This is a genomic window from Streptomyces sp. NPDC059874, assembly GCF_042731135.1.
Taxonomy (GTDB): Bacteria; Actinomycetota; Actinomycetes; order Streptomycetales; family Streptomycetaceae; genus Streptomyces.
In genome coordinates, this window is the sequence record NZ_JBHWJY010000052.1 from 7,177 (window position 1) to 61,410 (window position 54,234).

Consider the following 54,234-nt stretch of genomic DNA (forward strand, 5'->3'; position numbering starts at 1 on the left):
GGAGCCGTCCCCTACCCGCCCTTCCACCGTTCCCTGGGGCTCCGCCCCAGACCCCGCGCCTCAAACGCCGGCGAGGCTGGGTGGGGGCTCGGCGGGGTGTGGCTCGGCGGGGTGCGACCCGGATGGGTCCGGCTCGGCGGGGTCCGACCCGGATGGGTCCGGCTCGGATGGGTGCGACCCGGAGGGGTGTGGCTCGGCGGGGTCCGGCTCGGCGGGGTGTGGCTCGGCGGGTGCCGCACGCGTGGTCCGGCTGGGCTGGGAGGTGCCGGGGCGGGCGCCGCGCACCCGGTGGGCCAGGGGGGTCACGGCTGGGCGCGCGCCGCAGGCGCTACGGCGCGATCGGCAGCTGTCGCTTGTGTTCGGTGAGCCGGTAGCGGCGGACGATGATCTCGAAGGCGCGCTCGTCCACCGGCTTGCCCTCCAGGAAGTCGTCGATGTCGTCGTACGTGACGCCCAGCGCGTCCTCGTCGGCCTTGCCCGGGTCGAGGGTTTCCAGGTCGGCCGTCGGGACCTTCCACACCAGCTCGGCGGGGGCGCCCAGGGCGTCCGCGACGGCGCGCACCCGGCGCTTGGTCAGGCCGGTCAGCGGGACCAGGTCGGCGGCGCCGTCACCGAACTTGGTGAAGAAGCCGGAGACCGCCTCGGCGGCGTGGTCGGTGCCGACGACCAGGCCGTCGTGCGCGCCGGCCACCGCGTACTGCGCGATCATCCGCTGGCGGGCCTTGATGTTGCCCTGGACGAAGTCCTGGTGGTGCGCGTCGCGGAAGGCCACTCCGGCGGCGAGCGAGGCCGCGAGGGCGGCGTCGCTGGCCGGCTTCACGTCGACGGTGAGGACCTGGTCGGCGCGGATGAAGGAGAGGGCGAGCTGGGCGTCCTTCTCGTCGGCCTGGACCCCGTACGGCAGGCGCATCGCGTAGAAGGTCGCCTCGTGGCCGGCCGCGCGGGCCCGCTCCACGGCGAGCTGGCACAGCCGCCCGGCGGTGGTGGAGTCGACGCCGCCGCTGATGCCGAGGACGAGGGAGCGCAGGCCGGTAGAGGTGAGCCGCTCGGCGAGGAAGGCCACCCGTCGCTCGATCTCGCGCTCCGCGTCGAAGGTCTCGCCTACCAGGAGTTCCCGGGCGATCTCCTGCTGCAGTGCGGTGGACGCGGGCTCGCTCACGGCTGCTCCTCGGGGTGGGTCGTGGGTCGTGCGTGGGGTACGCGGTTCGCTGCCTCCACGACCTTAATCGACGGGCCGCCCGCCCCGGGACGGCCTACGGCGCGGGCGGGAAGGAGCTACGCAGCGTGAACGCGTGCGGCGTCGGGCCGTGCTCGCGCAGGTGCCGGATGCGCCGCTCCGCGTCCGCGACCGTCGGGCGCTCCCCCGCCGGGACCCACCACAGGGCCGCCATGGCCTCGGTCACGTGCTCGAAGAACTCCCGGCGGCGGGACAGCAGCTCGCGGTGCAGGCCCTGATACATGAAGGTGGTCAGCGCGCCCTTGTCGCGCCACATGACCGGGTAAAGTGTGTGCTGTGCGTTGCGAGAACCAAGCGCGTACACCGTGCTGATCGAGAGCCAAGACAGCACATGCACCTCCAAGCATTGCCGTACCAAACCGGGCTGGTTTCAACCCGGCTGGTGTTGATCGTGGAAGACCTGTCGAGTCGCTGACCCGCAGGCAGCGTGAGCCAGGAATCCCCCTGCTTCAGCTGGGGGAGGATTCAATTGGGCGAGTTCGTAGGTGATGGCCGTACGGCTATCAGGCCGGGTCCGCGCGCCGCTACCGACCTTCAGGGTGTGGACAGCTCAGCGCGCGGACAGCGCCGCCTCCATCACCGCCCGCGCGATCGGGGCGGCGGCCAGGTTGCCGCTGATCTCGCCGCGGTCCGCCGACGCGTCCTCGACGACCACCGCCACCGCGACCGCCGGCAGCGGTGCGCCCTCCGCCTTCGCCCAGGCGATGAACCACGCGTACGGGGTTCCCGCGTTGCCGACGCCGTGCTGCGCGGTGCCGGTCTTGCCGCCGACGACCGCGCCCGGGATCGCCGCGTTCCTGCCCGTCCCGCCCTCCACCACCTTCACCATCAGCTGCTGCATCCGGATCGCGGTGGCCGGGTTCATGGCCCGGCCCAGGCTGCGCTGGGCGCCGCGGCGGACCTGGTCCCCGTCGTCCTGTGTGGTCCGTTCCACCAGGTAGGGGGCGTTCAGCTCGCCGCCGTTCGCGACCGCCGCCGCCACCATCGCCATCTGCAGGGGCGTGGCCTTGGTGTTGAACTGCCCGATGGAGGAGAGGGCCAGCTGGTCCTGGCTCATGTCGGTGTCGAAGTTCGAGCGCGAGACCCAGGAGGGCACGCGCAGTCCGTCGTCGTTGAAGCCGAAGCGTTCCGCCGCTTCCACCATCCCGCGCAGACCGACCCGTACGCCGATCTTCGCCATCACCGTGTTGCAGGACCACTGCACGGCGTCCGCCATCGAGGCGTCCTGGCAGCCCGTGCCCGCGTTCGGCAGCAGGGTGCTGGTCCCGGGCAGCGGGTACGGGTCGGGGGTCTCGGTCGGGGCGTCCACATCGGTGACCACGCCCGCGTCGAGGGCGGCCGCGGCCGTCACGATCTTGAAGGTGGAGCCGGGCGGGTACGTCTCGCGCAGCGCCCGGTTGAGCATCGGCTTGGCGGGGTCCGCGTTCAGCCGCGCCCAGGCGTCCTTGACCTGCGCGCCCGTACCGGAGAGCAGGCCCGGGTCGTACGAGGGGCTGCTGACCAGCGCGAGGATCTTCCCGGTGGCCGGCTCGATCGCGGCGACGGCTCCGCGTTTGCCCGCGAGTCCCGTGTAGGCGGCCCGTTGTGCGGCGGCGCGGATCGTGGTGACGGCGTTCCCGCCGGCAGGGCGGCCGCGCGAGAGCTCGTACCAGAGGGGGAAGGCGGACAGCCCCGGGTCGGCGCCCGAGAGGATCGCGTCCTCGGCGCGCTCCACGAAGCTGGTCCCGTACGTCTGGGAGGAGAAGCCGGTGACGGGGGCGTAGAGCGGGCCGTTCTTGTACGTGCGCTCGTAGCGCAGCAGTTGGCCGCTGTCGCGGGAGCCGGTGACGGGGCGGCCGTCGACGAGGATGTCGCCGCGGGGCTCGGCGTAGCGCTCGATGACGGGGCGCTTGTTGGCCGGGTTCGCGCCGTACGCGGCGGACTCCCAGACCTGCACGCGGGCGACGTTGACCAGCAGGGCCACGAGCAGGGCCGCGCAGAAGTACGCGCACCAGCGGATGTAGCGGATCACGCTGATGGCTCCTGGGTGGGTGACCGGGTGGGTTCCTGTGCGGGTCGGGGTCTGCGGGCGCTGTCGCTGAGCCGGATCAGCAGGGCGACGATGATCCAGTTGGTGACGACGGAGGAGCCGCCCTGGGCGAGGAAGGGCATGGCCATGCCGGTCAGCGGGATCAGCCCGGTGACGCCGCCGGCGATGACGAACACCTGGAGCGCGACGATCGAGGAGAGCCCGGTGGCGAGCAGCCGGCCGAAGGGGTCGCGCAGCGCGAGCCCGGCGCGGAACCCGCGGGCCACGAGGAGCCCGTAGAGGAGCAGGATCGCGGCGAGGCCGACGAGGCCGAGCTCCTCGCCGGCCGTGGCGAGGATGAAGTCCGATTTGGCGGCGAAGCCGATGAGGAAGGACTGGCCGTGCCCGAGGCCCGCCCCGAGGAGGCCGCCGGCGCCGAACGCGAAGAGCGACTGGGCGAGCTGGCCTGGGCCCTCGCCGCGGTCGATGGAGGCGAAAGGATTCAGCCAGTCGTCGACGCGGCTGTTCACGTGCGGCTCGAAGGTCCCGACGGCGTAGGCGCCGAGGCCGGCGAGGAGCAGGCCGATGGCGATCCAGCCGATCCGGCCGGTGGCGGTGAACAGCATGATCACGAAGAGGCCGAAGAAGAGGAGGGAAGTGCCGAGGTCGCGCTCCAGGACGAGTACGGCGACGCTGAGCAGCCAGATCGCGAGGATCGGGCCGAGGACGCGGCCGGGGAGCAGGCGCAGCTTCCAGAAGAGGCGGCGGCCGGTGAGGGCGAGGGCGGTGCGGTTCGCGGCGAGGTAGGCGGCGAAGAAGATCGCGAGCAGGATCTTGGCGAACTCCCCGGGCTGGAAGGAGAGTCCGGCGAAGCGGATCCAGATGTGGGCGCCGTTGACGGCCGGGAAGAAGACGGGGACGAGCATCAGCAGGAGCGCGGCGGCCACGGAGAGGTAGGCGTAGCGCTGGAGCACGCGGTGGTCGCGCAGGAGCACGACGACGATGACGAAGAGCGCCATCCCGAGCGCGGACCAGCGGAGTTGGTCCCCGGCGGTGAGGTGGGCGGGAGTGGTCGCGTCGAGGCGCTGGATGAGGACGAGGCCGAGGCCGTTGAGCAGGACGGCGATGGGGAGCACGAGGGGATCGGCGTACGGGGCCCGCAGGCGCACGGCGACGTGCGCGAACAGGGCGGCCGCGGCGAGGCCGCCGGCGTAGCGGGGGGCGAGGGCGGGGACGCGGCCGGTGGTGGCGAGGCCGACGTAGAGGTGGCCGAGGACGGAGATCAGGACGGCTCCGGCGAGGAGCGCCAGCTCGACCCCGCGCCGCTTGGGGGCACGGGCGTCGGGGGGTGGGGGCGGGGCGGGCTCCGCCACCTGTGCCGTCAGAGCGGTCATGCACCGAAACGTAGCAAGCGGATGGATGCTATGTCCGCTTATGTCATAGTGTGCCGAAGAGTCGTCAGAAATGGTCAGGTCGGTTGGTCGGGTCCGTAGGTCGGTAGGTCGGTAGGTCGGTAGGGGTGGGAGCGGAGGTAACTCATGGGGCCTGTGGAATTCATCGTCCTCGCCTTCCCGGAGGAGCAGCTGCGGGTGCCCGCGGTGGAGGCCGTGATGGGCCTGCGCAAGACGGGAGTGGTCCGGTTGATCGACGGACTCGTGGCCACGAGGACCGCGGCGGGGGAAGTGCTCGCGGCGGAGTTCGACGAGTTCGTGGAGCTACAGGGCCTGCTGACGGGGCGGGAGGCGGCCCGACTGATCGGCCCGGAGGACGTACGGGAGGCAGCGGAGCTGCTCGAACGCGGGAGCTGTGCGTTGCTGCTGCTGGTCGAACACGTCTGGGCCGAGGACGCGGCGATCGCCGTACGGGCGGCGGGCGGGCGGATCGCGGGAGCGGTACGGATTCCGGCGGATCGGGTGGCACCCGACCCCCAGGTGGAGGCTTCCTGATGTTCATCCGTCCGGTGGGAGTGACAGTGCGATCGGCGGACCGGCCCGCGGGGCACCCCCTGCTGCGGGGGCTGCTGGCTCGGGCCACGGGGACGGACACGGGCACGGTGGACGTGGACGAGCCACGGCACGGGGTGCGCTGGAGGACGACCGGGCCGATCGAGCCGGAGCCGGTGGAGTGGGAGGCGGAGGAGCCGGAGCCGGTGGGGCCGGAGCCGGTGGAGCCCGAGGCGGTGCGGCCGGCGCCCTCGCCTGAGCCGGAGCCCGGCCATCCTGAGGGCGTCCCGGCGGGCGAGCTGGTGGCGGAGCTGACGCAATTGGCCGCCCTGGCGCAGGAAGGGCTGCTGACCCCGGAGGAGTTCACGACGGCCAAGGGGCGGTTGCTGCGGGGGTGACCGCTGGGCGGCATCAGGGAGGGCTTGGGGGCTTCCCGTCAGTCCCATCGTCCTTCCGGGGCGGGCCAAACCTTCAAGGAGGCGGTGGTCGGGCTGTCCGGCCCCGCTCCGGTGGGGCGCGCTCGGCCTCGGGCCCTCCTGGCCGCTTCCCCGAACCGGGCAGGCGGCCGGCCAGCCGTAGCCGACCAGCGACCACAGGCCCCTCGGCATACAGCAGGCACGGCAGATCGCTACGCGCTCCTCATTGCTCGGCGTCCGACGGCCGTCCGGAGCTGGTCACAGCCGGCCGGGGATGGATTCGGACGCCGCGCGGTGCTCGGCGGCTGTGGTCGGGTCGGTCTCGTCGAGCAGGGTCGCGATTCCCTGGTGGGCCAGGGCCTCCTCGTGCCGGTAGCCCAGCTTCGGGGCCAGCTCCAGTGCCTGGCGGTGCAGCCGGAGGGCTTCGTCGGGCAGGCCGGCGAGGCGGCAGGTCTCCGCGTAGGCGTTGAGGAAACGGATCTTCCAGTGGTCCTCGAAGAGCTCGTCCAAGAGGGCGAACGCCTCGCGGTGGCTGGCGAGTGCCTCTTCGTAGCGGCCCATCTGGCGCAGTGCGACGCCGAGGCAGTTGAGGCACCATGCCTCGTTGTTCATGTGGCCGTCTTCGCGGGCCAGTGCCAGCGCGCCGTGCAGGTGCGCCGTGGCCTCGTCGGGTGCTTCGGCGGCGATGGCCACGCCGAGGGTGATCCGAGCGGTCAGGGTGGGCGGCCACGCGGGGTCCGCGTGGGGGATGTCCAGCACCTCGCGGGCGCGCTGGGCCGCCTGGTCGCGGTGGCCCAGTTGCAGGAGGGACCAGGCCTCGGAGGCGGCTGCATGGGCAGCGCCGGTGGGACAGTCGGCTTCCTCGTAGAGCTGTGCGGCCTGTCGGAAGAGTTCCAGGGGTTCTTCGACATTGCCTTCGTCCCAGCTGAGGTAGCCGCGACGGATGGCCAGTTCGGCTGCCGACCGGGTGTCGCCTTGGCGTTCCGCGGCCTCGTACGCGGCGGCGGCTTCGGCCATCCGACCCGCGTTGTAGCGGGCGAAGCCCAGGTCGCTGTGGGCTTCGGCCAGTTGGAGCGGGTCGCCGAGGCGTTGTGCGGCGGCGAGCGAGCGCTCGAAGAGGTAGTTCAGGTGCGTGGTGCCGCAGCGGCGGGCGAAGTACGCGCGCAGGAAGCGCGGCAGCTCGCACACGTGGACGTCGGCGCCGACGGCGGCTGCCGTCTCGAAGGCGGCGATCATGTTCTCGTACTCCGCGGCGAGCCAGGCGAGGGCCTTGTTCTTGTCGGCGAACTGCGGCAGCTCGGCGGGGCGCCGGCCCGCGGAGGGGGTTCGGCCGGGTGCCAGGACGGGCATCGCGGCATCGGCTGCGGCCGCCGCGTGGACGTAGTAGTCGAGGAAGCGGCCCAGTGCCCGTTCGCGGTCGGCCTGGGAATCCTGTTCCGCGCAGGCCCGGCGTGCGTGCTGGTGCACCAGGTCGTGCAGGCGGTAGCGGTCCGCCGTCGGCTGCTGGACGAGGTGCGCGTCGAGGAGGTCCTCCAGCATCGCGCGGGCGCTGCCCAGGGGCAGGTCCGCCAGGGCCGCCACCACGTACTCGTCGAAGGTTCCCCCGGGCAGCAGGCCCAGGAGGCGGAACAGGCGGGCCTGGGCCCGGTCCAGCTGCCTGACGGACATGGCGAACGCGGCGTCGAACTCGCCCGCGCCCTGCGACAGCCGCTCCGCCAGGACGCCCACGGTCCAGCCGGGTCGGTGGCGTAGCCGGGCCGCGGCCAGGCGCAGGGCCAGGGGCAGGTGGCCGCACAGTCGCAGGACCTCGGCGGCGGAGTCAGGGTCCCGGGACAGTCGGGCGTCGGCGCCGCTGGCACGGGTCAGCAGCTCCGCGCTCTCCTCGGGGCTCAGCACGTCCAACGAGACCGGGGGCACCTCGTCCAGGCCCAGCAGCCGGTTGCGGCTGGTGATCAGGACGACGGAGGGGCCCGCGCCGGGGAGCAACGGGCGGACCTGGTCGGCGTCGGCGGCGTTGTCGAGGACGACGACGGCCCGTCGCCCGGCGAGTTCCGCACGCCAGCAGGCGGCCAGTTGTTCCAGCCCCTCCTGGGGGACCCTCTCGGAGGGGACGTCGAGCGCACCGAGCAGCATCCGCAGTGCGGAGTCGGGATCCATCGGTTCCCGGCCCTCGGTGAATCCGTGCAGGTCCACGTAGAGCTGGGCGTCCGGGTAGTCGGCGGCGAGCCGGTGCGCGGCGTGCACCGCCAGGCACGTCTTGCCGACGCCCGCCATGCCGTCGATCGCGACCAGCCGGTGGCTGTCCACCGCAGCGAGCAGGTCGGCGAGTCGGCCCGCGCGCCCGGTGAAGTCGGGGACGTCGCGCGGCAGGTCGTTGCGGGGTCTCGGCTGCACCTGGCGGCTGGCCTTCGGGGGCGCCGGCAGCGGGTTCGAGGAACGCTCCCACAGGGGGCGCAACGGGCGCGGGTCGCGCTTCACGAGCCGACACAGTGCGACCACCGCGGGCCAGGGCGGCACCGTCTGGCCGCTGAGGTAGCGCGACAGCGAGGAGGAGCTCAGACCGGTGTCGCGGGCGAGGGCCCGTATGCCTAACCCGGACAGTTCCTGCAGCGCCCGTAGCCGGCCAGCCAGCTCGTCCTGTTGCACGTCCTGTTGCACGTCCACCGTTACCCCACTTCTCTGTCCCGCCCCGGCCGAAGTATTTCGGCCCAAATCACTGCTGGTCAAGGCTGTTCCGCCTGTCCCACGGTGTCCCATCGCCATCGTCCACGAGGGCCGGATCGGCTGTCATGAAGTCACACCGCAAGGGAAGACCGGGAAACAGAGGAGCAGTCAGATGCAGTCTCGTATGCAGAACCCCGCCATGGTGCTGTCCGGCGCGATGCAGCCCATCCAGGAGATCTTCAAGGCCGTGCACTCCGGTGGCGTGGAGGGCCAGACGCTGGAGCTGGTGCACCTGCGGGTCAGCCAGATCAACGGCTGCAGCGCGTGTGTCGACGGCGGCGCCAAGACGGCCCGCAAGGCCGGAGTGAGCGACGAGCGCCTGGCCACGGTCGCCGCGTGGCGGGAGGCCCCGTACTTCACCGACGAGGAGCGGGCGGCCCTCTCCCTGGCCGAGGCCGCGACCCGGCTGGCCGACCGCCCCGACGCGGTGAACGACGAGATCTGGGACACCGCCTCCACGTACTTCGACGAGAAGCAGCTCGCCGCGATCATCCTGATGATCAGCGTCACGAACATGTTCAACCGTCTCAACGCGACGACCCGCCAGATCGCCGGCGCGTGGGGCTGACGGGCACCATCTCGCCCCCTACTCTTCATAACGTCACACAACGGGAGGAAACAGCCATGCAGGACGCGAACAAGACCACCGACACCACCTCCGACGGATTCACCGACGAGGAACGGGGCGCGATGAAGGAGCGCGCCAAGGAGCTGCGGGCCAACGCGCGCCGCAGCTCGAAGGCCGACAAGGCCGCGGAGGACGAAGCCGCCGTGGTCGCGAAGATCGCGGAGATGCAGGACTCGGACCGCGTCATGGCCGAACGCTTCCACGCCGTCGTCAAGGCCAGCGCACCGAACCTCGCGCCGAAGCTCTGGTACGGGATGCCCTCGTACGCGAGGGACGGCAAGGTCGTCTGTTTCTTCCAGAGCGCGGAGAAGTTCAAGGCCAGGTACGCGACCATCGGCTTCAGCGACCAGGCGAGCCTCGACGAGGGCACGATGTGGCCGACCTCCTACGCCCTGAAGGAGCTCACCCCGGCCGACGAGGCCACGATCGCCGCACTGGTGAAGCAGGCGGCGAGCTGAACTCCGAGGGCGGGGGGTCCGGGCTGGTGGTACGGACTCCCCGCGTGCAGGGCCTGCACCCTCTCGGGGCACGCCCCGGGGCGGTGGCGGCCGCTTGGAGGCCGGGGTCGGGGGTCGGGGGCTGGGAGCGGACGGGCAGTGCTGTGCGGAGTGGTGGGGCGGGGCGGGGCGGGGCGGGGCGGGGCGGGGCGGGGCGGGGCGGGGCTTCGGTGGCGGGGTCCGAGCCGGGCGGAATCAGAGAAGTCTTGGGGGTTTCCCGTCAGTCCCATAGTCCTTCCGTGTCGGGCCGGCCTGTCAAGGGCGCTCCCTTCGGTCGCGTCGCTTCGCGACGGCCTGCGGCCGCCCTTGACAGACCGTCCCGCCACGGAAAGACAAGAGACTGCCGGGAAACCCCCAAAAGAACGGGCCGGTCCGAGATTCAAAGGGCGGGCCCATCAGCGATGCACGGCCGGGTTCCCGGCGGCAGGCCTCGGCCCGGGCCCCTCCAGACCGCTATCGGGGTCGGAGGCAGCCCAACCATCCCCAAACACCGACCAAATGACGCCGACGGCAGGTCAGACGGGCAATCGCCCCAGATCGCTACGCGCTTCTCCCGCTCGGCGTCCGACGACCGTCCGGGGCTGGACATAAACCGCCCACAATCGCTACAAACACCCCAAAGCGGGCGACTGCAAGCTGTTTGTGGCTGTTCGCGACGCCGTGATGCCTCTTGCCGTAGTGAGAGGTTGAAATCACCGACATACGACTCCGTCAGGACGCCGAGAACCACTCAACGGACCCGCAGACGCCCACGAGGCGTCTCAACTGACCTTCGTGGGCGGCCTATGCCCAACCCACGCCGGGCTGATCGACGCCGGACGACGTCAGCTGTGTACCGATCCGTGGCGGCCTATGACCAGCCCCGGACGGCCGTCGGACGCTGATCGGGGGAAGCGCGTAGCGATCCGTCGCGGCCTAGACCAGCCCCAGACGGTCGTCGGACGCCGTCATCGAGGAGCGCGTAGCGATTTGACGCGCCCATCCTCCCCCGAGGCGCTTGTGGTCGGGGTTTCGGGGAGCTGGGCCGCCTGCCCGGCTCGGGAAGCGACCTTCGAGGGCCCGGGCTCGGGACCGGCCCCTCCCCAGACGGCCCGGACATCCCTGACCGGCCCGTCCTTGATCCTCGGACCGGCCCGTTCTTTTGGGGGTTTCCCGGCAGTCTCTTGTCTTTCCGTGGCGGGACGGCCTGTCAAGGGTGGAGCGCAGCGACATCGCGAAGCGACGCGACGAAGGAGCGCCCTGGACAGGCCGTCCCGACACGGAAGGACTATGGGACTGACGGGAAACCCCCAAGACCTCTCTGATTCCGGCCAGCTCGGATGCCGCCATCCCCCGACCCCGCCGTACGGGACTGCCGGCCCGCCCACCCACCCCCGCCGCGGCGGGTGGGCAACCGCCGCCGCGGGGCGTGCCCCGAGGGGGGAGAAGTCCCGCACGCGCGTGGACCCGTACCCCCAACCGGGTGACCCCACCCCGCCCAGCCGACCCGCCTGGGGGATTTGTCATACCGGGCGTGGCAGCATCGGGCGCCTCGGAGGTGATCCCATGTCACAGCGGCCGCTTCGTGCTGCCTGCATCGCCGCAGTGTTCCTCGTCGGCGGACCCGTCCCGCAGGCCGGCGCCGAGCCGGCCAACCCCGCCGCACCCAACCCCGCGGCCCCCGCCGCACCCGCCCCCGAGTCCGTCGGGGTGTTGCTCGCCCGGCTGCAGGGGCTGTACCAGAAGGCGGAAGAGGCCAGCGAGGCGTACAACGCCACCGAGGTGGCGCTCAAGGCCGGGAAGGACGAGGAGCGCCTGCGGAGCGTCGAGCTCGGGAAGGCCCGGGGCGCCCTGGATGCCGAGAAGGCCCTGGCGGGGCGGCTGGCGCGCGAGCAGTACCAGGGCACCCGGGGCGCGCTCTCCCCGTACGCCCGGATGCTGCTCGCCAAGGACCCGCAGTCCGCCCTCGACGAGCGGCGGCTCGCCGCCCGCGAGGGGGCGCGGCGGGCCGGCGTACTGGACCGGCTGAAGCAGAACAAGAACGACGCGGACGCGCTCGCCGCCCGGGCCCGCAAGGCCCTGGAGACCCAGCAGGGCCTGGCGGCGCGGCAGAAGGCCCAGAAGGACGAGGTCGGGGCGCAGCTCAAGGAGGTCGAGCGGATGCTGGCTTCGCTGACCCCCCGGCAGCTCGCCCAGCTCGGTGCGCGGGAGGCCGCGAACACCGCCGACGCCCAGCGGGAGTTGATGGGCTCCGGCCGGCTCCCCACCCGTACCGGCACGCCCACCGCGGCCGGTGGCGCGGCCCTCACCTACGCGGCGGCCCAGATCGGCAAGCCGTACGTGTGGGGCGCCGAGGGGCCGGCGTCCTTCGACTGCTCGGGTCTCACCTCGCAGGCCTGGGCGCACGCCGGGCGGAACATTCCGCGGACCAGCCAGGAGCAGTGGGCGCGGCTGCCGAAGGTGCCGCTGGACCAGCTGCGGCCCGGGGACCTGGTGGTGTACTTCCCCAAGGCCACGCACGTGGGCTTGTACATCGGCGGCGGGAAGGTGATCCAGGCCCCCCGGCCCGGAGCCCGCGTCAAGGTGTCCCCGATCGCCTCGAACCCCCTGCTCGGGGCGGTGCGGCCGGATCCCGACGGGACCCCGCTCGCGGAGTTCACCCCTCCGCCGCTGCCCGAACCGACCTCGGAGGCGGCGACGGCGGAGGGGGACGACACCGGCTACTCCTCCGAAGAAGCCCCGGAGGAAGCCCCGGAGGCGGCCGCGGAGGACGCCACGGAAGAGGCCACCTCCGCCAGGTAGTCCGCCGCGTCCTCGGGGTCGTAGAAGTACGCGTCGAAGTCGGCCGGGTTGTCGAAGCCGTTGGCGAATCGATTCGCCACCGGCTGCAGCTGCCCGGCCGCACCGATCAGGTTCAGTACGTGCTCCGGCGGGACACCCAGCATGGCGTTCGTCCACTGGGTCACCGGCTTGCCCGTGGTGAACCAGTACTTGTCGAAGGTGGCCTTCATCCACGCCTCGTCGAACGGGTTGTCCCCGTGCATCAGGATCGAGGAGAGGTACGAGGCGGCGCACTTGGCGGCCGAGTTCGAGCCCTGCCCCGTGATCGGGTCGTTGGCCACGACCACGTCCGCCACGCCCAACACGAGCCCGCCGCCCGGCAGCCGCCCGATCGGATTGCGCACCACCGGCGCGTAGCGGCCCGCCAGGGTGGCGCCCGCGTCCGTCAGCTCCACCTTCGTCGCCCGGGCGTACTCCCAGGGCGTGTACTTCTCCATCAGCTCCAGCGTGAGGGCCAGGTGTTCCGCCGGGTCCTTCGCGCCGTTGAAGACGTCGAGCGGGCCGCCCGGGAGGCCCTCCCAGAACAGGATGTCCGCGCGCCCCGACGTCGTCAGGGTGGGCATGACGAACAGCTCGCCGACGCCCGGCACAAGGTTGCAGCGGACCGCCTCGGTGTCCGGGTGCTCCGGCCGCGGCGCGAGCCCGTGCACGTACGAGACGGCCAGCGCGCGCTGCGGGGCGTCGTACGGGGAACGCGCCGCGTTCCGCTCGAACATCGACACCAGTTCGCCCTTGCCGGCGGCGACCAGCACCAGGTCGTACGTACGGGAGAAGTAGTCCAGGTCGGCGACGGACGCGCCGTGGATGACCAGCTGCCCGCCGCGCTGCGCGAAGGTGTCCAGCCAGCCGGCCATCTTCACGCGCTGGTCGACGGACTGCGCGTACCCCTTGAGCTCGCCCAGCCAGTCGACGGCGCGGCCGGCGTCGGGCGCGGCCACCGAGACGCCGAGGCCCTCGATCTTCGGGGCCTGCTGCTCCCAGAAGTTGATCTGGAGGTCACGCTCGTGCTGGAGCGCCGTGTCGAACATGCACTGCGTCGACATGACCCGACCGGTGCGGATCTCGTCCGCGGTCCGGTTGGACATGAGGGTGACCTCGTACCCCTTCGACTGGAGTCCGAGGGCAAGCTGGAGACCAGCCTGACCGGCTCCCACGACGAGTATCTTGCGCATCTCTCACGTTCTCTATTCGGACTTCGAACTTCGGACTATTCGGAATCGGGAGTGGTGTCGAGCGCGTAACCCACCAGCGTCAGCAGGGATTCGACCACCGAGTGGCGGTGTCGCGCGTCCATGATCACGACGGGTACGTGCGGCGGGATGGTCAGCGCCTCGCGCACGTCCTCGGGTTCGTACGATTCGGAGCCTTCGAAGTGGTTCACGGCGACGGCGTACGGCAGCCCACAGCTCTCGAAGTAGTCGAGCGCGGGGAAGCAGTCGCGCAGCCGCCTGGTGTCGGCGAGCACGATGCCGCCGATGGCGCCGCGCACCAGGTCGTCCCACATGAACCAGAACCGCTCCTGGCCCGGGGTCCCGTACACGTAGAGGACGAGGTCGTCGTCAAGGGTGACGCGGCCGAAGTCCATGGCGACGGTGGTGGTGTTCTTGTCCGGGGTGCCGGACAGGTCGTCGGTCGGAACGCTGGCCTGCGTCATCACCGCTTCGGTGCGCAGCGGGGTGATCTCGGAGACGGCGGAGACGAAGGTGGTCTTCCCGACGCCGAAACCGCCCGCGACCAGCACCTTCACGGCGACGGGGGCGCGGGAGCGGTCGTACTGCCAGGGCTGGACGGGCTCGTCGTCCGACGCCGGCGACACGGGAACGGACACCGGTCCGTCAGAGACGGCGAAGACCACTGAGCACCCTTTCCAGCAGCGCACGCTCGGGACGGCCCGTGCCGTGGCCCGTCCCGTAGACGCGGATCCTTCCCTGGTCGGCGAGGTCGCTGACCAGCACGCGGACCACACCGAGAGGGAGCTTCAGCAGCGCGGCGATCTCGGCGATCGTGCGCATGCGGCGGCACACCTCGACGATGGCGGGCATCTCGGGCATGCGGTCGGGCTTCTGCGGCTGCGAGGCCCTGGTGTCCAGGGCGGCGACGAAGGTCTCGACGAGCAGGACGTGCGTGAACCGGGTCCGGCCGCCCGTGAGGGAGTACGGGCGGACACGGGCGGGGCGGCGGTCGGCGCCGCGTATCGGCAGCCGGTCGGAGGCCGGACTCCTCACGGGGTTTTCTCCATCGACTGGCGCAGCTCACTGCGGACTTCGGGGGTCAGGACGTGGCCGGCGCGGCCCACGAACAAGGCCATGTGGTAGGCGACAACGCTCATGTCGCAGTCGGGGGTGGCGTGCACGCCCAACAGTGAGCCGTCGCTGATGGCCATGACGAAGACGGAGCCGTGCTCCATCGCCACCATGGTCTGTTTGACGGATCCGCCGTCCATGAGGGCGGCGGCGCCGGTGGTGAGGCTGCCTAGGCCCGACACGATGGTGGCGAGGTCGGCGGAGGCGCCGCGCGGGCCCTTGGTGCGGGGCTCCTGCGGGGATTCCGCGCCCGCGCCGGGGTCGGAGGACAGGAGCAGCAGCCCGTCCGAGGAGACGACGGCGACGGAATTGACGCCGGGGACCTCCTCGACCAGGTCGGTCAACAGCCACTGCAGGTTGCGGGCCTGGGTGCTCAGTCCGTACGTGCTGGGCGCGGTCATGTGCGTGCCTCCTGTGCGGTGTCCCCCCGGTCGGTGTGCCCCTCGCCCCGTTCCTGCGCCTCCGCCGCCTCGGCGGCGACGACCCTCCGGCCGTCCTGGGCCCCCTGGTAGAAGCCTCCCAGCCGGCGCCGCAGCTCGTCGGCGTCGACGCGGCGGGGCGGCTCGGGCGGTGCGTCTCCGCCGGCGGCGCGGCCGGCGGCGACGGAGCGCGGGGTCCGCTTGGGCAGGCCCTTGTCGGTGACGGCCTCGCCGTCGGTGACGCCGTCACCGTCGGGGTGACTGCCCTGGCGGGGCAGCCAGTTCCCCTCGGCAGGGGCGTGGCTGTGCGGGTCCGGCTCCGTCGTGGTGTCCGGTACGTCGGCCGGCTGGTCGGCATCGGCCGCCGCGGCCGGGACCGCCGACTCGGGGTCCGGCACCCCGAGTGCGACCGCGTCCGCGTCGGGCACGACCCGCGCGAGCAGCTGCTCCTCGGGAGTACCCGCCGTGGCGGCTCCCGCCGCGGGCACGACGAACACCTGGTCGGCCGGGGGCGCCGCCGGCGTCGGGACGGTGAACACTTGGTCGGCCGGGGGCAGACCCCCACCGGCCAGGTCGTCCGACTCGGCCGGGACCGTCGAGGCGGACTGCGGGCCCGGCTCCGCCGGGCCGGTCGGGGCCGGGACGGGAGGGGCCGGGACGGCCGGCGCCGGGACGGTGAACACCTGGTCGGCGGGCGGGAGCTGGGCGTCGACCGCCGGGTCGGCCCCGGCCAGGGCCTCGGCCGCCGGGGCGGCGCCGGGGGCGGCCTCCGGCCCGGTACCGGCCGCTGTCTCGTCGGGCAGGGCGGAATCCGGCTCGGCGGCAGCCGCAGCCGCGTCCGGCTCCGCGTCCGCCTCCGGGGCGACGGCCCCGGCAGGGTCCTGCTCCGTGGGGACGGCGAGGTCCGGTGCGGCCGGCGGGACCTGGTCCGGCAGGACGGCGCCCTCGGCGGGCTCCGGGTCCCGGGTCGGCTCCGTGTCGGCGGGAACCACGTCCACGCCGCGCGGCCGCGCCGGGAGGGTGTTCTCGTTCGCCTCCGCTATCACGCCCGGCAGGTGCAGCGCGGGCGCGCCCGGGGTGGCCAGGGTGTGGATCGGGGAGGCCGGCGGGGTGGCCGGCAGGAGGGAGGCCGGGACGACGACCAGGGCCTCGGTACCACCGTGCCGCGCTGCGCGGAGCTCCGCCGTCACGCCGTGCCGGGCCGCGAGCCGGCCGGCCACGTACAGGCCGAGGCCCAGGCCGTGTTCCGCCTCGGGCTCCTCGTCGTACGCGTCGGGCGTGGAGAGGCGGGCGTTCAGCGACTCCAGCCGGTCCTCGGTGACCCCGATGCCCTCGTCGACGACGGACAGCACCACGTCACCGGAGTCCAGCAGCCACCCGGACACCTTCACCTTCGCGTCCGGCGGCGAGAACGTCGTCGCGTTCTCCAGCAGCTCGGCCAGCACGTGCGAGATGTCGTCGGCCGCGTGCCCAGCGACCTGCGTGTACGAGGGCAGCGCCGCGAGGTCGACACGCTCGTAGCGCTCGATCTCGCTGACGGCGGCACGCATGACGTCGACGAGCGGGACCGGCAGTCCCTGCCCGTGGCCGTGTTCCTGTCCGGCCAGGACCAGCAGGTTCTCGTTGTGGCGGCGCATGACCGTCGCCAGGTGGTCCAGCTTGAACAGGGTCGCGAGCCGGTCCGGGTCCTGCTCCTTGGACTCCAGCTCCTCGATGACCGCGAGCTGGCGTTCGACCAGGCCCAGGGTGCGCAGCGACAGCGAGACGGAGGTCGTCGACATGATGCGGCGGTGTTCTTCGAGCCCCGCCCGCAGCTTCGTGAGCTCCTCCTCCAGCACCTCCCGGCTGGAGGTCAGCGCCTCGTTGCGGCCGATGATCCGGCGCCGGTCGGCGTCGAGCCCGGCGATCCGGGTGTGCAGGGAGACCGTCTGGTCGCGGACCGCGTTGAGGTGGCGCACGACCTCGGCGAACTCGTCGTTGCGGCCGGTGAACCGGACCGGTTCCACCGAGCCCTCCGGCGTCGCCAGCCGCTCGGCGCCGCGGCGCAGGACGGACAGCGGCCGGGTGAGCGAGCGCGCGACGGCGGTGGAGGCGCCGACGGCGAAGAGGAAGAGCACGCCGAGCAGCGCGATGACCAGTTCGAGCCGGGTCACGTCGTCGTCGCGCTGGGCGGCGAGGGCGGTGGACCGCTGGCCCGCCAGCGTCGACTCCACGGACCGCATGCGGTCGATGCGGGCGGTGAGCGCGGAGCCCACGGCGGCGCCGTCGGTCTTGCGGTCGGCGGAGGTCAGCGTGGGCCGGTCGGTGAGCCGCTTGAGGTAGTCGTCGGCCGACTTCACCTCGGGGCCGGTGACGGTCGCGGCGAGGGTCTGCCGTACGTCGGGACGCGCGGCCCGCGCGAAGTCGTCCAGGGCGGCCTGTTCGCGTACGCGCGCCCGCTGGGCGGCGGTGGTGAGTTCGTCGACCACGGCCGAGTTGGGGAGCTGCTCGCCGCGGGGGACGGCCAGCGCGGCGAGCAGCAGTCCACGGGTGGCCGAGGCCTGGTCCACGGCCTGGCCGAGCGGGGCCAGGGGGCGGGTGGTGGTGAGGGCGTCGGTGGCGCGCGGCGGGGTCAGCTCGGCCAGCCGGTCGCCGGGGGCGAGGAGTTCGGTGATGACGCCTGCGTAGGCCTGGTGGGCGGCCAGCGCACTGCCCTTGCCGTCGACGGCCTCGCTGCGGACGGCGCTGATCCGGGCGAGGGCGCGGGCGGTCTCCTCGTCGGCCTCGGCCTGGACCTCGGCGAGTTGCCGGTCGGTGCGGGCGGCGCGCTCCTGGACGGGCCCCTTGGCGTTGCCGGGGCGGCCCTTGGCGGCGTACTCGACGACGGCGTCACGCTCGTCGGCGAGGAGGTGGGCGAGGGTGAGCGCCTGCCCGGTCCGCTCCGCGAGGGTGACCAGGTGCTGTGAGTCGTTCAGTTCCCTCGTGGCGGAGACGACGGCGGGCGCGCCGGCCGCGAGGACGGTGAGGCCGGTGACCGCCACTCCGACGACCAGCCTGCGGCGCACGCGGACGCGTCGTCCTGCGGGGGCCGGGCCGTCGGTGGCGGTGCCGTTCTTCCGAGACCGCTTCTTCTGCACCGGTGCTCGCAATCCTGTACGTGTGCTCTTGCTCGTCTACTCGTGTGGCCGAGGTAACGGCCGGTCAACAAGTAAACGCCCCCTGCTCCCTCGTACCGCTTCAGACCTTTGCAGCGTGTTGGGGAGAGAGCCGCACATCGCCCACCCGGCCACTCGAACGAGTGAACATCACGGATGAGTTGGCTTCCAACTCGGACGGGTGGCGCCAGGGCGCCGCCGTGGACAGGCGGTTGAAAGATCGATGCGGGCTTTGGCAGGATGCCCGCCCACACCGGCGCGGGCCGGGCGTGCCCCGCCTCCACGGCGCGTACGGAGCCCTGCCCGTCCTCTCCCGCTTTGGTACGGACCTGACCGCGCGCGGGGCGGTCCGACGGGCACTATGTCCGCATGCGCATCGACCTCGCCTCGGCCCCCGGCAACCAGGAACGCCCCAATGAGGACTGGGCGTCGGCGGCGATCCCCGCCTCCGGCGGCGGGGTCCTCGTCGCCCTGGACGGGGTGACCCCGCCGAGCGGCGACGTCGGGTGCGTGCACGGGGTGCCGTGGTTCGCGGCCCGACTTGGCGGCCGATTGACCGAACTGTCCGGATCGCGGCGGGACATGCCGTTGCGTCGGATCCTGGCGGAGGCGATCCGCGCCACGGCCGATGCCCACCGGGGCACGTGTGACCTTTCTCACGTCCGCACCCCGCAGGCGACGGTGGTGATGGTCCGCTGGGACGAGGCCTACGTGGAGCACCTCGTGCTCTCGGACTCCGTACTGCTCCTCGAGGCGCCGGAGGGCGAGGTGACGGCGGTGCTGGACGACCGGCTGGACCGGGTGCCGCGGGAGGTGCTGCGGTCGACGGCGGCGACGGACGCCCTGCGCAACGCGGAGGGCGGCTTCTTCACGGCCGCCGCGGATCCCGCGGTGGCGGGGCGGGCGGTGACGGGGCGCACCCCGCGCGGCCGGGTGCGGGCGGTGGCCGCCCTCACGGACGGGGCGAGCCGGTGGACGGACACGTTCGGGGAGGGCGACTGGGCGCAGTGCCTGGCGGTGCTGCGCAAGGAGGGCGCGGAGGGCCTGATCGGCCGGGTCCGCGCCATCGAGTCCGACCCGGCGCGTGAGGTGCCGCGCGGCAAGCGGCACGACGACGCGTCGGCGGTGTACGCGGAGCTGTAGGGGCCGGCGTGTCTGCGCCGGGCCACACCCAGCCTCGCCGGCGTTTGAGGCGCGGGGTCTGGGGCGGAGCCCCGGTTTCGGGAAGGGGCGGGGTGGGGGAAGGCTCCGCGCAGCGGCTCCGCCCCCGCGCTCCGAGGCGTGCGGTCCGCCTGGGCCGGGGGCCGGGTTGCTGCGCCGCTCGGGCGGGTCGGAGGGTTCCGCCGGGGCCGGCCGCGCGACGGGGCGTCTCCTCGGGCGTCGAACGTTTCCAGGGGTCGGAGGGCCGAGGGTGGTTGCGTTCGACGCCCTGCGGGGACGCCCCGACGCACACCCGACCCCGGCGGGGCGAGTACGAGCGCCGGGTCTACTCCCCGCCCGCGTTCAACTGGTTCAGGAGACGGGCCAGTTCCGCGACCTCGCCGCGGTCCCAGTCGGCCAGCTTGCGCATGTACTGCTCGCGGCGGGCGTCGCGCACCCGCAGGAAGCGCTCCCGGCCCTCTCCGGTGAGGCCGACCAGGAAGGCCCGGCCGTCGGCGGGGTCCGGCTCGCGGGCGACCAAGCCCAGGACCTCCAGGGCCCGCAGTTGCCGGCTCATGGTGGCCTTGCCGACGCCGAAGTACGCGGCCAGTTCGGTGGCCCGCTGCCGGCCCGCCGCCTCCAGGCGTACGAGGAGTCCGTACGCGGCCGGCTCCAGCTCGGGGTGGAGCTCGCGGGCCATCTCGCCGGAGGAGGCGCGGGCCCGCCGGAGGAAGACGGACAGTTCCCGCTCCAGGGCAAGGAACTCCTGGTCTTCGCTCCCGCGCACGTACGGCTCCTTCGGTTCCTTCGGTGGTGGGGCCAGTATTTCGCAGCGGGCACGCCGCCGGCCCGGGGCCCCGCCGGAACGGGCACCCGGGCCGGGCCCGGGCGCTACCGCCCGCCGGTTTCGGTGGGGTCGGGTGTGTGCCGGGGCGCCCCCGCAGGGCGTCGAACGCAACCACCCTCGGCCCTCCGACCCCTGGAAACGTTCGACGCCCGAGGAGGTGCCCCGGCGCGCGCCCGGCCCCGCCGAAACCGGCCCCGCCCACCGCCAGGCGCCACGCGCCGGCCTCGACCGAAACCCCCGCCTGGACGAGGCCGCCCCAGGAGAACGGCCCCGCCCAAACCCGCCGGCCCGCCGCCAGGCGCTACGCGGCGGCCTCGACCGAAACCCCCGCCTGGACGAGGCCGCCCCAGGCGAACGGCCCCGCCCAAACCCGCCGGCCCGCCGCCAGGCGCTACGCGGCGGCCGCCACCGGGACCTCCGCCTCGGCGAGGGCGAGGGCCAGTACCTGGCGGACGTCCGTCACCGGGTGCACCTCCAGCCCCTCCAGAACCTCGGCCGGGACGTCGTCCAGGTCGGCCTCGTTGCGCTTCGGGATGATGACCGTGGTCAGCCCGGCCCGGTGCGCGGCCAGCAGCTTCTGCTTGACCCCGCCGATCGGCAGGACCCGCCCGGTCAGGGAGACCTCGCCGGTCATCGCCACGTCCGTGCGGACCGTCCGCCCGGACAGCAGCGAGGCGAGGGCGGTGGTCATGGTGATGCCCGCGCTCGGGCCGTCCTTCGGCACCGCGCCCGCCGGGAAGTGGATGTGCACGCCCCGGTCCTTCAGGTCGGCGACGGGCAGTTCCAGTTCCGCGCCGTGCGAGCGCAGGAAGCTGAGCGCGATCTGCGCCGATTCCTTCATGACGTCGCCGAGCTGCCCGGTGAGGGTGAGTCCGGCGGCGCCGGTCTCGGGGTCGGCGAGCGAGGCTTCGACGAAGAGGACGTCGCCGCCCGCGCCGGTGACGGCGAGGCCGGTGGCGACGCCCGGGACGGCGGTGCGCCGCTCGGCGGGGTCCTGGGCGGACTCCGGCACGTGGTGCGGCCGCCCGATCAGGCCGCGGAGGTCGTCGGCGCCGATCCGGAAGGGCAGTTCGCGCTCCCCCAGCTCGTGCTGCGAGGCCACCTTGCGCAGGAGTCGGGCGATGGACCGCTCCAGGGTGCGCACGCCCGCTTCGCGGGTGTACTCGCCGGCCAGCTTGCGCAGGGCGTCCTCCTCCAGGACCACCTCGTCGGCGGCGAGGCCGGCGCGCTCCAGCTGACGCGGCAGCAGGTGGTCGCGGGCGATGACGACCTTCTCGTCCTCGGTGTACCCGTCGAGCCGGACGAGCTCCATCCGGTCGGCGAGGGCCTCCGGAATGGCCTCCAGGACGTTGGCGGTGGCCAGGAAGACCACGTCGCTCAGGTCCAGTTCCACCTCCAGGTAGTGGTCCCGGAAGGTGTGGTTCTGCGCCGGGTCCAGGACCTCCAGCAGGGCGGCGGCGGGGTCGCCGCGGTAGTCGGAGCCGACCTTGTCGATCTCGTCGAGGAGGACGACCGGGTTCATGGAACCGGCCTCCTTGATGGCCCGTACGATCCGCCCGGGCAGCGCGCCCACGTACGTACGGCGGTGGCCGCGGATCTCGGCCTCGTCCCGTACGCCGCCGAGGGCGACGCGGACGAACTTGCGGCCCATGGCGTGCGCGACGGACTCGCCGAGCGAGGTCTTGCCGACGCCGGGCGGCCCGACGAGGGCCAGGACGGCGCCGCCGCGGCGGCCACCGATGACGCCCATGCCGCGCTCGCTGCGCCGCTTGCGGACGGCGAGGTACTCGGTGATGCGGTCCTTCACGTCGCTCAGCCCGGCGTGCTCGGCGTCGAGGACGGCCCGGGCGCCCCGGATGTCGTACTGGTCCTCGGTGCGCTCGTTCCAGGGCAGTTCGAGGACGGTGTCGAGCCAGGTCCGGATCCAGGAGCCCTCGGGGCTCTGGTCGCTGGACCGCTCCAGCTTGTCGACCTCCTTGAGCGCGGCTTCGCGCACCTTCTCGGGGAGGTCGGCGGCTTCGACGCGGGCCCGGTAGTCGTCGGACTCCTCGCCGTCCGTCTCGCCGTTCAGCTCGCGCAGTTCCTTGCGTACGGCCTCCAGCTGGCGGCGCAGCAGGAACTCGCGCTGCTGCTTGTCGACGCCGTCCTGGACGTCCTTGGCGATGGACTCGGCGACGTCCTGCTCGGCGAGGTGGTCGCTGAGTGCCTTGATCGCCATCCGGAGGCGCGCGACCGGGTCGGCGGTCTCCAGCAGCTCGATCTTCTGGGCCACGGTCAGGAACGGCGAGTAGCCGGAGTTGTCGGCGAGCGCCGAGACCCCTTCGATCTGCTGGACCCGGTCCACGACCTGCCAGGCCCCGCGCTTCTTGAGCCAGCTGGTGGCGAGCGCCTTGTACTCCTTGACGAGCTCGGTCACCGCGCCCGGCAGCGGGTCGGGCACCGTCTCGTCGACGGTCTCGCCCTCGACCCAGAGCGCGGCCCCGGGCCCGGTGGTCCCGGCCCCGATCCGGACCCGCCCGCGGCCGCGGATGAGCGCCCCGGGGTCCCCGTCGGACAGCCGCCCGACCTGCTCGACGGTCCCGAGCACGCCCGTCCCGGCGTACGTCCCGTCGACGCGCGGCACGAGCAGCACCCGGGGTTTCCCCGTGCCCACCGCCGCCTGCGCGGCCTCTACGGCGGCCCGCACCTCGGCATCGGACAGGTCCAGCGGGACGACCATTCCGGGCAGCACGACCTCGTCGTCAAGCGGCAGCACGGGCAGGGTGAGCGTTACGGACGTCGAAGCCATGATCTTCCCTCCGGCAGTGAAGTTGAGCTATGCCGACTCAATGCATCTGCGCGGCCCAATGTTCCCCAACGCCCGTTCGCCGGGGGCGAACAGCCCGATCAGCCCTCCGGCTCGTCCGGCATGGACGGCAGGCCGAGGACCCGGCAGGTGCCGGGCCCGCCGGGGAAGACCACGGCCCGGCCGTCCGCGCGGACGCAGGCGTCCAGGAGCGGCACGTTGCCCACGCCGGGCGCCAGGCGCGGTGTGTTCTGCGGCTCCCCGGGGTCGGGGCGCCCTGCCCGTCCCGGTTCGATCCACTTCCACTGCCACAGGTCGGCGCAGGTCCCGAGCGCGGACTGCCCGGAGCGGACGGCGCCCGGATCCGGCTCTCCGGGCCGGGCCCCGAGGAAGGTGTCGACGCGGGCCTCGGTCCTCGGGTCCGCCTCGCTGTAACAGGTGACGATGCGCGGGTTGCCGGCCGGCGGCTCGCCGTCGGCCAGGCCGGTGGCCCCGGGCGCGGCCGCGGCGCGGGCGCGGTCGGCCGGGTAGGGGTGGCCGGGCGGGCGCCAGGAGCGCCCGCCTGGGTCCGGGGGCCCGCCCGGCTTTACCTGGTGCCGTGGGGGGGGGGCCGGGCGGGCGGCGCGCGGCCGGCCCGGCCGGGGGCGGCGGCCCCCCCGGGGGCCACGGCCAGTACGGCCGGTACGGCGAGCCAGGCCGGACGCCTGAAGCGCACCCCGAAGCCCGTGCCCCGGCGGTCGATCTCGTCCATCAGGCGCCCCTCGATCAGGAGTCGGCGGTCGGGCGGCAGGGCCGGGTCGCCCGGGGCCGGCAGCAGCCGGGCCAACTCCGCGAGGTCGAGCGGCTCCTGCCGTCGCCACGGATTGAGCGTCATCGGTTCCACCTCTTGGTCGACCGGACCGCTGCGGCGCGGTCACCCCGTACTTGTCCGCCGGCGGCCGGGGGTTCCGCCGGGCGGGCACCTTTCGCCAACTCCTGCGCCGCGAGCCTCCGCAGCCGGTCGCGGGCCCGGGAGAGCCGGGAGCGCACGGTGCCGACCGGGATGCCCAAGGCCTCGGCCGCCTCCGCGTAGCCGAGGCCGGACCAGACGACGAGGGTGAACACCTCGCGCTCCGCCCGCCGCAGCCGACCGAGCGCCAGGTGGGCGGCCGCAAGCTGCTCGGCGTCCGCCAGCCGCCCGACCAGCTCGTCGGCGAAGTCCGGCACGGCCGTCGGGTCGGGGAGCCGGAGCAGTGCCCGGTCGTAGCGGCGAGCGGCGCGGGAGGTGTTGCGCAGCACGTTCGTCGCGATGCCCATCAGCCAGGGGCGGGGGCTGCCGCCCTCGTCGCGGAGCTTCGCCCGCAGCCGCCAGGCCTCCAGGAAGGTCAGCGAGACCACGTCCTCGGCCAGGGCCCGGTCGCCGGTCGTCCGGACCGCGTGCCGGTAGACCAACCGGGCGTGGGCCGCGAACAGTTCGCGGAACGCCTCGGGGTCCCCGTCCCGTACGCGGGCGTGCAGAGTGAAGTCCACACCCGATGTTGTCCGCCCGGGCGCGGCCATTCCCGTGACCTGCGTCACACGGCGGAGATGTGCACGTCCCCCGAGGTGGTCTTCGCCGAGAGGCCGGCGGGGGCGGCGGGGTCCGAGGGCAGGGAGACCTCGCGGGCGCCGGAGGTGGTGGTGACCGCGAGCCGGTACGGGGCCCGGGGGACCTTCAGGGTGACGTTGCCCGAGGAGGTTTCGGCACGTACGGAGGACGGGGCCTTCGTGAAGTCCAGGCGGGTGTCGCCGGAGTCCGAGTGGACGTCCGCGTCCGGTCCGGACAGGCCGGTGGCGGTGATCGCGCCCGAGGACGTACGGATCTTCAGCGGGCCGGCGATCCGGTCGGCGGTGACCTTGCCGGAGTCCGCCCGCACCTCGGCCGCGGCCACGCCCGTCACCGAGATGCGGCCGCTGCTGCTCTTCAGCTTGACCGTGGCGGCGGCCGGGACCTCCAGGCGGTAGTCGACGTAGCAGGTGGAGGTGGCGGAGGGGCAGCCGTCGGTGAAGGTCAGCACGCCGTCGGCGACCCGCCGGCCGGGCGTCGGCGTGGTGTCGCCGCGGTAGTGGACGGTGCGGCGGACCGTGACGCCGGGGCCGGTTCCGGGGGTGACCTCGATCGAACCGGCCCGGGCGTCGTCCACCTCCACCGAGGTGACGGGCTCGGCGACCGTGTCGTCGGCGGTCGCCGTCTTCTTCGGCCCGTCCCCGAAGGAACAACCGGCCAGGAGGAGTCCGGCCCCCAGGGCGACGATCGCGATGCGGGCTGACGCGGTGTGAGAAGTCATGCCTCGATGCTCGCGCGGGACGGCCGCGCAACCGATGGGGCCGGTACCCGGACCCCGGGTGGGGTTAACCCCCGGCTCCCCTCCCAGGCGTGGTCACGGGGAGCTCCGACGGCATGCCCCACTCGCTCCACGAGCCGTCGTACACCGCCAGCTCCTCGTACCCGGCGAGGTCCGCGCCGAGGGCGAGCACGCAGGCCGTCACGCCGGATCCGCAGCTGAAGTAGAGCCGCTCCCGGTCCCCGGTCAACGCTTCGAAGGCCTCACGGAGTTCCCCGACCGGGCGCATCAGGCCGTCGGGCCCCTGGAGTTCCCCGAAGGGGAGATTGAGCGCGCCCGGCATGTGGCCGGAGCGCAGCCCCGGGCGGGGCTCCGGGGCGGTCCCGGCGAAGCGCCCGCGGGTGCGGGCATCGAGGACGGCGGCGGCCGGATCGACCAGGGCCGCGGCCACGGTGGCGCTGTCGACCAGGAGCCCGGGACGCGGCCGGGCGGTGAAGGAGCCGCGCGGGCCGTCGTAGGCCGGGCCGGTGTCCTCGACGGGCAGACCGGCGGCCGTCCAGGCCGGCAGCCCCCCGTCCAGCACCGCGGCGCGGTCGAAGCCCATGGCGCGCAGCATCCACCAGGCGCGGGCGCTGGAGTAGACGCCGGCGCCGTCGTAGACCACGACGGTGGCGTCGTCGTCCACCCCGAGGGCCCGCATCTCCTCGGTGAACTCCCCCACGCCCGGCATGGTGTGCGGGGCCGCTGCCGCGTGGTCGGACAGGGCGCCGTCGAGGTCGAACGGCCGGGCGCCGGGTATCCGCCGGGGCGCGGCGCGGTGGGCGCCGACGGAGGCGTCGAAGAGGACCAGCCCGGGCTCCCCCAGCCTCCCGGCCAGCCAGTCGACCCCGACGAGCGGGCCGGGTACCGGGATCTCGGGTGCGGGCATCTGGGCCTCCGGGGGTGGGTACGGGGGGTCGCCCCATCCTCGCGCACGGGGCCACAAGTCGTGGCTGGGGTCCGGCGTTTGGCTGCGGGCGGTGTGCCGCTGCGCGGAGCTGGTCGCCGACCCGCCCTTCCACCGTTCCCAGGGCGCCGCCCTGACCCGCGCCTCAAACGCCGGCGAGGCCGGGTCGGCTGCGAGTCGTACCGGTCGGGGTCGGGGACGGGGCAGCCGCCCTCCCCCGGCACGACCCGAGGCACCGACCCCGGCCCCCCGCAGCCACCCCACCGGCACCGCCGTTCAGCCGCACCCGCCCGGCCTGGCGTACACCGCCACCCGGGCCCCCCGCACCCCCGTCACCGAGCAGCGCTCGAACTCGGCGGCCAACGCTTCCCGCTTGGCCGCCTCTCCCGGGTACGGATCCAGGGGCTGGTCGGCCGGATCCATCAGGGCGATCACCCGGGGCGAGGCGAGCAGGGCCGCGCGGATCGCGTCCGGCGGCAGTTCCGTGCCCTGGAGGCTGTGCGAGGCCGCCGGGGTGCGGGCGAGGGCGACGTCGCGGAGTTCCCCGTACAGCCCGGGCGAGGACAGCAGCCACTCGCGCCGCCGCGAGGGCATGAACACCACCGCGTCCCCCGGCTCCGCCCGTTCCCGGACGGCGGCCGCCACCGCGAGAACGTCGTCCTTGCGGCTGTCGGGCGTACGGAGCCACACCGACCACCACCCGAACGGCACGAGGAGCGCCCCGACCAGCAGCCACGGCCACCACCCGCGCGCGGCGGCCGGCCGGGCTCCCGCCAACCGGGCTCCCGCCAGCAGGGCGAAGCCGGCCAGCGCGTAGAGCACGTACCGGTCGACGTACCAGGGGTGCACGAGGGAGACCGCCATCAGCAGCCCCGGCGGCAGCAGCGCGAGCGGCAGCGCCACCCGTACGAGCTCTCGCTCCGCTCCCCGCGCGAGCAGCAGGCAGCCGAGCGCGAGCACCCCGTACGCCGTCCAGTCCTGCCACGACGGCCGGCCGAGCCAGCCCAGCTGCTGCTGCGCCTGCCGCGCGCTCACCAGGGCCAGCGGCAGCAGCAGCGCCGCGACCGCCCCGGCGGCGACGCGCCAGCCGCGCGAGCGCCACGCGGGGAAGGCGTGGGCGAGCAGGGCCAGCGCCGCGAACTCGTGCAGCCAGCACCCCAGCAGCAGCACCACCGCGTACGAGGTCCAGCGCTCGCGCAGCATCAGGTACGTCGCCCACACCACCGCCGCCGCGACGAGCGCGTACGAGCGCCCCTCCTGGGCGTACATCTGCACGGGCGGGAGGAGGGCGTACCCGAGGCCGGCGAGCAGCGCGGTCCGCTCCCCCGCGAGCCGGTGGGCGACGGCGGCCACCCCGGCGGCGGCGAGGGCGGTGGCGGCGACGGAGGGCAGCCGCAGGGCCCAGAGGCCGCCGTCCCAGGCCAGGAAGACCCCGTGCATCAGCAGGTAGTACAGGCCGTGTACGGCGTCGACCTCGCCCAGCAGCTGCCAGATCCCGCCGAGCGGCCGGTGGGCCACCTGCCAGGTGACGGACTCGTCGCGCCACATGCTGCCGCCGCGCTCCAGGCCCCAGAGGCCGAGGAGGACGGCGAGCAGCGGAGGCAGCACGCGCCAGGGGGCGATGCGGCGGATGTCGGCCTCCGGGTGCTGTCGTTACGGGTGTGGGGACTCCATACTCGGGGTTCGGCCCGAGTACCTGCGGAGGTGGGTGTGCGCGCGTTCCGAGCGGTTGCGGCGGTACTGCTGAGTGCGGTGGTCCTGGCGGGGTGCGGGCCGTCCGGCTCGTCTTCCGGCACGCTGACCGGCTCGCCTTCCCGCGCGCCGTCCGAACCGTTGTCCGGCCCGCCGTCCGGATCGCCGTCCGCTTCGCCTTCGGCCACCGCCACCGCCGCCGCGAGCCCCACCGCCGGCACGTCCCCCGACGCCGCCGAGACCCTCGTGCGCGTGACCCGCAGCGGAGGCTTCGCCGGTCGGACCCACACCGTGATCGTCAAGGGCGACGGCTCCTGGACCCGACTCGACGCCAAGGCCAAGCCGACGGGGACCGGAAAGATGTCGCCGGAGGACCTGGACGCCCTGCGCGCCGCCCTGAAGAAGGCCGACTTCCCGCACCTGCCGAGGGTCTCGACGGGGGGCCCGGTGGTCTACGACGGATACATGTACGCGTTCGTCCACGGCGGCTTCGAGGTGGCCACCGACGACGGGTCCATGCCGCCCGCGCTGGCGGGCGTACTGAGCGCGCTCCCCGGGTTCGAGGGGTAGTCCGGACCCTGGCCAGAGCCCCGGCCCACGCCCGGCCGGCCCCGGCCGATACCCCCCACATACCGCCCCCCATCTGGACTTTCGATACAAACCGGCATGTGGGAACCCTGCGTAGCCGCGGGCTGGAGCCTCCTCTACGCTGCACCCCTGACACACGGGATCAGAAGGATCAGCGGGATCAGCGGGATCAGTACGGATCAGCACGGTCGGCACCGGGACGGGACATGGAACAGACACACACCACCCACAACGGAGCCTCGGCGACACCTGGCGCCCAGCGGCGCGTACTCGTCGTCGAGGATGACCGGACCATCGCCGAGGCCATCGCGGCCCGCCTGCGGGCCGAGGGCTTCCAGGTGCAGACGGCCTCGGACGGCCCGGCCGCCGTCGCCGCGGCCGAGACCTGGCTCCCCGAGCTCCTCGTCCTCGACGTGATGCTGCCCGGCTTCGACGGGCTGGAGGTCTGCCGTCGGGTCCAGGCCCAGCGCCCGGTCCCGGTGCTGATGCTCACCGCCCGGGACGACGAGACGGACCTGCTGGTCGGGCTCGGGGTCGGCGCGGACGACTACATGACGAAGCCGTTCTCGATGCGCGAGCTGGCCGCCCGGGTGCACGTGCTGCTGCGGCGCGTGGAGCGGGCGACCCTCGCCGCGCACACCCCGCGCGGGGCCACCCTGCGCCTGGGCGACCTGGAGATCGACCACGCGCAGCGCCGGGTCCGGGTGCAGGCCGAGGACGTGCACCTGACGCCGACCGAGTTCGACCTGCTGGTGTGCCTGGCCGGGACCCCGCGGGCGGTGCTCTCCCGGGAGCAGCTGCTGGCGGAGGTCTGGGACTGGGCCGACGCGTCGGGGACGCGTACGGTCGACAGCCACATCAAGGCCCTGCGCCGGAAGATCGGCGCCGAGCGGATCCGTACGGTCCACGGCGTCGGGTACGCCCTGGAGACCCCGGCGCAGGCGTGACCGGCCGCCGGCCGCCGGGGGAAGGGCTGCGGCCCTTCTCGCCCTTCTCGATCAAGACCAAGCTGGGCACGCTCGTGGTGGTCTCGGTCTTCATCACGACGGGCCTGCTGCTGGTGGCCCTGCGCACCGAGACCGAGCTGCGCTTCATCACGGTCTTCTCGGTGATCGCCTCGATGCTGATCACGCAGTTCGTGGCGCACAGCCTGACGGCGCCGCTGGACGACATGACCACGGTGGCCCGGGCGATCTCCCACGGCGACTACACCCGGCGGGTGCGCGGGGCGGGGCGCCGCGACGAGCTGGGCGACCTGGCCGCCACGATCAACCTGATGGCGGACGACCTGGAGGCGGTGGACCGGCACCGCAAGGAGCTCGTGGCCAACGTCTCGCACGAGCTGCGCACGCCGATCGCCGCGCTCCGCGCGGTCCTGGAGAACGTGGTCGACGGGGTCTCGGCCGCCGATCCGGAGACCATGCGCACGATGCTGAAGCAGACCGAGCGTCTGGGCCGGCTCGTGGAGACCCTGCTGGACCTGTCCAGGGTGGACAACGGGGTGGTCCCGCTGAAGGCGCGCCGCTTCGAGGTGTGGCCGTACCTGTCGGGCGTCCTGAAGGAGTCGGGGCTGGCGGCGGCCGGCCGGCCGGGGCTGCTCTCCGGTTCGGGCGGGCACACCCGCAACGACGTGCACCTGCACCTGGACGTGCACCCGCCCGAGCTGACGGCGTACGCGGATGCCGAGCGGCTGCACCAGGTGGTGGCGAACCTGATCGACAACGCGGTCAAGCACAGCCCCCCGCACGGCCGGGTCACGGTCCGCGCCCGGGGCGGCGACGCGCCCGGGAGCCTGGCTCTGGAAGTACGGGACGAAGGGCCCGGCATCCCGGAGGCCGAGCGCGCCCGGGTCTTCGAGCGGTTCAACCGGGGCAGCGCGCGCGGCGGCGACGGCGGTACCGGGCTGGGCCTGGCGATCGCGCGCTGGGCCGTGGAACTGCACGGGGGCCGGATCGGAGTGGCCGAATCGTCACGGGGCTGCCGCATCCTCGTCACGCTTCCGGGCAGCTCATAGGCGCCGTGTTGACGTAGGGTTCGAGTGGGAAGGACATGATCTCGGCCACACGTACCCGGGGTCCGTCAGGGGTGCGAAGCCATGGGGGCCGCAACCTCGGTGCCCCCTACCCGAACCACGCTTGTTTCCCGCCATTCCAGACGGTGAAACCCGCCGTTCGATGTGACCTACATGACGGATCTCCCGCCTGGTCTGCATCTCACGGCCCAGGAGGCGTAGCCTTTATTCCCGCTGTCCATACCTTGTGAAGCGGAAGAGGGCGGTTGCCGCCGTGTCGCCACAGTCCCCCAGTAACCCGAGCACCACGACCGAAGCAGCAGAAGGCGGGAAGAACCCTGCCTCAGGCTTCGGCGCGAACGAGTGGCTCGTCGACGAGATCTATCAGCAGTACCTCCAGGACCCGAACTCGGTCGACCGGGCCTGGTGGGACTTCTTCGCCGACTACAAGCCGGGGGGCGCTGCCGCTCCGGTCAAGGCCGAAGAGCCCGTGAAGACCCCGACGACGGATGGCGCCTCCGCACAGGCCGCCACCACCGTCGCAGCTCCTCAGGTCGCCGACGCCGCCGCCACGGGGGCGGCTCGCGCCGCAGCGCCCGCAGCGTCGACTCCTCCGCCTGTGTCAGCTCCTGCCCCTGCTCCTGCCACCCCCTCTGGTGCCCCTGCTGTGACTGTCACCTCCCAGGCCCCGGCCGCCGCACCGGCCGCGCCCGCCCCCTCCGTAGCCCCCCAGAAGGCCGCGCCCGCCACCGAGGCCCCCACGGGCCCCGAGCTGGTGACGCTCCGCGGCCCGGCGGCTGCCGTAGCCAAGAACATGAACGCCTCCCTCGAGGTCCCGACGGCCACGTCCGTCCGCGCCGTCCCGGTGAAGCTGCTGTTCGACAACCGCATCGTCATCAACAACCACCTCAAGCGCGCGCGGGGCGGGAAGATCTCCTTCACGCACCTCATCGGCTACGCGATGGTGCAGGCGATCAAGGCCATGCCGGCCATGAACCACTCCTTCGCGGAGAAGGACGGCAAGCCGACCCTGGTCAAGCCCGAGCACATCAACTTCGGTCTCGCGATCGACCTGGTGAAGCCCAACGGCGACCGCCAGCTCGTCGTCGCCGGCATCAAGAAGGCCGAGACCCTCAACTTCTTCGAGTTCTGGCAGGCCTACGAGGACATCGTCCGCCGCGCCCGCGTCGGCAAGCTGACGATGGACGACTTCACCGGTGTGACGGTCTCCCTCACCAACCCCGGCGGCCTGGGCACCGTGCACTCCGTGCCCCGCCTGATGCCCGGACAGTCGGTCATCATGGGCGTCGGTTCCATGGACTACCCCGCCGAGTTCCAGGGCACCTCGCAGGACACCCTGAACAAGCTGGGCATCTCGAAGGTCATGACCCTGACCTCGACCTACGACCACCGGGTCATCCAGGGCGCGGCCTCCGGCGAGTTCCTGCGCATCGTCGCGAACCTGCTGCTCGGCGAGAGCGGCTTCTACGACGACGTCTTCGAGGCGCTGCGCATCCCGTACGAGCCCGTGCGCTGGCTCCGGGACATCGACGCCTCGCACGACGACGACGTCACGAAGGCCGCCCGCGTCTTCGAGCTGATCCACTCCTACCGGGTCCGCGGCCACGTCATGGCCGACACCGACCCGCTGGAGTACAAGCAGCGCAAGCACCCCGACCTCGACATCACCGAGCACGGCCTCACCCTGTGGGACCTGGAGCGCGAGTTCGCGGTCGGCGGTTTCTCCGGCAAGTCGATGATGAAGCTCCGTGACATCCTCGGCGTGCTGCGCGACTCGTACTGCCGCACCACCGGTGTCGAGTTCATGCACATCCAGGACCCGAAGCAGCGCCGCTGGATCCAGGACCGCATCGAGCGCCCGCACAGCAAGCCGGAGCGCGAGGAGCAGCTGCGCATCCTGCGCCGGCTGAACGCGGCCGAGGCCTTCGAGACCTTCCTGCAGACGAAGTACGTCGGCCAGAAGCGCTTCTCCCTGGAGGGCGGCGAGTCCGTCATCCCGCTGCTCGACGCCGTCATCGACTCGGCCGCCGAGGCCCGCCTCGAAGAGGTCGTCATCGGCATGGCCCACCGCGGCCGCCTGAACGTCCTGGCGAACATCGTCGGCAAGTCGTACGCGCAGATCTTCCGCGAGTTCGAGGGCAACCTCGACCCGAAGTCGATGCACGGCTCCGGCGACGTGAAGTACCACCTGGGCGCCGAGGGCACGTTCACCGGCCTGGACGGGGAGCAGATCAAGGTCTCGCTCGTCGCGAACCCCTCGCACCTGGAGGCGGTCGACCCGGTCCTGGAGGGTGTCGCCCGCGCCAAGCAGGACGTCATCAACAAGGGCGGCACGGACTTCACCGTCCTGCCGCTGGCCCTGCACGGCGACGCGGCCTTCGCCGGCCAGGGCGTGGTCGCCGAGACGCTGAACATGTCGCAGCTGCGCGGTTACCGCACCGGCGGCACCGTGCACGTGGTCATCAACAACCAGGTCGGCTTCACCGCCGCCCCGGAGTCCTCGCGTTCCTCGATGTACGCGACCGACGTGGCCCGCATGATCGAGGCGCCGATCTTCCACGTGAACGGCGACGACCCGGAGGCCGTGGTCCGCGTTGCCCGTCTGGCGTTCGAGTTCCGCCAGGCGTTCAACAAGGACGTGGTCATCGACCTCATCTGCTACCGCCGCCGCGGCCACAACGAGTCCGACAACCCGGCGTTCACGCAGCCGCTGATGTACGACCTGATCGACAAGAAGCGCTCGGTGCGCAAGCTGTACACCGAGTCCCTCATCGGTCGCGGCGACATCACGCTGGAAGAGGCCGAGCAGGCGCTGCAGGACTTCCAGGGCCAGCTGGAGAAGGTCTTCGCGGAGGTCCGCGAGGCCGCCACGCAGCCCGCGCTCGCCCCGCCGGTCTCCCCGGCCGCGCAGGCCGAGTTCCCGGTGACCATGAACACCGCGATCTCGCAGGACGTCGTCAAGCGGATCGCCGAGTCCCAGGTCAACATCCCCGAGGGCGTCACCGTCCACCCGCGTCTGCTGCCGCAGCTGCAGCGCCGCGCGGCGATGATCGACGACGGCACCATCGACTGGGGCATGGGCGAGACCCTGGCCTTCGGTTCGCTGCTGATGGAGGGCACCCCGGTCCGGCTGTCCGGCCAGGACTCCCGCCGCGGCACGTTCGGCCAGCGCCACGCGGTCCTCATCGACCGGGAGACGGGCGAGGACTACACCCCGCTGCTGTACCTCTCGGACGACCAGGCCCGCTACAACGTCTACGACTCGCTGCTCTCCGAGTACGCGGCCATGGGCTTCGAGTACGGCTACTCGCTGGCCCGCCCGGACGCGCTGGTCCTCTGGGAGGCCCAGTTCGGTGACTTCGTCAACGGCGCGCAGACCGTCGTCGACGAGTTCATCTCCTCGGCGGAGCAGAAGTGGGGCCAGACCTCCGGCGTCACCCTGCTCCTCCCGCACGGCTACGAGGGCCAGGGCCCGGACCACTCGTCCGCCCGCCCGGAGCGCTTCCTCCAGCTGTGCGCGCAGAACAACATGACGGTCGCCATGCCGACCCTGCCGTCGAACTACTTCCACCTGCTGCGCTGGCAGGTCCACAACCCGCACCACAAGCCGCTGGTCGTCTTCACGCCGAAGTCGATGCTGCGTCTGAAGGCCGCGGCGTCGAAGGCGGAGGAGTTCACGACCGGTTCGTTCCGTCCGGTCATCGGTGACACGACGGTGGACGCGAACGCGGTCCGCAAGGTCGTCTTCTGCGCGGGCAAGGTCTACTACGACCTGGAGGCCGAGCGGGAGAAGCGCGGCATCACCGACACCGCCATCCTCCGCATCGAGCGCCTGTACCCCCTCCCGGGTGCGGAGCTCCAGGCGGAGATCGCCAAGTTCCCGAACGCGGCCAAGTACATCTGGGCGCAGGAGGAGCCGGCGAACCAGGGTGCGTGGCCGTTCATCGCGCTGAACCTGATCGACCACCTCGACCTGGCGGTCGGCGCGGACGTCCCGGCGGGCGAGCGCCTGCGGCGCATCTCGCGCCCGCACGGCTCGTCCCCGGCGGTGGGCTCCGCGAAGCGCCACCAGGCGGAGCAGCAGCTCCTGCTGAACGAGGTCTTCGAGGCCTAGTCGCTGCGCGGCTCAGCAGTACGGAAGGCCCGGCCCCTCTCGGGGGAGCCGGGCCTTCCGGCATCGCAGCCCCGCCGACGTAGAACCCGGCTCCGCCGGGCACCGGGCTCCGCCCGGACCCGCTCCTCAAACGCCGGAGGGCTGGATTGGGCGGACGGCATCAGCCAAATCCAGCCCCGCCGGCGTTTGAGGCGCGGGGTCTGGGGCGGAGCCCCAGCGGCGGAGCCGCACCCGGCCTCGCACCGCCCGGCCAGGGCTACGGCTGGGGCTCGAAGTCCCAGTACGGGCGGACGCGTTGTTTCGCGGAGATGGTGTGGACGTGCTGGGCTCCCAGGGTGCGGGTCAACGCCTTGATGCCCGCGTCCTCGTGCTTGGCCGCCTCCTCGTCCTCGCGGACCGAGCGCAGGTCCGCCGCCAGGGCGATCTGCGCGCTCAGCGTCATCGGATGGTCCGGCCCGAGGACCTGTTCCGCACCCCGCAGGGTCTCCCGGCTCAGGGACAGCGCGTCCTCCCGGTGCCCGGTGATGTTGCGGTGCCCGGTGGCGTTCAGCGCGCAGCCCAGCGCCCACGGATGCCGGTCACCGACCGCGCCCCGCATGCCGACCAGCGCCTGCTCCGCGAGGGACAGGGCTTCCGCCCGTTCGCCCTGGGCCCGCAGGATCAGGCCCAGGTTGCCCACCGTGCCGATGCTGTACGGGTGGGCGAGGCCGAGTTGCGACTGGTAGCCGCGGACCACGTCCTCGGAGATCCGGCGGGCCTCGCCGACGTCCCCGTACTCCCTCAGATAGGTCGCGTAGTCGGAGGCCACCATCAGCGTCCACGGGTAGTCGACCCCGAAGACGCGCGTGGCCCGCTCCCACACGATCCGCAGCCGCCGGCCCGCGCCCGCGATGTCCCCGGAGCGGCGCAGGCACATCCCCAGGTTGTGTTCGGCCCGCAGGGTCTGCGGGTGGTCGAGGCCCAGTACCTGCGTGTTGACCTTGAGGCCCTGTTCCTGGCGGGTCTGCGCCTCCCGGTAGCGGCCCATCAGCCGCAGCCCCATCGCGCAGGCGATGCCCGAGGACAGGGTGGAGATGTGGTGGGCCCTCAGGACGCGCTCGCGGCGGCGCAGGGTGTCCAGGTCGAGGTCGTAGGAGTCCTGGTAGCGGCCGAGGAGGCGGTAGGTGGCGGCGAGGTTGTTCTGGGCGGCCAGGGTGGTGGAGTCGTCCTCGCCGAGCAGTTCGCGGTAGGTGGTCAGGCAGTGCTCGAAGATTTCCCGGGCGGGCTCGAACTTGGCGATGCACAGCAGGACTCCGCCGTACGAGCTGGTGGCGCGCAGGGTCTCCAGGTCGCGGTCGCCGCGCTCTTCGGTGAGTTCGGCGGCGCGGGCCCGGGTGAGGGTCTCGGCCCGCCGGAACAGGCCGAGGTTGCGCAGGGCTCCGCCGTACTGGTAGCTGAGCTCGCGGACCTTGGGGTGGTCCTCGCCCAGCATGTTCCGCCAGACCTGGTCGGTCTCCTCGGACAGTCGCAGGCAGGTGCGGTACTCCCCGGCGAGGATGAGGTAGCGCAGGCAGTGCAGCAGGAAGGTCTGGATCCGCGGGTTGCTGCTGGTGATGACCCCGGACGGGCCCAGGTGCGGGACGAGTTCGGCGTACCGGGGCCAGAGCCGGGAGTCGGAGGGCCGGCCGGGGTCGGCCGCGGCGAGGACCTGGCGGACGGCGCGGGAGAGCGGTCCGGCCTCCTCCTCGGAGAGGTTCTCGCGGACGATGCCGTGGACCATGCGGTGCAGTTGTACGGTCTCCAGCCCGCCGCCGCCCTCCTCCACGGGCAGGTCCGAGTACTCCAGGCGGACGACGGAGAACTGGACGAGTTTGTTGAGGGCCGCGTTCCACCGGATCTGGTCGTTGATCAGCCCGGCGAGCTGTTCGGGCACGTCGTCGGCGGGGAATTCGCGCAGCAGCCGCAGCGGCACGGGCCCGGGGGCGAAGAAGACGAACAGCCGCAGCAGGGCGAGGGCGTCGGGGAAGTTCTCCCGCACGTTGTTGAGGAGTATGGCCAGCGCGGTGGGGAAGGGCAGCGGGTAGTCGTCGGAGACGGTGACGGCCTCGCGGGAGTCCAGTCGGCGCTGGAGCAGCGCCAGGTAGTCGCCGACCGTCAGCGGGGAGTCGGCGAGCCAGCCGGCGGTCTGGTCGAGGGCGAGCGGGTAGTCCTCCAGGGCCTCGGCGAGTTGGTCGGCCTCGTCGGGGCTGAGCCGGCGGGCCCGGCGGCGGATGAAGGTGACGGACTCGGGGCGGGCGTAGAGCGGGACTTCGACGAGGCTGGTGTGGCGGGCGGCCCACTCGCGGTTGCGGGAGGTGATGATGACGTCGCCGGCGCCGGAGGGCAGCAGGTCGATGAGGTCGTCGGGGTTGTCGCAGCCGTCGAAGACCATCAGCCAGCGGCTGTACGGGGATCCGCGCCGCAGCGCTTCCAGCACGGCCCGGATCTGCTCGCCGTAGCTGCCCGCGCCGCGCGGCAGTCCGAGCGCGGGGGCCAGATCGGCGAGGCGTTCGCGCAGGGTGGGCCGGTCTTCGGCGGGGACCCACCACACCACGTCGTACTCGGAGGCGAAGCGGTAGGCGTACTCGGTGGCGACCTGGGTCTTGCCGACGCCGGAGAGCCCGAGGAGGGTGACGGTGGAGGCGCCGGTCGGGGCCTCGGCGAGGGCTTCGCGCAGGGTGCCGATGACGTCGTTGCGGCCGGTGAAGCGGGGGTTGCGACGCGGGACGCGGCCCCAGATCTCGGGCGGGTCGTTGGGGAAGCGGGGGCCGCGGCGGCCGGTCTCGGTGCCGATCCGGTCGGTGGACAGCTCCAGCCGGCGCAGCACCCGGTACTCGGCCTCGTACGCGTCGAGGCCCCACAGGTCGGTCTTCTCCAGGACGGCCACGGCGGTGGGCAGCGGCGCGTCGGTGAGGCAGACCGCCGCGAACCGGTCGGGGTGCCGGTCGGTGACCGCGCGCAGCGCCGTGTTCCACTCCTCGTCGGTGTGGGTGCCGGCGGAGAAGTAGCGCTCGCTGAGCACGAGGACGACCCGGCTCCCGGAGCGGGCGAGGTCGTCGAGGGCCTGGTCGAGGCCGGCGCTGTTCTGCGGGTCCCAGCGCTGGAGGGACGCGCGGTGGCCGTGCTCCTCCAGGCGGTGGGCGATCCACACGGCCCAGGGGCGGTTGAAACCGGCGAAGCTGATGACGAAGCGCTGCGGCCCAGCGGCTGGGCCCTGGTCCTGCCGACTACCGGTGGTCATGCGACCGTCTCCCTGGAATCCGGGCAGTGGACGGGGTTGAAAACCTACCGCAGCGGACGGCCCGTCAACCTTGTGCGAACGGCACGAGTTCGGGGTGTGCCTCGCACCAGGCGGCGCGTTCGCGGTCGACGGCCCGGCGGGCGGCGGCGTGCTGGTCGCCGGGGGGCGGGAGTTCGTCCATGGCCCGTTCGGCGGCGGCCATCGCGTCGGTGAACTCCCGTCCGGCGGACGTCAGTCGCTCGTGGGCGCGCAGTGCGGGCAGTACGGCGGCCACCTGGGCGCGGATCCGGGCGTGCTGGGCCCAGGCGCCGCGCGCCCCGTAGAGGGCGGCGCGCTGCCAGTACCCGGCCAGGGCCAGGTGGGCGTAGGTGCCGTGCAGGAGTCCCTCCAGCGGGCGGGGGTCGCTGCGCCAGGGGGCCCAGTGGCGGGGCGTGCGGTCGGCGGTGTGCAGGGTCAGGACGTCGGTGAGGGCGGTCAGCTTGCCGTGCTGCACCTCGTGGACGAGGGTGGCGGCCAGCGCGGGCGGGGCCTGCGCGCGGGCCAGGACGGAGCCGGCGGCCGCGGGGAGGGTCGCGCCGCTGGAGCGGGAGCCGCCGCCGAGCGGGACGACGGAGCGCAGCAGTTGCACGGTCTCCTGCGCGCGGGTGGTGTCGTAGCGCTGGAGCAGGGTGAGCGCGCCGGTCCACTGGGTGTCCCAGCGCTTGTGTCCCTTGGGCGTGAGCCGGCGGGCGGGGCGGGCGGGCGCGGGGCGCGCGGGGCCGGGTGCCCGGTAGGGGTCGAGGTCGTCGAGGGCGGTGCGGCCGCCGGGCAGGGCGTGCAGGGGCAGGGTGGCCGGGTCCGCGGGGTCCCAGGAGCGTTCGGTGAGGGCGAGCGGGCCGGTCCGGTCCGGGCGCAGCAGTCCGAGGGTGGGCAGCACGAGCCGTCCGTGCAGGGGCCGCAGGGTGTGGGTGAAGGCGATCCGGGCGCGCAGGGCGGCGGCTGCGGCGAGGGCTCCGAGGTGGCCGAGGTCGGGCGGCGGCCCCGACGGGGCGTGCAGGCGGCGCAGGGTCTCCTCGGCCCACACCCCGGTGGCCGGGTAGTGCAGTACGTCGCGCACCGCGTCCGGGTCGTGGCGTTCGGCCTCCTCCAGGAGGGCCCAGTGGTCGGCGGCCTCCCCGGAGCGGCCGCCGGGGGCGGCGTCGAGCACCGCGCGCAGCAGGAGCAGCCGCTTGGAGCGGCGTACGTCGCGCACCAGGCGGGTGCCCTCCGCGGTGGGCTCGGTGGAGGCGAGGGCGCGCAGGGTGGAGGAGGGGACGTGGAAGGCGGCGGGGGCGGCGGTCACGAGGCGGCCCTCGATCGCCGGCGGGGCCGGGTTTGCCCCTGGGGCGGGACCGGCCTGGTCGGGGCGGCGTCGCTGCCGGGGCCCCGCCGCGTGCCTCCCGGCGGGGCCGGGTTGTGCCCCCTGGCCGGGACCGGCCTGGTCGGGGCGGCGCTGCTGCCGGGGCTCCGCCGCGTGCCTCCCGGCGGGGCCGGGTTATGCCCACTGGCCGGGACCGGCCCGGTCGGGGCGGCGCTGCTGCCGGGGCTCCGCCCCGGACCCCGCGCCTCAATCGCCGGCGAGGCTGGATTTTCCTGGGCCGGGACCGGCCGGGTTGGGGCGGTGCCCCGCCGGAGCATCTCCTCGTCCTCGCGCACTGGGCAGGTGCTTCGACAAGTGAGCGTGGTTGCGCGCTCGTCCTGCGGGGACACTCCGCCGTGTCCCCACCCCAACGGCACGCTCCCGGCCCAACGGGGCGGGGTTTTGGCCGTCGGGGGGAGCGGGGGCACTGCGGGGCGTCCCCGCAGGACGAGCGCGCAACCATCCTCCCCATCGAGCCGTGCCCCAGTGCGCGAGGACGAGGAGACGCCCCGGAGGGACACCGCGGACCAACCCGACGGGCCAAGACCCCGCCCGGGGGCACCACCCCAGCCCCGCCGGCGTTTGAGGCGCGGGGTGTGGGGCGGAGCCCCACCAGCCGGGCCGCAGACGCCCCGGAGGGACACCGCGGACCAACCCGACGGGCCAAGACCCCGCCCGGGGGCACCACCCCAGCCCCGCCGGCGATTGAGGCGCGGGGTGTGGGGCGGAGCCCCACCAGCCGGGCCGAGGGGCACGGGGGCGGGGCGGTCCGCGGGGTGCGGGCTCCGGTCGGTGGGCAGCACGGGATCGCTCGTGATCGTTCGGCTCATCGCTGCACCTCCCCGCTGCGGACGGTCCATCCCTGCCCCTCGGCAGGTGCCGGCTAACGGCGGAAAGTGGTCAACCCGTTCAACTCGCTTTCAGGCGAGGTGGATCGGGATCACGCGTGATCGGACGATCCCGGGTCGTCGTAGGCGTTCAGGATTTCGGCCGGATGGGTCACGCGCTCGACCATGCCTTCGATCACGTGGGCGAGCACGGAATCGTCGATCCCGCGCAGCGCGGCCAGGTCCAGCCCGGAGAGGTCCGGCAGCCTTCCAGAGCACTCGCGGCTCGCGACTGCCTCCTGACGCTGAGTCACCATGGGCTGCCCGTCCCCCTGTTGCCTCGGATTGCTTCGCCTTCGATGGTCCACTGCCCTTTCCCTTCCCCTGGCGTGCGGAAACTGCTCAGAGGTCTGCTTCCAGGGCGCGAGTGCGGGCGCGCAGGGCCTCGCGCCGCTCCTCGTCGGCGCCGATGGCGGGGCCGAGTCGCGCCCACAGGTCCAGGGCGGAGCGGTACGCGTCCAGGGCCGCCCGGGGTCGGGCCAGCCGCTCCAGCACCGCCCCGCGCAGCTCCTGCACGCGGGCCGCCAGCCGGACGGCGGTGTCCGCACGCTCCGCCTGATCCACCGGCTCGGCCCGGTCTGCCTCCAGGGCGGCCCGCCAGGCCCGCCGGTAGGAGTCCGCGGCCCGGTCGAGGCGGTCCAGGGCCCGGGTGTGGGCGTGGATCTCCTGCTGTACGTCGCCGTGGTCCCGCAGGGCGCGGGCCCGGTCGAGGGGGCTCCGGCTCTGCCGGGCGGCCAGTTCCAGCAGGTGCTCCGCCTCCAGCAGGTCCACCGGGTCGCCCTCGTAGGCGTGCCGCAGCCGCAGCCCGGTGGCGAGGCGCCGCAGCCGGTGCGCGGCCCCCGGGTCGGATTGCGGGACCGCGGCCCGGCTGTCGCGCAGTACGCGCACGGCCGCGCCGGTGAACCGCCGCCCGTCGGCGGCCCGTGCCCGCTCCAGGAGTACGTCGCCCCATTCGGGCAGCAGTTCCCCGAAGACCTCCGCGTCCCGGGGGATCAGTCGCCGGGCCCGGCCGTACGCCTCGGCCGCGTCCTCCAGCGCCACCGGGTCGGCGTCCCGCGCGTACCGCGCCCGGTGCACCCGGGCCTGGCACACCAGGGCGGCCACCCGCAGCTCCGGATCCCCGTCGGCCTCCTCCAGGGCGGTTCCCAGTTGCCCGGCCGCCTCTCCCAGCCGCCAGGGCAGGTACCGCAGCGCCCCGGCCAGCTCCACCCGCACCCCCGCCACGCGCCGTCGGGTCCGCTCCGCGTCGTGCAGGGGCGCGGGGACGCCCAGGAAGGCCGTCAGGGCGGAGGTCAGACGGGCGGCGGATTCCTCGGCCAGTGGCGTGCGGTCGGCCGGGGACCGGGCGTGCGACAGGAGGGCCAGCAGGACGCGGCCCAGGGCCAATTGCAGCTCCGGGTGCGGGACCGGGACCGGGCCGGGGGCGGGGGCGGGGCCTGCCAGGGGGTCGAGGGCAGCGCGTGCCTCGCGCAGGGCCGTGGGGTCCTCGCGCAGGGCGCTCAGCCGGATCAGGGTCTCGGCCCGCCGGACCGCGCAGTCGCGGCGCAGCTCCGGGTCCGCCTCGCCGGCGCCCGCCGCCGCGAACTCCCGGTCCGCCGCGGCCAGCAGCTCCGCGTCGGGCGCGCCCGCCAGGGCCCGTTCGTACAGCACCCGGCCGCGGGCGGCCCGCGCCGCGGCCGTCCGCGTACCCGTCAGGGCCCGCTCGGCCTCGGCCAGCAGCTCCGGGTCCCGCTGGGCGGCCCACAGCCTCAGCAACGCCCCGGCCAGCTCGGTCTCGGCCTCCTCCGGCGGGTCCCCGGGCCCGGCCGGGGCCGCCACGGCCCGCCGCAGTGCCGCCACGGCCTCGTACAGCGCCCGCGCGTCCCCGCTCCCGTCCCCGTCCGCCAGCCGGTCCCGCGCGGCCCGCACCGCCCGGGACCGCTCCGGCGGCGCCGGCTCCCGGATCCCCGGGCCCTCTTCCGGGATTCCGGGCAGGTAGCGTCGTACGACCTTCGCGGAGACCTCGGCGAAGGCCCGCGGGAGCCGCCCCGTCGGGGCGCCGGCTCCGTCCACCGGGGCGTCCGCGGCCGGCGCCGGCGCCCCCGTGAGCTGCGAGACGGCGAGCGCGGGGAAGTTCCGTACGCCCCGCCCGAAGTGCGCCAGTACGTACTCCGAGCAGTGCTTGAGCACCAGCGCCGCCTCGTCCCGTCCCAGCGGCCCCAGCAGTACGTCCTGCACCCCCGGTACGAACTCGTACCACTGCCCGAACTCCGGCCCGCTGCGCCGCAGCAGCCCGCTGAGCAGCACCTCGGCCAGGTCGGACGGCTCCGAGTCCGGCAGCATCGTGCGCTGCACCAGCCGCATCACGGGCAGTGTCAGCGGCGCCGCCGACAGGTACACCGCGAGCTGTACGGCCCGGGGCGCGGCCGAGGACCGGAACCGCGCCACGAGTTCGCGCGGCGGCCGGGCGGCCCTCGGCTGCGGCGGGGGCGTGCCCGGGTGGTCGGCCAGCACCCGGCCCACCTCGGCCGGCACCGGCCCGCTGCCCAGCCCCGCGACGAGCCGGGCCCATGCCCCGAGGGCGGTCGCGCTCGGCGGCAGCACCGGCACGGTCAGCCCGCCCGTGGGCCGTCCTGGCAACGGCTTGCGGTCGGACCGGAACCTCAGCTTCCCGCCGGCGCCCTCGATCCGGGCGAGCGTGCCCCGCTCGGTCGGCAGCCAGCTGCGCCCCCACAGCCGCTGCGGCAGCGGCTGGACGACCACGCACGGGGTGCATTCGGCCCAGCGGTGCAGGAGGCGCTGCGCCGAGCCCTCGCGCCACATCGGGCCGGCGCAGTCGGAGACCACCATGGTCAGGGCCCGCCCGGTCGGATCGCGCAGCTGGTCCCCGGAGCGCAGTCCGGCTCCCGCGACGGGCCCGCGTCCGAGCACCACCGTGCCGTCCCCGAGCCGGTGGAGGTAGTGCACCTGGACGTCCCGGAAGGCACCCAACCGCTCGCACACGGAGCGTAGTTCCTCGAACATGTCCTGCCAGACGGCCATCGAGGGCGAGGCGTCCATCACCAGCCGTACGGTCGCCTCGCGCCGGCTCTCCGGTCTGAGCACCGGGATGACCAGCCCGAGGGCCCGCGCGCTGGCCTCGGCGGTGGCCGGTTCGTCGAGCACCCTGCGGGTGGGCGGGGCGGGCGGCCGGTGCCGCTGGAGGGCGCGCAGGGCCCGCTGGATGTCGAGGATGCGCGGCAGCGCGGCAGCGCCCGGCACCCTTACGGGCACTCCGGACTCCCCCGGGAACTCCGCCCCGTCCGCCTCCGCTTCGGTGGGTCGGTGCGCTCCGGGCGCGTAGAGCCTGACCTGGTCCTCGGCCTCCGGTTCCGGCCGCTCGGGCTCCACCGGCGGCGGCCCGACCGGTTCCTCGGCCTCCGCCTCGGGGGCGGGCACCCGTGCGGGGGCCGCCTGCGGCCCTTCCGCCGGCCGCCGCATCCGCCCGGCCAGCCACAGCGCGTCGGCGATCTCCTCGGCGGACGGGTCGAGTCCGGCCGCGCCCAGCAGCGCGGCGAGTTCACGGATACGGGGTGCGGCGGGATCAGGCACGGCCGGTCACCTCGGGCGGTCGAGGCGCTGGATGAGCAGGTCCGCGAGGTCCTCCCGGGTGGGCGGGGCGGCGTAGTGCGTCAGGTAGACGGCGTTGAGCAGTTGGTCGGCGGCGACCAGCTCCGACTGGGAGCGGCTGAGGAACTCCCGGATCAGGTCGGCCCCCAACCGGGCGGCCTCCTCCCCGAGGTGGGCGCGGACCATGGTGGCGAGCCGCTTCTCGCCGGGCTGCCCGAGCTTGAGCTGGATGCAGCGGCGCAGCAGGGCGGCCGGGAAGTCCCGTTCCCCGTTGCTGGTCAGGATGATGAAGGGGAAGGCGCGGCAGCGCACCCGGCCGCCGCGGACGGTCACCTTCGCCCCGTCGTCGGTGAGGACCCGCACCTCGGGCTCGGTGTCGGCGACCCGTTCCAGTTCGGGGAGGGCGAACTCCCCCTCCTCCAGCACGTTCAGCAGGTCGTTCGGCAGGTCGATGTCGCTCTTGTCGAGCTCGTCGATCAGCAGCACGCGGGGCCGCGCGCTGGGCAGCAGGGCGGTACCCAGCGGCCCGAGCCGGATGTACTTCCCGATCCCGGGCGCGCCGCCCGGACCGCCGCCCGGACCACTGCCCTGTCCGCCGCCGTGTCCGCCGCCCTGTCCGCCCCCGCCGGCCGCGATCTGTACGTCCTGGAGGCGCGCGAGGGCGTCGTACCGGTACAGCCCGTCCTGGAGCACGGTCCGCGACACCACCGGCCAGCGCAGCACCCGCCCCAGCTTCAGCTCGTGGGCCACGGCGTGCGCGAGCGTTGACTTCCCGGTGCCGGGGAAGCCCGTGACGAGCAACGGCCGCCTCAGGTACAACGCGGCGTTGATGGCTTCCAGTTCCTCCGGCTCGGGCCGGTGCAGCTCGGCGGCCTGCCGGTGCGCCCCGAGGCGCCTCGCGATGGCCCCGTCGGCCGCGCCGGACCCGGCTGCCGGGCCGTCGGGCTCCTCCACCGGAGCGCCGTCGAAATCCCGCCAGGGCGGCGGGTCGGGCAGCGCGTCGATCCCGTCATGGGGCTCGCCGACACCGCGGTAGATGAGCCACTCGTCATTCATTTGACGCTCCCCTGTTCGAATCCGCCGCGCCGTCACAAGTCGCCTTGCAGAGGTTCGTCGTCCGGCAGCGGCCGCGCCGGGTCCTCCCACACCAGTCCCGATCCGGCGGCCCAGTACGCGTCGGGGTCCGCCCCGTACATCCGCCCGCGCAGGGCCTGCAACCGCCGCGGCAGCGCCTCACCCCGGTCGGCGTCGGCCAGTTCCTCCCGCTGCCCGCGGTGGAAGGGCGCGCACGGGGCTCCCGGGTCGGCCGGCGGCCGGCGGATCACCACGACGCCGTACCCGAGGTCCCGCACCGCGTGCAGCGAGCCGAGGGTCGGTTCCCGTTCCGCTGCCCGGCAGTGCACGGGCACGGTGTGGTCCGGGAGCCCGGCCAGCCACTGCGGCGACGGGCTGCGCGGCCGGCCGCGTACGCAGTCGCCCCGTTCGGCCAGGAGCGGTCCCGCGAGCACCCTGGCCCACCGGGCGGCGGCCTCGGGCGTCGCCGCCCGGCTGCCGGCCGCCCACCGGAAGACCACCGGCCGCTGCACCCCGACCGGTACACCCCCGACCAGCCTCCAGTCGTCCACGGCCGTCCCGAACAGTTCGGGGTCGACGGCGACTTCGAGGACGCCGGTCACCTCGTCGGTGTCGGTACGCCGGAAGGCCTCGGCGAGCGGGGCCCGCAACACCTCCGGCAGCTCCCGCATGGAGGCCCGTACGCCCGAGTCCACCGGTGTCAGCCGCCCCGGGTGCGCCGGGCCGGCGAGCACCGAGACCCGCCAGTCGTAGACGTCCTGCTCCCAGGCGTGCGCCCACAGCTCCAGCAGGGCGGATGCCCCGGTCGGCAGGCCGGCCGACGGCCGGGCCGCCGGGCCGCGCACGACCCGCCGGGCCAAGGCGTTGATCCGCCCTTCGCGCGCCACCAGTCCCTGCTCGCGGCGCTCGCCCAGCTCCCGCCGCTGCGGGCGCCACAGCCTCCCGGCCGCGGCCCGGGTCCAGTCCCACAGCTCCTCGTCCGCGCCGGGGGCCGGCGCCTCGCGGTAGTCGGCCACGCTCACGTCCGTGGCGTAGCGGAGCATCCCCATGACCTCCCCCGCCCCGCCCGGCGGGTCGTACAGCATTCCCACTCCGTCGCGCCAGCTCAGCGGGGCGGGTGGATGCGGATCCGGCTCCTCCCCGCGGGCCGCCTCGACCAGGGCGCGGACGTCCTCGGAGGAGCCGGGCGGGGGGAGTTCTGCGAGCAGCCCGAAGAGCGTGGTGCGTTCGCCGGGGGCGAGCCGACCGCGCCCGCCGTACGTTCCGCCGTACGGGTCGCCGTCCGGGGCGGCGAGTTCGTCCTGCACGTCCGTCCAGGTCCGGCGGGTGCCGAGGTCGCTGAGGTGCTCGTCGTAGTGGTGCAGGTCGTGGGCCTGCACGACGCGGTGGTAGAGCCCGCTCTGCCCGTGCCCGCCGGACGGCAGGGTCCGCAGCTGCACCACGGACACGGCGAGCCCGCCGCCGCCGGTGTGCCGGCGGGCCTTGACCACGCCGACGACCTCGCCGCGTACGAGGTCCACCACGGGTCCGCCGGACATGCCGGGCTCGATCTCGTCGTCGTCGCCGAGCCGGATCGCCGCGCCGTTGCCCGCGCTGCCGCGCAGCCGGGTGGTGCGCCCGGTGATCTCGGGCGTGCCGAGGTCCTCGGTGCAGCCGAAGTAGGCGACCTCGTCGAAGCGGGGCCTGGAGCGGTCGGTCAGCCAGACGCAGGCGTGCGAGACGGGCGCGAGCACCTTCACGAGCGCCAGGTCGGGCAGGTCCCACAGGGCGCCGCGGGCGGGGCGCCGCTCGTCCAGCCGCTCGGGCAGCACCCGCTCCACGCGCCCCACGACCGTCCCGGTCGCGCCGTTGCCGCCGGAGGAGAAGGTGATGCCGACCTCGCGCCCGGTGATGCGCATGGTGGCCCCACCCCCTTCGCCGACCACGTGCGCGCACGTCAGGACCCAGCCGGGGGCGATGAAGAAGCCGCTCCCCCAGGTGGTCCCGGGCCCAGTGGACCCATACCCGCCCGGGGGCGCGTGGACGCGTACGGTCGCCGCGAGAACGAGGGGTTCCAGGAGCTCGAAGGCGCGCCCGGATCCGCCCGTGCGCCCGTCCGTCATTCGCGCCCCCCGCTCGTGAGGCGTAAAGGCTAGCCCCGGGGGAACGGCGGACGGGAGGTCCGTGCCGGCCCGCGGATTATCCTGGCGGGAAACACACCCTTGGACACGGAGCTCGACTTGTACTTCACCGATCGCGGCATCGAGGAGCTGGAGAAGCGGCGCGGCGAGGAGGAGGTCACCTTCGAGTGGCTCGCCGAGCAGCTGCGCACCTTCGTCGACCTGAACCCGGACTTCGAGGTCCCGGTGGAACGCCTGGCCACCTGGCTGGCCCGCCTGGACGACGAGGACGACGACGCCGACGAGTGAGCAGTCGTGGAGACGAGAACGGCCCGGCTGCCGCGAAGGCAGTCGGGCCGTTCTCGTTCGCGCTCTGACCAGCAGCGCGGGGAGGTGCAGGGCGCCGGATCAGGCGGCCTTGGTCTCCCAGAAGATGCGGTCGATCTCGGCGATGAGCTCAAGGGCCTTCGCGCCGGTCGCCGGGTCGTTCGACGCCTTGGCGGCCGAGAGGGCCTTCAGGGTGTCGTTGACCAGGGTGTGCAGCTGCGGGTACTTCTCGAAGTGCGGGGGCTTGAAGTAGTCGCTCCACAGCACCGAGACGTGGTGCTTGGCGAGCTCGGCGCGCTGCTCCTTGATGGTGATGGCGCGCGCGCGGAAGTCGGCGTCGTCGTTGGCCTGGTACTTCTCCTGCACGGCCTTGACGGACTCGGCCTCGATGCGGGCCTGGGCAGGGTCGTACACGCCGCACGGAAGATCGCAGTGGGCGGAGACCTTCGCCTTGGGGGCGAAGAGGCGGGAAAGCATGGAGTGTGTCCTCCTCGTGATCGTCTTCTCAAGGGGGAGATTACTCGCTGGAGAAGCGGATTTCGCGGGCGCCCCCGTGGGCTTAGGACAAAAGTCCAGTGGCTCGGCCGGACCGGTGAGCGAACGTACGGGACGGTGCGGCAGCATGCGGGTGTGACGAGGAGGACACGCATGGTGGAGAACACGCGCCCGCGGAAGCAGTTCGGGGTGGCCGAGGTGACGGGGGCGTCGATGGTGCCCACGCTGCTGAACGGCGACCAATTGCTGGTCCGCTACGGGGCCCGCGTGCGGCCGGGTGCGGTGGTCGTGTTGCGCCACCCGTTCCAGCAGGACCTGTTGGTGGTGAAGCGGGCCGTGGAGCGGCGGCCCGGCGGTTGCTGGTGGGTGCTCGGCGACAACCCGTACAACGAGACCGGCGACAGCACCGTCTACGGGCCGGTGCCCGACGAGCTGGTGCTGGCGACGGCCGTCCTTCGCTTCCGGCCGCGCGAGGAGGGTCAGCGCTCGCTGAGGGCGCGGCTCTCCTGGGCGGTTTCGGCGCTGCGGCCGCTCTGGGCGGACGCCTCGGCCTCCAGCCGCTTGCGGGCGCGGTAGGCGGCGACGTTGGCGCGGGTGGCGCAGCGGTCGGAGCAGTAGCGCCGCGAGCGGTTGGTGGAGGTGTCGAGGTAGGCGTTGCGGCAGGGCGCGGCCTGGCACAGCCCGAGCCGGTCGGGGCCGTGCTCGGTGAGGTGGAAGGCCAGGCCGAAGGACGCGATGGCGGCGTAGCCCGCGGAGGCGTTCGAGGGGTGGTCGGCGAGGTGGATGTGCCAGTCGGGGCGGCCGGTCTCGTCGAGGGTCTCGTGGCCGGAGACCTGGGGGCTGACGGGGAACTCCATGAGCAGGGAGTTCAGCAGGTCGACGGCGAGGACGTGGTCGCCGCCGTCGGCGGCCTCGAAGACGGCGCGCAGCCGGGCCCGGACGTTGCGGAAGCGGGTGACGTCGGTGTCGGTGACGCGGCGGGCCATTTGCTGGCTGGCGCCGAACAGCGAGCGGACGGCGTCCACCGAGGTGAGCGAGTCCTTGTTGCGGGCCGGCTCCTCGGTGTTGACCAGGCGCACGGCGAAGTCCGAGTAATGGGCCAGTTCCACTTGTAGTCCTTACGGATGCGGATTAATGTCCCTCGTAACAGCTGAGACGTCTTCGAGGGTATTACGTACGGAGGGGTTCGTGATGGCGAATACGACGGATACGGCGGATACGGCGACGAGCACGGCCGAAACGGCTATCGGCGCCGGGTACTGGCAGGCCTGGCAGAACAGCTGGGACCGGCAGCAGGAGTGGTACATGCCCGACCGCGAGGAGCGGTTCCGGGTGATGCTGGACATGGTCGAGGCACTGGTCGGCCCCACCCCCCGGGTATTGGATCTCGCGTGCGGTACGGGAAGTATTACGGACCGCGTCCTCAAGCGGTTCCCGGGAGCCACCAGTACCGGCGTCGATCTCGACCCGGCGCTGTTGACGATCGCCGAGGGCCACTTCGCCGGCGACGAACGGGTCACCTTCGTGACCGCCGACCTCAAGGACCCGCACTGGCGCGCCGCGCTCCCCCACGCGTCGTACGACGCGATCCTGACCGCCACCGCCCTGCACTGGCTGCCGAGCGAGGACCTCGCCGTCCTCTACGGGCAGCTCGCGCCGCTCGTGGCCCCGGGCGGGGTGTTCATGAACGCCGACCACATGCCCGACCCGGCCACCCCGCGCATCGACGCCGCCGAGCACGCCCACCGGCACGCCGGCATGGACCGGGCCAAGGCGGCCGGGGTGCCGGACTGGCGCGAGTGGTGGGCCCTGGCGGCCGCCGACCCGCTGCTGGCCGAGCCGACGAAGAAGCGCTTCGAGATCTACGGGGAGCACGCCGACGGCGACACGCCCTCGGAGGCCTGGCACGCGCGCACCCTGCTCGACGCCGGGTTCGCGGAGGCCCGTACGGTCTGGCGCTCCCCCTCGGACGCGCTGGTCCTAGGTCTGAAGTAGGGACCTGGAAAGATCCGGGAACGGCTGAGGGGCGGTACGGCAATCCGTACCGCCCCTCGACCGTGACGCGAAGTCCTACAGCACCGAAGTCCTACAGCACCTTGGAGAGGAACGCCTTGGTGCGGTCGTGCTGGGGGTTGCCCAGGACGTCGCGCGGGTTGCCGGACTCGACGACCACTCCGCCGTCCATGAAGACGAGGTTGTCGCCGACCTCGCGGGCGAAGCCCATCTCGTGCGTGACCACGATCATGGTCATGCCCGACTCGGCCAGGTCCCGCATGACGTCCAGGACGTCGCCCACCAGCTCCGGGTCGAGCGCCGAGGTGGGCTCGTCGAAGAGCATCAGCTTCGGCTCCATGGCGAGCGCGCGGGCGATCGCCACGCGCTGCTGCTGGCCGCCGGACAGCTGGGTGGGGTAGTTCCCGCCCTTGTCGCCGAGGCCCACGCGGTCCAGGAGGCGTACGGCACGCTCGCGCGCCACCGCCTTGGACTCGCCCTTGACCATGACCGGGGCTTCCATGACGTTCTCTATGGCCGTCATGTGCGGGAAGAGGTTGAAGCGCTGGAAGACCATGCCGATGTCCCGGCGCTGGGCCGCGACCTCGCTGTCCTTCAGCTCGTAGAGCTTGTCGCCCTTCTGCTTGTACCCCACCAGTTCGCCGTCGACCGAGAGCCGGCCGGCGTTGATGCGCTCCAGGTGGTTGATGCACCGCAGGAAGGTCGACTTGCCGGAGCCGGACGGACCGACCAGGCAGAAGACCTCACGGGGGGCGACCTCCAGGTCGATCCCGCGGAGGATGTGGGCGGCGCCGTACGACTTGTGGACGCCTTCTGCCTTGACCATCGGCTGGGCGGTCACTTCGCCACCTCCGTACGGCGGAACATGTTCAGGTTGGCCTTCAGCCGCTGGAACGGCGTGGGCGGCAGGCTGCGGAGCGAACCGCGCGCGTAGCGGCGCTCCAGGTAGTACTGGCCGACGCTGAAGACGCTGGTCAGCGCGAGGTACCAGATGGACGCGACGAAGTACATCTCGATGACCGCGCCGGCCGTGCTGCCGATGTTGGAGCTGGCCCGCAGGAGCTCGGTGTACTGCACCGCCGAGACCAGGGACGAGGTCTTCAGCATGTTGATGAACTCGTTGCCCGTGGGCGGGATGATCACGCGCATCGCCTGCGGGAGCACCACGCGGCGCATGGTCTGCGTCCGGGTCATGCCGAGCGCGTGCGAGGCCTCGCTCTGGCCCTCGTCGACGGACTGGATGCCGGCCCGGACGATCTCCGCCATGTAGGCGCCCTCGTTCAGGCCGAGGCCCAGGAGGGCGACCATGAACGGCGTCATGACGTCGACGGTCTCGTTCTTGTAGATCGGCCCCAGGTTGATGTACTGGAAGATCAGCGGGAGGCTGAACCAGACCAGCAGCTGCACGTAGACCGGGGTGCCGCGGAAGAACCAGATGTAGAGCCAGGACACGAAGCTCGTGACCGGGTTGTTCGAGAGCCGCATCACGGCGAAGAGGATGCCGAGCACGAGGCCCAGCAGCATCGACAGCACGCTGATGACGATGGTGTTCCAGAGGCCGTCGATCACCGAGGCGTCGAACAGCTTGTCGCCGACGGTGCCCCAGATGACCTTGCCCTGGGAGAAGGCGTAGATGAGCCAGCCCAGAATCACGGCCACGGCGACGGCGCTGACCCAGCGCCCGTAGTGCCGTACCGGGATGGCCTTGATGGCCTCGTAGGGAGAACCCGAGGCGCCGGGGCCGGCCGGTGCGGCGGCCGACCCCTTGTCGATCTTGTCAGTCACTACGACTGCCCTTCAGTGGAGCGTGGAGCGCTGGGACTACTTGCCTGCGTTGACCGTGGCGGACGGCACGGCACTGCCCTTGACGTCCCACTTCTCCAGGACCTTGGCGTAGGAGCCGTCCTTGATGATGGCGTCGAGCGCTTCCTTGAGGGCGTCGCGCAGCTGGGTGTTCTCCTTGGCGACCGCGATGCCGAAGAGGCCGACGTCGGACTGCTGGCCGCCGACCTCGAAGTCGTTGCCGCCACCCGAGGTCTTCGCGATGTACGCGGCGACCGGGTAGTCGTTCATGTCGGCCACGGCGCCGCCGGCCTTGACGCGGGTCTGGGCCTCGGCGTCGGTGTCGAAGGCCTCGATGGTGAGCTTCTTGTCACCGCACTTCTCGGCCTGCGCCTTGAAGGTGTCCTCGTAGATCGTGCCGCGCTGGACGGCGACCGTCTTGCCGCACAGGTCGTCGAGGGACTTGATGTTGTCCGGGTTGCCCTTCTTGACGATGAGCGAGACGCCGGAGGAGAAGTAGTCGACGAAGTCGACACCCTTACCGATCTTCGCGCCCTTCTCGTCCAGGCCCTCCTGGCGGCGCTTGTTGTCGGTGATCGACGACATGGCGATGTCCTGGCGACCGGTCTCCAGGGAGGTGATCAGGCCGTCGAAGGTGCCGGAGGTGAACTGGAACTTCACACCGAGCTGCTTGCCGAGGGCGTCGGCGATGTCGGGGTCGACACCGACGATCTTGCCGCCCTCGGTGAACTCCATGGGGGCGTAGGCGGCGTCCGTGCCGACCTTGATGACCCCGGCGTCCTGGATCTTCTTCGGCAGCTTGGAGAACAGCGGGGCGTCGCTGGTCTTGTCCTTCGCCTTGGTGCCGTTGTCGGTCTGGTCGCCACAACCGGTGAGGATCAGGGCGCCGGCGACCGCGATCGCGCCGACCGCGGCGATCCGGGACCGTGCGGCGGTCGTACGACGGGTGGTGCTTGCGGTCATGGCTTCGTTCCTCCGGCTGGTGGAAAAGGATCGAGAAGCGGTCGGACACGCACCATCGAGTGTCGCGACCTTGTGTGATTACGGCATCTTGCCATTCGGACTGAGACATTCAGGGTGCCCGTCAGGTCAAAATCGCATAACGGGCGACCGGGTTGACCCAACAGGACTGCGGAGCAGGGCCATGAGCACCGCAGATACTGCCGTGACCAGGCGTTTTCCCAACACTTTCTGCGGGGCGTCTCGCCCATCGGACATCAAGGTTTGGACTTTTAGCCAAAACCATGACAGAGCGCCTACAGTCGAGACGGAATCGACTCGTGTGGGTGAGCGTTCTTCGGGTAGAACAGATCCTTACACCCCTCATCCGGGGCTCAGGGCGCGCGTGCGGCGCGCCCGCGCGTACGAACCTCCCCTCCGCGGAGGCGGTCCAACCGTCGAAGCGGAGTACGTACTCGGTGCCCGCCCACCCCTTAACCAGGAGTGGCCACCCTCAACGATTCAAAGGACTTAAGGGGTCACACAAAGTGGCAGCGGAGATCGTCAACCCTCGCAGTGACAGCAGCGCGACGGACAACAACCCGGACGCGGTGTTCGCGCTTCACCGGGGCGGCAAGATGGCCATCCAGGCCACCGTGCCGGTCAACAACAAGGACGACCTGTCCCTGGCTTACACGCCGGGCGTGGCGAAGGTGTGCAGCGCCATCGCCGAGCAGCCCGAGCTCGTGAACGAGTACACCTGGAAGTCCAACGTGGTCGCCGTCGTCACCGACGGTACGGCCGTGCTCGGACTCGGTGACATCGGTCCCGAGGCCTCCCTCCCCGTGATGGAGGGCAAGGCAATCCTCTTCAAGCAGTTCGGTGGTGTGGACGCGGTTCCGATCGCGCTCGCCACCAAGGACACGGACGAGATCATCGAGACGGTCATCCGTCTCGCCCCGTCCTTCGGCGGTGTGAACCTGGAGGACATCTCCGCTCCCCGCTGCTTCGAGATCGAGCGCCGCCTCCAGGAGGCCCTCGACATCCCGATCTTCCACGACGACCAGCACGGCACGGCCATCGTGACGCTGGCCGCCATGCGCAACGCCGCGAAGCTCACCGGGCGCACGCTCGGCGACCTGCGCGCCGTGATCTCGGGCGCCGGCGCCGCGGGCATCGCCATCGCCAAGATCCTCGTGGACGCGGGCATCGGCGACGTCTGCGTCACCGACCGCAAGGGCGTCGTCTCGGCGGACCGTACCGACCTGACGGACGTCAAGGCGGAGATCGCGGGTCTGACCAACAAGACCGGCCAGACCGGTTCGCTGGAGAAGGCCCTGGCCGGCGCGGACGTCTTCATCGGCGTCTCCGGCGGCACGGTTCCGGAGGAGGCGGTGGCGTCGATGGCGAAGGACGCGTTCGTCTTCGCCATGGCCAACCCGAACCCGGAGGTCCACCCGGACGTCGCGCACAAGTACGCGGCGGTCGTGGCCACGGGTCGCTCGGACTTCCCGAACCAGATCAACAACGTGCTGGCGTTCCCGGGCATCTTCGCGGGTGCCTTCAAGGTCCGCGCCTCCCGGATCACCGAGAACATGAAGATCGCCGCCGCCGACGCCATCGCCGGTGTCGTCGCGGATGACGAGCTCACCGCCGACTACGTGATCCCGTCGCCGTTCGACACGCGCGTCGCCGAGGCCGTCGCGACGGCCGTGGCCGCGGCGGCGAAGGCCGACGGCGTGGCCCGCCTGGCCTGACGCGGAGCCCAGCTGTACGGGCGGGGCCCGGCCGGAGCG

At 73.0% G+C, this 54,234-nt stretch carries 42 protein-coding genes and 1 pseudogene; 14 read left to right on the forward strand and 29 right to left on the reverse strand.

Annotated features, from left to right (window positions below; genetic code table 11):
• Window positions 1–328: 328 nt before the first annotated feature.
• The 4 genes and pseudogenes from nadE to ACFV9H_RS26525 form a co-directional block, all read right to left on the reverse strand.
• Window positions 329–1,159, reverse strand: a complete 831-nt coding sequence (gene nadE / locus ACFV9H_RS26510; protein ID WP_385402698.1) for an ammonia-dependent NAD(+) synthetase — start codon at window positions 1,157–1,159, stop codon at window positions 329–331.
• Window positions 1,160–1,253: 94 nt separating this feature from the next.
• Window positions 1,254–1,493 (reverse strand): annotated as a pseudogene (locus tag ACFV9H_RS26515) (DUF3291 domain-containing protein); the annotation flags it as partial.
• Between the two features lie 294 nt (window positions 1,494–1,787).
• Window positions 1,788–3,248 (reverse strand): penicillin-binding transpeptidase domain-containing protein, encoded by a 1,461-nt coding sequence (locus ACFV9H_RS26520; protein ID WP_385402701.1) that lies wholly within the window; start codon window positions 3,246–3,248, stop codon window positions 1,788–1,790.
• On the reverse strand, window positions 3,245–4,639 hold the full coding sequence (locus ACFV9H_RS26525; RefSeq protein WP_385402703.1) for an FtsW/RodA/SpoVE family cell cycle protein: 1,395 nt from the start codon (window positions 4,637–4,639) through the stop codon (window positions 3,245–3,247). The genes ACFV9H_RS26520 and ACFV9H_RS26525 overlap by 4 nt, the downstream gene beginning before the upstream one ends.
• A gap of 144 nt (window positions 4,640–4,783) precedes the next feature.
• Here ACFV9H_RS26525 and ACFV9H_RS26530 point away from each other — a divergent pair, with 144 nt between their 5' ends.
• Both ACFV9H_RS26530 and ACFV9H_RS26535 read left to right on the forward strand, forming a co-directional pair.
• Complete coding sequence (locus ACFV9H_RS26530) at window positions 4,784–5,191, forward strand: DUF6325 family protein (RefSeq protein WP_385402705.1); 408 nt, start codon at window positions 4,784–4,786, stop codon at window positions 5,189–5,191.
• A complete protein-coding gene (locus ACFV9H_RS26535; RefSeq protein ID WP_385402707.1) occupies window positions 5,191–5,586 on the forward strand; it encodes an SHOCT domain-containing protein in 396 nt (131 codons plus the stop codon). The genes ACFV9H_RS26530 and ACFV9H_RS26535 overlap by 1 nt, the downstream gene beginning before the upstream one ends.
• Window positions 5,587–5,862: 276 nt before the next feature.
• Here the strand turns inward: ACFV9H_RS26535 and ACFV9H_RS26540 are convergent, their stop codons facing one another.
• Complete coding sequence (locus tag ACFV9H_RS26540) at window positions 5,863–8,268, reverse strand: ATP-binding protein (protein WP_385402709.1); 2,406 nt, start codon at window positions 8,266–8,268, stop codon at window positions 5,863–5,865.
• 172 nt (window positions 8,269–8,440) lie between these two features.
• On the opposite strand from ACFV9H_RS26540, the gene ACFV9H_RS26545 reads away from it, so the two are divergent.
• From ACFV9H_RS26545 to ACFV9H_RS26555, 3 genes are all read left to right on the forward strand, one after another.
• Window positions 8,441–8,896: a carboxymuconolactone decarboxylase family protein gene (locus ACFV9H_RS26545; protein WP_385402711.1), complete on the forward strand. Its 456-nt coding sequence runs from the start codon at window positions 8,441–8,443 to the stop codon at window positions 8,894–8,896.
• A gap of 56 nt (window positions 8,897–8,952) precedes the next feature.
• A complete protein-coding gene (locus ACFV9H_RS26550; protein ID WP_385402714.1) occupies window positions 8,953–9,414 on the forward strand; it encodes an iron chaperone in 462 nt (153 codons plus the stop codon).
• A gap of 1,584 nt (window positions 9,415–10,998) precedes the next feature.
• The gene (locus tag ACFV9H_RS26555) at window positions 10,999–12,234 is read left to right on the forward strand and encodes an NlpC/P60 family protein (RefSeq protein ID WP_385402716.1); all 1,236 of its coding nucleotides are present in this window, start codon (window positions 10,999–11,001) and stop codon (window positions 12,232–12,234) included.
• Here the strand turns inward: ACFV9H_RS26555 and ACFV9H_RS26560 are convergent.
• Genes ACFV9H_RS26560 through ACFV9H_RS26580 form a run of 5 tightly spaced genes read right to left on the reverse strand, consistent with a single transcriptional unit; the run spans window position 12,153 to window position 18,111 of the window.
• Window positions 12,153–13,445: a styrene monooxygenase/indole monooxygenase family protein gene (locus tag ACFV9H_RS26560; protein WP_385402719.1), complete on the reverse strand. Its 1,293-nt coding sequence runs from the start codon at window positions 13,443–13,445 to the stop codon at window positions 12,153–12,155. The genes ACFV9H_RS26555 and ACFV9H_RS26560 overlap by 82 nt on opposite strands.
• Before the next feature lie 35 nt (window positions 13,446–13,480).
• Window positions 13,481–14,101, reverse strand: coding sequence for an ATP/GTP-binding protein (locus tag ACFV9H_RS26565; RefSeq protein WP_385402721.1), 621 nt, complete (start codon window positions 14,099–14,101; stop codon window positions 13,481–13,483).
• A gap of 7 nt (window positions 14,102–14,108) precedes the next feature.
• Complete coding sequence (locus ACFV9H_RS26570) at window positions 14,109–14,498, reverse strand: DUF742 domain-containing protein (protein ID WP_385402723.1); 390 nt, start codon at window positions 14,496–14,498, stop codon at window positions 14,109–14,111.
• A complete protein-coding gene (locus ACFV9H_RS26575) occupies window positions 14,495–14,977 on the reverse strand; it encodes a roadblock/LC7 domain-containing protein (RefSeq protein WP_385402726.1) in 483 nt (160 codons plus the stop codon). The genes ACFV9H_RS26570 and ACFV9H_RS26575 overlap by 4 nt, the downstream gene beginning before the upstream one ends.
• On the reverse strand, window positions 14,974–18,111 hold the full coding sequence (locus ACFV9H_RS26580) for a nitrate- and nitrite sensing domain-containing protein (protein ID WP_385402728.1): 3,138 nt from the start codon (window positions 18,109–18,111) through the stop codon (window positions 14,974–14,976). Before ACFV9H_RS26580 ends, ACFV9H_RS26575 begins: the two co-directional genes overlap by 4 nt.
• A gap of 387 nt (window positions 18,112–18,498) precedes the next feature.
• On the opposite strand from ACFV9H_RS26580, the gene ACFV9H_RS26585 reads away from it, so the two are divergent.
• On the forward strand, window positions 18,499–19,272 hold the full coding sequence (locus ACFV9H_RS26585) for a protein phosphatase 2C domain-containing protein (protein ID WP_385402730.1): 774 nt from the start codon (window positions 18,499–18,501) through the stop codon (window positions 19,270–19,272).
• Window positions 19,273–19,615: 343 nt separating this feature from the next.
• Here ACFV9H_RS26585 and ACFV9H_RS26590 read toward each other — a convergent pair whose 3' ends face one another.
• The 8 genes from ACFV9H_RS26590 to ACFV9H_RS26625 all read right to left on the reverse strand — a co-directional run bounded on the left by ACFV9H_RS26590 (window position 19,616) and on the right by ACFV9H_RS26625 (window position 27,758).
• A complete protein-coding gene (locus ACFV9H_RS26590; RefSeq protein WP_385402734.1) occupies window positions 19,616–20,056 on the reverse strand; it encodes a MarR family winged helix-turn-helix transcriptional regulator in 441 nt (146 codons plus the stop codon).
• A 451-nt stretch (window positions 20,057–20,507) separates the two neighbouring features.
• On the reverse strand, window positions 20,508–22,904 hold the full coding sequence (gene lon, locus ACFV9H_RS26595) for an endopeptidase La (protein ID WP_385402736.1): 2,397 nt from the start codon (window positions 22,902–22,904) through the stop codon (window positions 20,508–20,510).
• A 98-nt stretch (window positions 22,905–23,002) separates the two neighbouring features.
• Window positions 23,003–23,128 carry a hypothetical protein gene (locus ACFV9H_RS26600; RefSeq protein WP_385402738.1) on the reverse strand — a complete coding sequence of 42 codons (126 nt, stop codon included), beginning with the start codon at window positions 23,126–23,128 and terminating at the stop codon, window positions 23,003–23,005.
• A 359-nt stretch (window positions 23,129–23,487) separates the two neighbouring features.
• Window positions 23,488–23,775 carry a hypothetical protein gene (locus ACFV9H_RS26605; RefSeq protein ID WP_385402741.1) on the reverse strand — a complete coding sequence of 96 codons (288 nt, stop codon included), beginning with the start codon at window positions 23,773–23,775 and terminating at the stop codon, window positions 23,488–23,490.
• Complete coding sequence (locus tag ACFV9H_RS26610; protein ID WP_385402744.1) at window positions 23,772–24,410, reverse strand: RNA polymerase sigma factor; 639 nt, start codon at window positions 24,408–24,410, stop codon at window positions 23,772–23,774. Before ACFV9H_RS26610 ends, ACFV9H_RS26605 begins: the two co-directional genes overlap by 4 nt.
• A 44-nt stretch (window positions 24,411–24,454) precedes the next feature.
• On the reverse strand, window positions 24,455–25,207 hold the full coding sequence (locus ACFV9H_RS26615) for a DUF4097 domain-containing protein (protein WP_385402747.1): 753 nt from the start codon (window positions 25,205–25,207) through the stop codon (window positions 24,455–24,457).
• A 64-nt stretch (window positions 25,208–25,271) separates the two neighbouring features.
• A complete protein-coding gene (locus ACFV9H_RS26620) occupies window positions 25,272–26,132 on the reverse strand; it encodes a sulfurtransferase (protein WP_385402749.1) in 861 nt (286 codons plus the stop codon).
• A gap of 294 nt (window positions 26,133–26,426) precedes the next feature.
• Window positions 26,427–27,758, reverse strand: a complete 1,332-nt coding sequence (locus tag ACFV9H_RS26625; protein ID WP_385402751.1) for a hypothetical protein — start codon at window positions 27,756–27,758, stop codon at window positions 26,427–26,429.
• Between the two features lie 102 nt (window positions 27,759–27,860).
• Here ACFV9H_RS26625 and ACFV9H_RS26630 point away from each other — a divergent pair, with 102 nt between their 5' ends.
• The 4 genes from ACFV9H_RS26630 to ACFV9H_RS26645 all read left to right on the forward strand — a co-directional run bounded on the left by ACFV9H_RS26630 (window position 27,861) and on the right by ACFV9H_RS26645 (window position 34,576).
• Window positions 27,861–28,412 (forward strand): hypothetical protein, encoded by a 552-nt coding sequence (locus ACFV9H_RS26630; protein WP_385402754.1) that lies wholly within the window; start codon window positions 27,861–27,863, stop codon window positions 28,410–28,412.
• A gap of 224 nt (window positions 28,413–28,636) precedes the next feature.
• Entirely contained in the window at window positions 28,637–29,377 is a 741-nt protein-coding gene (locus tag ACFV9H_RS26635) for a response regulator transcription factor (RefSeq protein ID WP_385402756.1), read from the forward strand.
• Window positions 29,374–30,444, forward strand: a complete 1,071-nt coding sequence (locus ACFV9H_RS26640) for an ATP-binding protein (RefSeq protein WP_385402759.1) — start codon at window positions 29,374–29,376, stop codon at window positions 30,442–30,444. The genes ACFV9H_RS26635 and ACFV9H_RS26640 overlap by 4 nt, the downstream gene beginning before the upstream one ends.
• Before the next feature lie 271 nt (window positions 30,445–30,715).
• Entirely contained in the window at window positions 30,716–34,576 is a 3,861-nt protein-coding gene (locus ACFV9H_RS26645; protein ID WP_385402761.1) for a multifunctional oxoglutarate decarboxylase/oxoglutarate dehydrogenase thiamine pyrophosphate-binding subunit/dihydrolipoyllysine-residue succinyltransferase subunit, read from the forward strand.
• 256 nt (window positions 34,577–34,832) lie between these two features.
• Here ACFV9H_RS26645 and fxsT read toward each other — a convergent pair whose 3' ends face one another.
• The 6 genes from fxsT to ACFV9H_RS26675 all read right to left on the reverse strand — a co-directional run bounded on the left by fxsT (window position 34,833) and on the right by ACFV9H_RS26675 (window position 46,864).
• The gene (gene fxsT, locus ACFV9H_RS26650; RefSeq protein ID WP_385402763.1) at window positions 34,833–37,835 is read right to left on the reverse strand and encodes an FxSxx-COOH system tetratricopeptide repeat protein; all 3,003 of its coding nucleotides are present in this window, start codon (window positions 37,833–37,835) and stop codon (window positions 34,833–34,835) included.
• A 64-nt stretch (window positions 37,836–37,899) separates the two neighbouring features.
• Window positions 37,900–39,156, reverse strand: coding sequence for an aKG-HExxH-type peptide beta-hydroxylase (locus tag ACFV9H_RS26655; RefSeq protein ID WP_385402766.1), 1,257 nt, complete (start codon window positions 39,154–39,156; stop codon window positions 37,900–37,902).
• Between the two features lie 997 nt (window positions 39,157–40,153).
• On the reverse strand, window positions 40,154–40,357 hold the full coding sequence (gene fxsA, locus ACFV9H_RS26660; RefSeq protein WP_385402768.1) for an FxSxx-COOH cyclophane-containing RiPP peptide: 204 nt from the start codon (window positions 40,355–40,357) through the stop codon (window positions 40,154–40,156).
• A gap of 85 nt (window positions 40,358–40,442) precedes the next feature.
• A complete protein-coding gene (locus ACFV9H_RS26665) occupies window positions 40,443–43,670 on the reverse strand; it encodes an SAV_2336 N-terminal domain-related protein (protein ID WP_385402770.1) in 3,228 nt (1,075 codons plus the stop codon).
• Between the two features lie 6 nt (window positions 43,671–43,676).
• Window positions 43,677–44,744, reverse strand: a complete 1,068-nt coding sequence (locus ACFV9H_RS26670) for an AAA family ATPase (RefSeq protein WP_385402772.1) — start codon at window positions 44,742–44,744, stop codon at window positions 43,677–43,679.
• Window positions 44,745–44,776: 32 nt separating this feature from the next.
• Window positions 44,777–46,864, reverse strand: a complete 2,088-nt coding sequence (locus ACFV9H_RS26675) for a trypsin-like peptidase domain-containing protein (protein ID WP_385402774.1) — start codon at window positions 46,862–46,864, stop codon at window positions 44,777–44,779.
• A 117-nt stretch (window positions 46,865–46,981) separates the two neighbouring features.
• Between ACFV9H_RS26675 and ACFV9H_RS26680 the strand changes: the two genes are divergently transcribed.
• Window positions 46,982–47,170 carry a DUF6104 family protein gene (locus ACFV9H_RS26680; protein ID WP_030709801.1) on the forward strand — a complete coding sequence of 63 codons (189 nt, stop codon included), beginning with the start codon at window positions 46,982–46,984 and terminating at the stop codon, window positions 47,168–47,170.
• Between the two features lie 99 nt (window positions 47,171–47,269).
• Here the strand turns inward: ACFV9H_RS26680 and sodN are convergent, their stop codons facing one another.
• Entirely contained in the window at window positions 47,270–47,665 is a 396-nt protein-coding gene (gene sodN, locus ACFV9H_RS26685) for a superoxide dismutase, Ni (RefSeq protein WP_030709803.1), read from the reverse strand.
• A 171-nt stretch (window positions 47,666–47,836) separates the two neighbouring features.
• Between sodN and sodX the strand changes: the two genes are divergently transcribed.
• On the forward strand, window positions 47,837–48,259 hold the full coding sequence (gene sodX, locus ACFV9H_RS26690; protein ID WP_385402775.1) for a nickel-type superoxide dismutase maturation protease: 423 nt from the start codon (window positions 47,837–47,839) through the stop codon (window positions 48,257–48,259).
• Here sodX and ACFV9H_RS26695 read toward each other — a convergent pair.
• The gene (locus ACFV9H_RS26695) at window positions 48,163–48,792 is read right to left on the reverse strand and encodes a CGNR zinc finger domain-containing protein (RefSeq protein ID WP_385402777.1); all 630 of its coding nucleotides are present in this window, start codon (window positions 48,790–48,792) and stop codon (window positions 48,163–48,165) included. The two genes, sodX and ACFV9H_RS26695, sit on opposite strands and share 97 nt — an antisense overlap.
• Before the next feature lie 82 nt (window positions 48,793–48,874).
• Between ACFV9H_RS26695 and ACFV9H_RS26700 the strand changes: the two genes are divergently transcribed.
• Entirely contained in the window at window positions 48,875–49,678 is an 804-nt protein-coding gene (locus tag ACFV9H_RS26700) for a class I SAM-dependent methyltransferase (RefSeq protein WP_385402779.1), read from the forward strand.
• A gap of 91 nt (window positions 49,679–49,769) precedes the next feature.
• On the opposite strand, the gene ACFV9H_RS26705 is transcribed toward ACFV9H_RS26700, so the two are convergent.
• The 3 genes from ACFV9H_RS26705 to ACFV9H_RS26715 are packed head-to-tail and all read right to left on the reverse strand — an operon-like array spanning window position 49,770 to window position 52,462.
• The gene (locus ACFV9H_RS26705) at window positions 49,770–50,522 is read right to left on the reverse strand and encodes an amino acid ABC transporter ATP-binding protein (protein ID WP_385402789.1); all 753 of its coding nucleotides are present in this window, start codon (window positions 50,520–50,522) and stop codon (window positions 49,770–49,772) included.
• Between the two features lie 11 nt (window positions 50,523–50,533).
• Window positions 50,534–51,481: an amino acid ABC transporter permease gene (locus ACFV9H_RS26710; protein WP_385402782.1), complete on the reverse strand. Its 948-nt coding sequence runs from the start codon at window positions 51,479–51,481 to the stop codon at window positions 50,534–50,536.
• 36 nt (window positions 51,482–51,517) lie between these two features.
• The gene (locus ACFV9H_RS26715; protein WP_385402784.1) at window positions 51,518–52,462 is read right to left on the reverse strand and encodes an ABC transporter substrate-binding protein; all 945 of its coding nucleotides are present in this window, start codon (window positions 52,460–52,462) and stop codon (window positions 51,518–51,520) included.
• 524 nt (window positions 52,463–52,986) lie between these two features.
• Between ACFV9H_RS26715 and ACFV9H_RS26720 the strand changes: the two genes are divergently transcribed.
• Window positions 52,987–54,195: an NADP-dependent malic enzyme gene (locus tag ACFV9H_RS26720; RefSeq protein ID WP_385402787.1), complete on the forward strand. Its 1,209-nt coding sequence runs from the start codon at window positions 52,987–52,989 to the stop codon at window positions 54,193–54,195.
• The last annotated feature ends 39 nt before the right edge of the window (window positions 54,196–54,234 follow it).

Coding starts and splice junctions, on each gene's coding strand:
- ACFV9H_RS26525 (WP_385402703.1), bottom strand. CDS start 4,639: ATGACCGCTCTGACGGCACAGGTGGCGGAGCCCGCCCCGCCCCCACCC.
- ACFV9H_RS26530 (WP_385402705.1), top strand. CDS start 4,784: ATGGGGCCTGTGGAATTCATCGTCCTCGCCTTCCCGGAGGAGCAGCTG.
- ACFV9H_RS26535 (WP_385402707.1), top strand. CDS start 5,191: ATGTTCATCCGTCCGGTGGGAGTGACAGTGCGATCGGCGGACCGGCCC.
- ACFV9H_RS26545 (WP_385402711.1), top strand. CDS start 8,441: ATGCAGTCTCGTATGCAGAACCCCGCCATGGTGCTGTCCGGCGCGATG.
- ACFV9H_RS26550 (WP_385402714.1), top strand. CDS start 8,953: ATGCAGGACGCGAACAAGACCACCGACACCACCTCCGACGGATTCACC.
- ACFV9H_RS26555 (WP_385402716.1), top strand. CDS start 10,999: ATGTCACAGCGGCCGCTTCGTGCTGCCTGCATCGCCGCAGTGTTCCTC.
- ACFV9H_RS26560 (WP_385402719.1), bottom strand. CDS start 13,445: ATGCGCAAGATACTCGTCGTGGGAGCCGGTCAGGCTGGTCTCCAGCTT.
- ACFV9H_RS26575 (WP_385402726.1), bottom strand. CDS start 14,977: ATGACCGCGCCCAGCACGTACGGACTGAGCACCCAGGCCCGCAACCTG.
- ACFV9H_RS26585 (WP_385402730.1), top strand. CDS start 18,499: ATGCGCATCGACCTCGCCTCGGCCCCCGGCAACCAGGAACGCCCCAAT.
- lon (WP_385402736.1), bottom strand. CDS start 22,904: ATGGCTTCGACGTCCGTAACGCTCACCCTGCCCGTGCTGCCGCTTGAC.
- ACFV9H_RS26605 (WP_385402741.1), bottom strand. CDS start 23,775: ATGACGCTCAATCCGTGGCGACGGCAGGAGCCGCTCGACCTCGCGGAG.
- ACFV9H_RS26615 (WP_385402747.1), bottom strand. CDS start 25,207: ATGACTTCTCACACCGCGTCAGCCCGCATCGCGATCGTCGCCCTGGGG.
- ACFV9H_RS26620 (WP_385402749.1), bottom strand. CDS start 26,132: ATGCCCGCACCCGAGATCCCGGTACCCGGCCCGCTCGTCGGGGTCGAC.
- ACFV9H_RS26635 (WP_385402756.1), top strand. CDS start 28,637: ATGGAACAGACACACACCACCCACAACGGAGCCTCGGCGACACCTGGC.
- fxsT (WP_385402763.1), bottom strand. CDS start 37,835: ATGACCACCGGTAGTCGGCAGGACCAGGGCCCAGCCGCTGGGCCGCAG.
- fxsA (WP_385402768.1), bottom strand. CDS start 40,357: ATGGTGACTCAGCGTCAGGAGGCAGTCGCGAGCCGCGAGTGCTCTGGA.
- ACFV9H_RS26670 (WP_385402772.1), bottom strand. CDS start 44,744: ATGAATGACGAGTGGCTCATCTACCGCGGTGTCGGCGAGCCCCATGAC.
- ACFV9H_RS26675 (WP_385402774.1), bottom strand. CDS start 46,864: ATGACGGACGGGCGCACGGGCGGATCCGGGCGCGCCTTCGAGCTCCTG.
- sodN (WP_030709803.1), bottom strand. CDS start 47,665: ATGCTTTCCCGCCTCTTCGCCCCCAAGGCGAAGGTCTCCGCCCACTGC.
- sodX (WP_385402775.1), top strand. CDS start 47,837: ATGGTGGAGAACACGCGCCCGCGGAAGCAGTTCGGGGTGGCCGAGGTG.
- ACFV9H_RS26700 (WP_385402779.1), top strand. CDS start 48,875: ATGGCGAATACGACGGATACGGCGGATACGGCGACGAGCACGGCCGAA.
- ACFV9H_RS26705 (WP_385402789.1), bottom strand. CDS start 50,522: ATGGTCAAGGCAGAAGGCGTCCACAAGTCGTACGGCGCCGCCCACATC.
- ACFV9H_RS26715 (WP_385402784.1), bottom strand. CDS start 52,462: ATGACCGCAAGCACCACCCGTCGTACGACCGCCGCACGGTCCCGGATC.